Consider the following 57,671-nt stretch of genomic DNA (forward strand, 5'->3'; position numbering starts at 1 on the left):
CCCTGCCTGATTCGGTGGCCGAAGGCTACCACCGCCGCGAGGTTGCGGAGAAGAATACCTTTGTGTGGAGCGCCGATGGCCGCGAAGACATCGTGGCCCGTTGCGGTGTGGCCAAGCCCGAAAACTATCGTGCTGGGGTCAAGCTGCAGCAAGTCAACGAGATTCCGTGGTTCGAGGACACCACCTTGGCCCATGGCACCACAGCCGGCACGTGGTTCGCCCTGGGCCGCGACAACTACCTAGCACTGCACGCCCCACAGGATGCCGCGCAAGCGGCACTGGTGGAGATTGGCGGTGTGCTTGCCAAGCACACCGCTGAAAAGTAGAAAGTACTCCGTCCCTACTTTGCTAGCGCCTGCTCAATGAGAGCCTCAAGCAAAGCGGGGTACTCCACACCCGAAGCGGCGAGCACCTGGGGATACATCGAAATCGGGGTAAAGCCCGGCAGAGTATTGATTTCATTGATGTACACGGAATCTTCGGTAACGAAGAAATCCACCCGGGATAGGCCCTCACAATTTAGGGCCTCGAATGCGCGAACAGCCATGTCGCGCAGCTTCTCGGTCAACTCAGGCGTGAAAGGCGCAGGGATTTCCGCGGTAACCACATTATCGAGGTACTTTGTGTCAAAGCCATAAAAGCCCTCGTCAGAATCATCAATGCCCGCCAGCAGTGCTGGAACAGACGCCAACAGTGTGCCGTCGGCATAGTGCAAAACACCGATTTCTACCTCTTGGCCTACGATTTCTGGCTCCACCAGGATTTTCTCGTCGTCTTCTAGAGCAAGGTCAACGGCTGCGGGGAATTCTTCCCAGCTATTCACTTTGGATACGCCGATTGATGATCCGCCCCGGGCGGGCTTTACAAAGACGGGCAACCCTAGATGCTGCTTTTCTTCCTCGCTGAGCTCGGTACGACCCTTCAGAATGACCTCGGGCGCTACGGGCAGGCCTGCCGCTGCCAGCACCTTTTTGGTAAATTCCTTATCCATGCCCACCGAGGAAGCCAACACGCCCGGCCCGACATAGGGCAGGCCGGAGAGCTCAAAGAGACCTTGGACGGTGCCGTCTTCACCAAAGGGCCCGTGCAGGATGGGAAATACCACATCAACCTCAGCAAAGAGCGTGCCATCGGTGACGTTATGGAACTGGCCCCTGGCATTAGGATCCAGGGAAAGCGTTAGTTCCGCCCCTCGCCTGACTTCTGGCATGACACCATTGACAATCTCTAGTCCCTCAGTGGTGCCGGGCGTCCACGTGCCCTCGCGGGTGATGCCGATAGGCACCACCTCGAATTTTTCAGGATCGAGGTGATTCATGATCGCACCTGCAGAGACGCAGGATACGGAGTGCTCGGTGCTACGGCCGCCATAGATAACGGCCACGCGGGTCTTTTCAGTCATGCCCGCAGATTTTACCCTTGACCTACTCCGACTTCTTGGACCGACCCATCAGAGCGATGATCATATCTTCCACCGCCATGCCCTCGTAGCAGACACCATAAACCGCGTGGGTAATCGGCATCTCTACGTCTGCCTGCTGGGCTAGGCGGTAGATAGAATCACAGGAGTAGACGCCCTCCGCAACCTGCCCGTTGGTGGCGGCCTTGGCCTCTTCAATGGTGCCGCCTTGGCCCAGGCGATAGCCAAAAGTACGGTTGCGCGACAATGTCGAGGTACATGTTGCCACCAAGTCACCCAAGCCAGCCAAGCCGGAGAAGGTAAATGGATCCGCCCCCAACTCCACTCCGAGGCGGGTAATTTCTGCCAAACCGCGGGTAATGATGGTGGCCATGGTGTTATTGCCTAATCCCTTGCCAGAGGCTATACCGCAGGCTAATGCGATGACGTTTTTGCAGGCGCCGCCGATTTCCGCACCAATAACATCGGTGTTGGTATACGGGCGCAAGTACGGCGCGGCCACCGCCGCCTGGACGCGCTTTGCGCGTTCCTCATCTGGGCAGGCGATTACTGTGGCGGCCACTTGGCCTGCGGCAATCTCTTTAGCCAGGTTCGGGCCAGAAAGTACCGCCACGCGGTCTGCTGGCACTCCCGCCGCATCCATGATGACCTCGCTCATGCGCTTGAGCGTGGTGGTCTCCACACCCTTGGAAATGGAGACCAAGGTCGCGTTTTGAGGCAGATGCGGGGCCCACTTTTCCACGTTGCCGCGCAAGGTTTGGGAGGGAACGCCGAATACGACGACCTCGGCACATGACAATGCTTCCACTTCATCATGAGTCGCCCGCACAGCCGCCGGTAGGCGGGTATCCGGCAAGTAGTCCGGATTAGTGTGGGTCTCGTTGATAGCTTGCGCCAACTCTGCGCGGCGGGCCCACAGGCGAACGTCATTTCCGGCATCCGCAAAGACCTTGGCCAAGGTAGTGCCCCAAGAACCGGCACCCATCACCGCAACATTAACCATGGTGTCTCCTCCAAACGTGCAAAGCAATAACCTCAACTTTAAAGCATGTCTGTCCGACCGTGTGGCAGGGATGCACACCGCGCCTAACCCGTGGGACAATGGGCGCTTAGACGTTGTTTAAATGAAGCCAATTACTGTGGAAAGGCCCCGTGGAGGCAGACGATGCCCAATATTAAAAAGATGCACGAAACCGACAAGGATCAACAGCACGAGGAATTCATTTCCGGTCGCCATCAAGAAATCCCGGTGGATCCAGCCAAAGAATTCCACCGCACTACCCTTGCCGCCGGCGCCGTTATCTGGCGTGGTTCTCCGCAGGAACCGGAAATCGCGCTAATCCACCGTCCCCATTACGATGATTGGTCCCTGCCCAAGGGCAAGGTGGATCCCGGCGAGTCTCTTCCTACCACCGCAGCCAGGGAAATCCTGGAAGAGACCGGATTCAGCGTCCGGCTAGGCAAGCTCATTGGCAAGGTAACCTATCCGGTCCAGGGGCGGACCAAGGTCGTCTACTACTGGGTGGCTAAGTATTTGGGCGGCACCTATTCCGCCAATAGTGAGACCGATGAGTTGCGCTGGCTGCCTATCGACGAGGCGCAAAATCTCTTGTCCTACGACGTAGATACCGCAGTGGTGGCTAAAGCCGCCAAACGCCTGCGCATCGCGCCGGCCACGCGCGTTCTTTATGTCCGCCACGCCCACGCGCATGAAAGCGGCAGCTGGGAAGGCGATGATAACCTGCGGCCGCTTGATAAGAAGGGGCGTCGCCAAGCGGAAATGCTGGTCCCGATGCTCAGCGCTTATCAGCCCACTGCCATTTACTCTGCGCTGCCCCAACGTTGCCAGCAGACAGCTGCCCCGCTTGCCGACGAACTGGGCAAGGACATCTCCATCAACAAAAACTTTGGCGACGAGGCTTGGGAAAACGACCCAGAAGCAGCCAAGAAGGCCTTCCGCCGCGTGGTAAACGAAGGCGGGGTGCCCGTTATTGTCAGCCAAGGCGGCACCATCCCCGGCATCATCGAGGACCTCGCCCCAAAGTTCCTTAAAAAGCCGGTGGACAAGCTGAAGTTCAAGAAGTCTTCTGTGTGGGTCTTGTCTTTCAACAATGGCGAGCTCACCGGCGCCGATTACCTGGCTAGCCCACTGCCGGTGCGCTAGTTTCCTAGTTCCTCCCCGACCAACAATTAAGGCCCTGCCTTCCATCTCATGCGGCGGACGAGCAGGGCCTTACTTGCGCAACTATCGTGCGGCTGCGGGGTTTTCTAACCGCGCAAGCCGAGCGTGCGACGGACGAAGAGGACCAAAATGAGGGTGTTCAGTGCTGGGAACAGAAGCATGCCGACGAAGGTAAAGCTCAACACTGCGTACAGGACGGCAATCAAGACGGCTACTAGGATGGTCACTCCGACATTCTCCTTCGCTACTTCGATGGAAGCCCCAAAGGTTTCGCCAACGGATAGCTCAGGGCGTGCGGCCTTAACAGCCGGCATCCAGGTAAAGAAGAAGGCGGCGAAGAGTCCCGGAATAATCAGGAGAATGAAGCCCAGGGAAATAACCAGGGTCGAAAGCACATACACCGCCATGAGACCGGCGACATTTTTAAAGCTCAGAAAGTCCTTTATCTCCAGCATCCCGGTATCAACCTGTTTATTAGCAGCCTTGTACCAGGTGCTAGCTGCCCAAATAAACACGAGGAACATGGCGATAATGGCTAAGAACATTACTGCAATGAGGCCACCGGTAAGCGCGTCAGAACCTGAGCCACTTTTGGCTAGGGCGTCAATGGATGTACCGCTGCCTGCTAGGACGGCGACCAACAGCAAATAGAGGATGGAGAGAACTACCATCTGCACCAGTGGACCGAAAATCCACTGCGCCCAATTGCGGCCGAAGTAGCGGAAGCTATCCGCGATGACCTGAATGGCGTCTACGTCACGACCAATAGGGGAATCTTCTCCTTGGTAGGTGCTTCCAGCGTATCCGGGTTGCCCGAACTGTTGCTGACTGTACTGCTGCCCGTAGCCTGGTTGGCCGTTCGCGCCGTTTCCGTAAGGCGCAGATTCACTCGCAGGTCCGGGAGTACCTGGACCATTGTTTCCTGAATTAAAAGAATCATTATTCGAATAGGGATTGCTCATAGATTTAAAGCTAGGGGCATACTCTGTCACAGGAAACTGGAGCAGGTGATTGTTACCCTTACGTTACCGATTTTACCCCCTGCAGCTCCCCCAAGGTTTGTACTCAAGACTCATACCCAAGTGCAAAGCACCCCACCGCCCCTTCTTTAGAAAGGACTGAAGGGGTGTTGGCGCAAGTTCATCCCCAACCACACTCCCATCTATGGGGCGATAACAGAGGGCTTAAAGCCGGGGCGTCGCTTTTCATAGTCAGCGATATCGCCCTCGTTACGGAGGGTGATATCGATGTCATCGAGGCCCTCCATCAACCGCCAACGGGTGTAATCATCGATGTCAAAGCGGTAGGTATTTTCTCCAACCGTGACCGCTCGCGCCTCCAAGTCAACGGTGACCTGGGTTTCTCCTGATTCCAGCTGCTTCCAGATAAGCTCGATGTCCTCTTGTTCCATCAAACCGGTAAGAAGGCCGGACTTTCCTGCGTTACCGCGGAAGATATCTGCAAAGCGGGAAGAAAACACGGCACGGAACCCGTATTCACTCAACGCCCATACTGCATGTTCCCGGGAGGAACCGGTGCCAAAGTCTCTTCCTGCAAAAAGCACCGACCCATTTTTAAATTGCTCTTGGTTAAGCACGAAGCGTTCTTCGGGGCGCCAATTAGAAAACAGCCCTTCAGAAAAGCCTGTACGCTTAACCGACTTCAGGTAGCGCGCCGGAATGATTTGATCAGTATCCACGTTAGTAACGCGCAGCGGTACGCCAGTTCCGGTATGGGTTATAAATTTCTCCATTATCAATGCCTTTCTAAGCGCTTAATTCAGGTCAGCAGGACTAGACAGGTATCCGGTCACGGCTGTAGCGGCAGCCACCTGGGGCGAGACTAGGTGTGTGCGCCCACCTGGGCCTTGTCGGCCTTCGAAATTGCGGTTGGAGGTTGAAGCTGAGCGCTCTCCCGCCGCTAGTTGGTCTGGATTCATTCCTAGGCACATCGAGCAACCAGCGGTACGCCATTCGGCTCCAAACTGGCGGAAGATCTCATCTAAGCCTTCTTCCTCTGCTTGGGCCTTGACAGCTGCTGAAGACGGCACTACCAGCATCCGCGTATCTTCGGCGATGGTGCGGCCCTTGACCACACCGGCAGCGGCGCGCAAATCTTCAATGCGAGCGTTGGTGCATGAGCCGACGAATACGGTATCTATTTTGATATCGCGCAGCGGAGTCCCCGGCTGCAGGTGCATATATTGGAGGGCCTTTTCTACAGTGGCCTTTTCATTGTCGTCACCGCAGTCTTCTGGATCTGGAACACTCTCCCCTAATGGCAGACCTTGTCCAGGATTGGTTCCCCACGTAACAAACGGGGTCAAGGCAGAACCATCAATCTCAACGACGGTATCGAATTCCGCCCCCTCGTCGGTGGGAAGCGTCTTCCAATAGTCAACCGCAGCGTCCCAGTCCGCCCCGCTGGGAGCAAACTCGCGTCCCTTCACATATTCAAAGGTGGTCTCATCTGGGGCGACCATGCCGGCGCGGGCTCCTGCCTCAATAGACATATTGCAGATAGTCATGCGCTCTTCCATGGACATCCTGCGGATCGCCTCACCACGGTACTCAATGATGTGACCTTGTCCGCCGCCGGTACCGATTTTGGCGATTATGGCCAGGATGAGATCTTTGGCGGAGACTCCCTCTTGTAATTCGCCCGTCACCTCAATCGCCATCGTTTTAAAGGGCTTCAAGGAAAGCGTCTGCGTGGCCATGACGTGCTCCACCTCAGAGGTGCCGATGCCCATTGCGATTGAGCCAAAGGCACCATGGGTGGAGGTATGCGAGTCGCCGCAGACAATGGTCATACCTGGCTGGGTGATACCCAATTGTGGGCCAACTGTATGGACAATGCCTTGCTGTGCATCTCCCATGGAATGCAAGCGCACACCAAATTCCTCGCAGTTCTTACGCAGGGTCGATACCTGGGTGCGAGAAACCTCATCCTTGATTTCCAAGAGGTTGCCAGACTTAATGCCTTGCGTGGGAACGTTATGGTCCTCGGTTGCCAAGTGCAGTTCAGGGTGGCGCAGTGTGCGCCCAGCCAGCCGCAGACCATCAAAGGCCTGTGGACTGGTAACTTCATGTAGTAGCTGAAAGTCAATAAAGATGAGGTCTGGTGCCCCAGCATCACCGGGTTGGACGACGTGATCGCGCCACACTTTTTCCGCCAATGTCAGCTTCTGGTTCATAAACATCTCTCCACACTTGAAATCTCATAATTTGGGACGTAGATTTCATTGTATGGGAGAGTATAGCGCAGTTTCCGGAATTAAAGTGTTGGATCGAGCAATGGCCATCATGATGGCCGCCGCCAACCACCCCTCCACCCTCAACGAACTATGTGAAACCACGGGCCTACCTCGGGCGACGGCACACCGGCTAGCCACCGCACTGGAAGCGCACCGCATCCTCGTTCGCACCCCCGAAGGAAAGTGGAAGGCCGGTCCAGCCCTCCCTGGCAACCGTGACCACCTACTGGAAGTGGCGGGTCCAATTATGGAGAAGCTGCGCGAAGACACCGGCGAGTCCATCCAGCTTTACGAGGTCACTGGAAATACCCGCACCTGTATTGCCACTAGGGAACCCGAGTCTGGCCTTCATAATGTCGTCCCCGTCGGACGCCAGCTACCACTTAGCTCCGGATCCGCAGCGCGCATCATTGCCGCCTATATAGAGGTCAATATCGAAGACGCCTCGTTTACTCTCCAGGACATCGAAGCGGCAAGGAGCCAAGGGTATTCAGAGTCCATTGAAGAACGCGAAGCCGGGCTAGCCTCTATTTCTGCACCGGTTTTCGACGAAGCCGGAACTTTCCTGGCAGTCTTGTCCATTTCCGGATCTGTCGAGCGCTTCCAGCCATCACCCGCCCAAAAGTACGCGGATACCCTCACGGCAGCCGCTCGCGAATTGAGCAGCCAGCTTTAAGCTTCCCCTCGCCCCCACCATGCCCGTCTCTGCCCAATCCTTGCAGAGACGGGCATTGCCTTTTTCCACTCACTTAAAAAAATTTGAGGAAACTCGCCGCCAGCTATTGAAACCAAACTGAAAATACGATTTAATGAAAATACGTTGAAAACAACGGGGACTAATCCCCGCCAGAAAGGACCAGTCATCATGACCCACACCACCCACGAGAACCACACCCACACCCACGGCACCGATTGCGGCCACGTATCCTTCCCACACGGCGACCACACCGACTACCTCCACGAAGGTCATATCCACCGTGAGCACGATGGCCACTGGGACGAGTGCGAGACCACCGAGCACGTAGAAGCCGAGGCTCACACCGACCACACTCATGGTGAAGGCTGCGGCCACGTAGCAATCCCGCACGGCGACCATGTGGACTACCTGCACGACGGCCACCGCCACGCCGCACACGGCGATCACTACGACGAGCACTAGTTGCAGCTCGGGGCTTAGCCCCTCAGTATGCGCCGCCTCGGCCCTTCACCTTGTGGGTCTCGGCGGCCATTTCTATGTCTACCCTTCCGCTAAAGAGCGCCCCGAAATTCACACCAGAAACATATCTGCGAGCTCGACAGGACACACTCTCTCATTTCTGTTAAAACTGACAGTCAGACTATTAGTTCTTTCCGGTTGGGTGCTACGGTTCTTCGAGTGATTACTAGTTGGAAGATTTTTCTCCAAGATTTTGTCCGCTTGTGGCGGACCCCGCAGGTCTGGGTGATCCTTATTGGTTTGATGATCACCCCAGCCCTGTATTCCTGGGTAAACATCTCCGGTTTCTGGGATCCCTACGGAAACACAGAACACCTCAAGGTCGCCGTTGTAAATGAGGACAAGGGCGCCACCTCGGAGATGACCGGCCACTTAGACGTCGGCGGACAAATGATTGACAAGCTGCATGATAACGACAGGCTTGGCTGGCAATTCATGGACAGGCAAGAAGCCGAGGACGCCGTTAAGAAGGGCGACGTCTTCGCCTCGGTAATAGTGCCCGAGGACTTCTCGGCCGATTTCGTCAGCCTGTTTAAAGGTACGTATTCTCAGCCCACGCTCGAATACCACGTTAACGAAAAGCTCAATGCAATCGCGCCGAAGATTACTGATACCGGCGCTTCGACTCTGGATACCACTATTAGCACTACTTTCAATGAGCAGGTGGCAGATTCAGTGGCGACGGAGCTTAAAAATTCCGGTGGTGATTTAAGCCAGAAGATTAACCGTTCCGCGGGCGATACCGCGGATTCTTTTTCGGAAACCGCAGACACTGTAGCCAACTCGCGCAGCCAGTTGGCCGACGTTCACGCCACCATCGATGACGCACGCCCGACTATCGCGCAAGCCCGCGAATCGCTCGGTACGGTCCAACAGACCGTCGATGACGCGCAGACCGCGTTGAACGAAGTTAATTCCATTACCGCTGAGGTCCAGCGCGAGGTCACTTCTTTCTCCGATGACGCCACGGCCGCTTATGTGGAAGGAACGACCGCGTTGGCAGACGGCACTGCTTCTGCCAACGCTACCGTGGGCTCGGTATCTGGCAAGCTACGCGGTGCCCTCACTCGCGTCGATGCCGCTTCTGCTGGCGCAGCAGGCATCGTTGGTGAAGCGGATCGGGCTATTGACCAGCTCGATAAGCTCGCCTCATCTCCAGCCCTGCCCCCGCAGGTTTCCCAGCAGATTAAAGATCAGGTGGGAGATTTGCGTGAACGCAATAATCAGAACCGCGCAGTCCTCGGTGACCTGGACTCTCTCAACGGCGATACCAACGACACCATCGATTCGCTCAATAAGACAACGAGCTTGCTGGATAAGATGGCTGCCCAAACGCGCGATGACTCCCACGCGCTGCGCGATAATGTGGCCGAAGGCTTGCCCAAGCTCAATGCCGCGCTTTCCGACGTCACAGCTACCACCGGAAAACTTTCCGCCTCGCTCGAAAGCCAAAAGGCACTGGTGGGCCAGACCGATGGGCTCTTAGGCGGCGTCGACAAGCAGCTCAACCAAGCCCAACAGGTGGTCGAGCGCTTTTCTGTAGACCTCGATGGCATTGAACAGGGACTCCGGGCCTCCCGCAGCGATGTGCTGGCGTTGAGTAATACCGCCAATAACAATTCCATCCTGCAGTCAGTCAAGGGCCTCAATACCGACGAGGTTTCCTCCTTCCTTGCCTCCCCTGCGGAGATGGAAAGCCACGCCGTCTTCCCGGTGAAGCACTATGGCTCGGGCATGTCCTCCCTATTTATCAACCTCACGTTGTGGATCGGCGCTTTCATGCTGCTCATCATCTTCCGCGCTGAGGTAGACCCGCAGGGCCGCAAGAACCTCACCATCACCAAGGCGTACTTTGCCCGCTTCCTTCTACTCTCCTTCTTTGCCATCGCCCAGGCGCTCATCGTGTCCATCGGCAACCTTGCCATTGGAGTGGAGCATGCCAATGCAGTGGCTTATGTCGGTACCGCAGTCATCGTCGGCCTGTGCTATCTGAGCATTACCTATAGCTTGGTGTCTACGTTTGGCCACGTGGGCCGAGGCATCGCGGTGGTCTTTGCCTTCATCCAGATTCCTGGCGCTTCCGGCCTCTACCCGATTGAGATGACGCCAGATTTCTTCCGTGCGGTACACCCGTTCCTCCCCTTTACCTACGGCATTGACGCCATGCGAGAAACCGTCGGAGGTTTCTACGGTAACCATTACGCACGTGATCTCTGCGCCCTCATCGGCATGGCGGCGATTGCTTACCTCATCGGTTCGGTGATGCGCCGTGGCTTGTCCAACGTCAATATGTTGGTCAACGACGAACTGCGCAAGGGTGGATTGGTTATCAATGAACAGGTCCACCTTGTAGGAAGCCGCTACCGTTTCACCGATCTCCTCTATGCCTTGAACGACCGCGAGGCTTATCAACAAAGCCTTGAGAATAAGTGGGGCATGGCGCGCAGGAACTACTCTCAGTTGATGAAAATCACCGTGGCGGTGGGCCTGGCGCTGGTTGTCGCTTTGGGTATCTACTCACGCATTAACCCTGGAGAAAAGGCCATCATCTTCGGCCTGGCCTGCCTGGTTACGCTCATCGCGGTGGGTGTTATCTGTTCCCTCGAGTACGTCAAGCAGAGCATCGCACATGATAACCGCCTGGCGGATCTTAGCGACGAGGAAATCCAGGAGCACCTCGAGCACCAGCAGGAACATCCAAACCGCTACCTCCTGGAAGATTTGGACGAGGAATCCGCACCTGCTGATACCACCGAGACCAAAGAAATACCCGCCGTTGAAGGCGATGACTCCGGAAAGGGCGGCGAGTAAGTCATGAAAAACGTTCTGACCATTCTCCGCGATGACCTCCACGCCATTCGCACCAATGTCATGACCGCAGTCATTATCTTCGGTCTTGCTATCATTCCATTGCTTTTTACCTCCTTCAACGTGCTCGCCAGCTGGGATCCTTTTTCCAATACCAACCAGCTCAAGATTGCTGTTGCCAGCGAAGATGAGGGACACGAAAGCGACCTAGCCTCATTGAAGCTTAATTTGGGCGATGAAGTACTCTCGCAGCTCAGCCGCAATCACGATATTGATTGGGTCATTACCGACAGCGCCGATGCGGTCGAGGGAACAAAATCCGGTGAATACTATGCCGGCATCGTCCTGCCAAAGGATTTCAGCGCGGATCTGCTTACCTTTTATGTAGAAGGAACCGAGCCCAGCAAGCTCAATCTCTATACCAATGAGAAGAAGAACGCGCTGTCTACCACCATCACGCAAAAGAGTGCGGACGGCGTCATTCAAAAAATCGACGAGTCCTTCACCCGCGTGGTGTCCAATGTTGGCCTCGGCGTCGTATCCGATTTAGATAAATACCTCAACGAAGACGACACCCAGACGGCACTCAATAACCTTCACAACCGCATCAATAATGTCAGCACTCGCCTCGATGCGGCTTCAGGAACCGTAGGTGCACTAAGCAATCTTGTCGATTCCACCCTGCCGCTTACGCAGGCAGCGGATAATATCCTCGCCGAGGCCGGCCGCCAGGCCACGGAGACGGACAATGCCCAAGGCGAAAACCCCATCGACATTCTGCGCTCCACCCTCAATGACTCTGCAGGTTCATTAGACGCTTCCTTAGCGGCTACTACGCAAAGCTACGATGCGCTTTCTGCCCAGGTGGATGAGTTGCTCAATAACGCAAGTAACGCCACCGCACAAACGGCGCAGACCTACCGCACCGCAGCTGAACGTGTAGATGAGCAAACGAGCGCCTTTGAGGGCGTACGCGCTTCCATCAAGGAGCAAGCCGATAAAGCGGCGCTGCCGGCTCCAGTCGCTGGCGGCTATAAGGCGTTGATGGGCCAGATTGATGCTTCTATCGCCCAGAGCAACGCGCTACATGATTCGTTGGTTTCGACCGCCGATGATATTGAGCAGGGCCGTGGTACCTCGCAAGAATCGCGCCAGCGCACCAAGGATGCCATCGCCAATGCGAAGCACGCCGCAGAGAAGGCGCGCACTTCCTATAACGAGAACCTCAAGCCCCAGCTGGATCAGCTCAACCAAAGCGTCTCTGTGGTGGCCGGCGATATTGATGCTGTTAAGCAGGACATAGCTGGTATTCGCGACTCGGTTTCTCGCAATAACGAGTCACCACAACAAAGCCTGGCCCGCGCCCGCGATACTACTGCTGGCCTCGCTGACACCCTGCGGGAGCAAAGCGGCCGTTTCGCGGACATGGGACGCAAGATCGACGAGGTTCGCCATGGCGGCGACCTAAGCAAACTGGCCGATATCGTTGGCTCTGACCCAGAGCTGCTCGCCTCCCGCATTGCTGCTCCTGTGGCTGTGGACCGTGAACCGGTCTATCCTGTGGCCGCCTTCGGCGTAGGCATGACACCGTTCTACCTCACCTTGTCGCTGTGGGTAGGTGCCCTCTTGGCGTGCGTGCTGGTCCATACCAACGCCGAGCGCAAGTACTTGCGAAAAGACGAGAACGGAAAGTACGACGAAAGCGATTTCACCCGTGGCCAGGCATTCTTCGGTCGCCTTGCCACGCTTGCGTTGGTCGGTCTGGCTCAAGCCACCTTGGTGGTGCTTAGCCTCATTTTCTTCGTCCAAATCGAGCCTGCACATCCATTCATGCTCATGTTCGCAGCATGGGTAGTTTCGCTGGTATTCATGTTGATCATTTACTCACTGGTCATCACACTCGATAGTGCCGGCAAGGCCTTGGCGGTATTGCTGCTTGTGATACAAGTGTCTGGTTCCGGCGGAGCCTACCCGTTGCCATTGCTGCCTGAATGGTTCCAGAACGTGAGCCCTTGGTTGCCAGCTACTTATGCTATCGATGCCTTCCGCAGCGCCATCGCGGGCATCTACCATGGCGATATTTGGCGTGAGCTGGGCATGCTGCTGCTGTTTACCATCCCAGCATTGCTCGTCGGGCTCCTTATACGCCGCGCCATGGACGCCTATCATAAGCGCCTACAAAAGGCGATTAAGAAGACGAAGGTGATGGCATAGCCAGCGCTTGGCGACGCCCTCCTCTACACAGCCCAGCGAGCCGTTTCACGGCCCGTTGGGCTTCTTTCTTGCTGCGGTCTAGCGCAGGGCGCAGCTGACCACTCAGAACTCACTGTAGGGAGGTGCAACGCCGCCTGCTGCACTGTTTAGGGCGCTCGACGAGAATCGAGCGAGAATTGAAGAATACAGGCGCCTGAGGGCCGAGAGATTTATGGGCCACCAACCGCAAAAAATGCGCCTGGAACTAAAAAACAAAAAGCTGCGAGCCATTAAGCTCGCAGCTTGCTATTGGTACCCCGTACGGGATTTGAACCCGTGTTACCGGCGTGAGAGGCCGGCGTCCTAGGCCGCTAGACGAACGGGGCGCGTTCGCAGCAAGCACACACTGTGCGTTGCGGACTCGTTAAGAGTAAACGATGGGTTAACTGAGCACAAATCGCACGCTTAGGGGCGGTTTTGAGGGCGGAGGCTAGGAAAACGAAAAGGGTCCCGAGTCTTCTACTGCAGTGAGGTTTCTTCATGGCCGAGGTGCGGATCGAATCAGTGGTTATTCCGCAAGCAATCTGTGGATAGTCCGTGGCCGAGAACGCTGTGCTAGTAGGACTCGGGATGGCGCTGTGCGTCGAAGTGCATATACTGCAGGCTCCTATACTTCGTACAAATGTTAGTGGGAAGGAAGTTGTGGATTATAGCGTTACTACCTGGCTATGCTTTCGGCCTGTGCGCCTTCGCTGTGGTGCGTTTCGATTTCTGTCACCCGCTCTCCTTTCTGTCTGTTTTCTGCTGTACTTGCAGTCTATGCCTGTACTTGCAGGACTGGAAGGGGTTCGCGCAAGTTCGCAGTGGTCTTAACCCTGGTCTTACCGGCGGCGCGTCGCTGCCTGCGCGAAAGCTACCAATGGTCCGGGGTTAGGTTATATCCAGTCCCCCATGCTTGACCACATCTCCACGTGATTTTTAGACGACACGTCGCAATCGATACCTCCCCCCTTTAAGCCCCGAAAAGATACCGCCTCGGATATGAAAAATCCTCCAGCACTAAGCTGGAGGTCTTTGTACCCCGTACGGGATTTGAACCCGTGTTACCGGCGTGAGAGGCCGGCGTCCTAGGCCGCTAGACGAACGGGGCATAGAACTAGTGAGCCTGCCATTAAAGCATTTTCACTGCTGGCCTACCAGGACTCGAACCTAGAATGGCGGTACCAGAAACCGCTGTGTTGCCAATTACACCATAGGCCATTTGCTGACTCGCTAGGGAAGCTAACTGCCTTTCAGCCGTTCTCCCTTGCTCGCTGCAACGTGTAATAACTATAATGATCTTCGCGTAAACTGCCAAATCGCCAGCGCATAACGCTTTTTCAGCCCATAAAGGCGGCATTAAAAATGCGGTGAATGACAGTGCTGTAGTTCAGCCGTCATCCACCGCGCTAACGCGAGAGGAGTTCTTAATCCCAGCGTTGACTGCAGCGCTTGCCGCAGCGTTACCTACTGCGCCGCCGGGACGTAGGGAGTCACCTTGCGTGCGGCACGCAGGCGGGCCAAGGTAGATTCCTTACCCAGCAGCTCCATGGACTCAAAGAGCGGTGGGGAAACCTGGGCACCAGAAATAGCTACGCGCAGCGCACCATAAGCCTTACGAGGCTTCAGCTCTAGGTCTTCAATAAGCGCCTGGGAAAGGGCCGCCTCGATATTCTCGGTCTTCCACTCGGCAACGCCTTCGAGGGTTTCAATACCTACCTCCAGAGGCTGCACGGCCTCTTCCTTGAGGCTCTTCTTCGCTGCCTTCTCATCGAGTTGAAGTTCCGCATCTGGGGTAACCAAGAAGCTCATGAGGCCATAAGCATCGGAAAGCGTCTTGATACGGGTCTGTACCAGATCTGCCGCGAAGGCAAATTTCTCGCCGTCATAGTCGGCCGGGAAGTCGGTGTATTCCGTCAGGTAGTTGCGCAGACGGAAGGCAAACTCTTCTGGTTCCAGCTGGCGGATATGGTCGGCATTGATAGCCTCGAGCTTCTTCTGATCAAAGCGGGCCGGATTCCCCAGCACATCGTGGACATCAAAGTTCTTCACCAAATCTTCCATGCTGAAAATATCCTGGTCTGCAGACAGCGACCACCCTAGCAGGGAGAGATAGTTAAGCATGCCCTCCGGGATAATGCCATTATCACGGTGGTTGAACAGGTTGGACTGCGGATCACGCTTAGAGAGCTTCTTATTACCCTCGCCCATCACGAACGGTAGGTGACCAAACTCTGGAGTGAACTCGGCAATGCCGATCTTCTGCAGGGCGTCGTAAAGCGCGAGCTGCCGCGGAGTAGAAGACAGCAGATCTTCACCGCGCAGCACATGGGTGATGCGCATTAGGGCATCATCCACCGGGTTAACCAGGGTGTAGAGCGGCGCACCGTTGGAACGAGCAACCACGTAATCCGGCTGGGTTTCAGACTTGAAGGTCATTTCCCCGCGGACCAAGTCAGTCCAGGTCCAGTCCTGATCCGGCATGCGTAGGCGCCACACCGGCTTGCGGCCTTCGGCCTCAAAAGCGTCGATCTGCTCCTGGGTGAGATCACGGTCAAAGTTGTCATAGCCCAACTTCGGGTCACGGCCAGCCGCCTTGTGGCGCTCCTCTACCTCTTGGGCGGTGGAATATGCCGGGTAGACAAAGCCACCTTCGATGAGCTTGTCTAGGACTTCCTTGTAGATGTCCATGCGCTGGGACTGACGGTAAGGCTCGTGCGGGCCACCAACATTGATGCCCTCATCCCAGCCCAGCCCGAGCCAGGTCAGGGAATCAATGATGGCCTGGTAGGACTCTTCAGAGTCACGGGCGGCATCGGTGTCCTCGATGCGAAATACCAGCTTTCCGCCGGTATGACGGGCGTAGGCCCAGTTGAATAGTGCGGTGCGCACCATGCCTACGTGCGGTGTGCCGGTTGGGGATGGACAGAATCTAACGCGTACTTCAGTCATGCCCACCATCGTAGTGGAGCCGCCGATTCCAGTCCGCACCAGCCCAGGCGCCCCTGAAACCTGCCCGGCGCGTAGCGGTTTGCAGTTTATTCCTACACGCAAATTGGGGTAATTGGAAATAGGTTTCACTACAAAACCACAGGTCAATGAAACTGACTTCCATTAGGGCTAACAGGTTATGGGAATCATTTTCTATAGTTTCTGGTGAACTTGTGAGAACTGTAGAAAGGCCTTCCCAACTGTGGCTTCCCCACGCACCCGTTTCCTTGCCACGCTGAGCACGTTGGCGCTAATCACTCCCGCCACGGCTGTCGCGGGCCCGGATGATGGCAAGCACATCGCTACCAATACCCACGTTGACTCCCCCAAGTCTTTCTGGGAGAACAACGATTTCGTCCTGAAATCCGAGTTTGGCGGTCAAGAGCCCCCGATAGCCGACACCGTTGCCTGGGTGGGCAAGGGCTACAGCGCCACGGATAACAGCAACCAGTATCTCTATACGCTTCCGGCAAACGGGACCCAAGACTACATTGGGGCACCTGGTACAACCTACTACACAGCGCCGCACCAAGTATCCGGCAATACTTCACCCATTTGGCTGGGCTTTGGCGCCGATACCTCCTTGCCCACGGACAAATTCCGTGACGGGGTCGCGTTCCTTGATTTGCTCAGCGTCGATGGCCCCGGCGAGGTAGAGCTTTTTACCAATAAAGATGATGAGGCCGGCACCCAGCTGCACCGCATGCTCGGTTCCTTCCCGGATTCGCCGCACTCTGCTTACCTTGTTGCCGGCACGCATACGCACAACTCCACGCTGTTTACCAAGCCCGGACGATACCGCCTGACCTACCGCACTAGTGCGCGCGGAAGGGACGGCCAGCTCATAGCCAATGAGCCACAGACCACCACCATCCAAGTGGGCGGGCAGAAACCCAAAGAAGAAAAGACGCCGAGCCTCAAGGAACGCTTCGCACAATCCGCAGCCGGTAACGCCGCTGCTGCAGGCTACAGCCTGCGCATGGCGCCGAAGTCCAATCCCGAAAAAGACGGTGATGACAAGCTCACCACCATCTCTTTCGATGCCAAGAACAAGGCGCAAGGCACCCTTACGCTGCTTATCGACGGCTACTTCCTCACCGACCTTCCCGTTAAGGATGGGCATGCTCAGTGGGACGAATACATGGGCCCCGACCCTTCCCAGGTGCAGGCTGTATTTACCTCAGAGGGTGATGCCCCACGCTGGATATCCCAACCTCTTGACTTCCAACCCGGTAAATCCAGCCACACCGATTCTTCTGCCGCCGCTGATACGTGGCAGGAAACCTCCCAGCCGCGCCAGCTTGCCCCCACCCAGGAAACCGAGCTAAAGGAACTGGGCTACACCATCCGCATGCGCAAGCAGGGCGATGGCGGCACCAAGATCGTGGTGGATACCGAAGATAAAAACTTCAACGGCCTACTCACCGGCGGGCTCTATGACACCAAAGGGGCGAAATACCCCACCGTGGATCTGGAAACCCCTATTACTAATGGCCACGGCGAGGTCTCCTTTGATGAGGGCGAGTACTTCAAGGGCTATTTTGCCAAGGTTGACCTCTTCCCCCATTCCACTCTGAAGGCCGGACATGCCAGCAGCGTAATCACCGAGTCCTTTGCTTTCGGCGAAAATTATGAAGTCAATGGGAAGTTTTCTACTTCCACTGACGAACCGGAGACTACTCCCGGCGAGCAAGGTACTCCGTCTTCAGCGCCGCAGCCAGGCACCGAAAAACCGCAAACCGGCAATGCACAATGCAGCGACAAGTACCTATTAGACCGTGGGCATGTAGATATCAAGGCCCAGCCTGCCGAGGGAGGCTTTGCAACCGTTCTGCGCGATGACACGGCGCAGGTAGACAAGAAATCTGTTGACCGCAAACTCGATGATGTTGTACTCGGTGTACACGATAATGCTCTTACCCCACGCAATAAGAAGCTCGCGGGCAAGGAGTTTGATTTTCTAGGAAAGCCCGGTGAGCGCTTCTATCACCTGCCGCAAACCCAGGACCAAAACATCATTTGGCCAGGCTATAACACCCAGGATCTGGACTATTCCTTAACCAAGGACAATGCCGTCAACCTCAACTTGAAGCCCACCTCCACGCCGGACGGCGCCGAGTGGGGCGCATTCATCGATGGCACCCATGGTAAGGGCTTTTCGGTCCTCGCCAATTCTGCGGCTAAAGACTACACCATCGAAACCAACTTTCCGGCCCATACCCATACGCACTGGGCCTTTTCCAAGCCTGGCTTGTACACCTTTGAGGCCACCTATACGGCCACGGGCACAGACGGCAAGGAGCTAAAGTCCGCGCCCCAAACCCTCACCTTTGCCGTGGGCGATAAGACGTTGGATTCCTGTTCCTTCCGCGCGCCGGGCACCTCTGGGAGCGGAGAGCCCAGCGAAAGTCCAACGGATAGGCCTTCCGCGGAGCCTTCCCAGAAGCCTTCCACCCAACCATCCACCCCAGATACGCCGGACAAGCCAGCTCACCCCGGTAGGCCAGAAGAGCCGACAGGTTCCTCATTTAGCCCGTGGAGCCTGGTCCTCCCAGCGGTTCTCGTGGTGGTTTTCAAGGCCTTTTATAACTTCTTCCGCGATAACGAGGACCTCATCCGCAAACGCTTCGGTCTCAACTTCTAAGCCTCTTCTACCCCACCAACTAGACGGGAAACCACAATGCATCATTCACCCTCCTTTGCCCCTCGGCGCGTCCCGCTGCGGCGCCGATTCATTCACGTATTCGCCGCCGTCTTTGCCACAGCACTGGCCTTCTTCTCCCCCGCCGCGGCACTTGCCTTTGATGAGGTCTTCGACTCTGGCCACGTAGACGCCTTTTATGTCACGGCCCCAGATGGTCAGCTACACCTATCGATGAAGGAAGACATCACTGGATCGAGCGTTCCACGCTCCGGCGATGATGTGGTGCTCAAGGTTGTGGAGGACGCTTGGTCCGATGCCACCGAGGCCGTGCCGGAGATCGGCCAGCCCACCTATTTCCTGCCGCAGACCCAGGATCAACGCATCATTTGGCCGGGCTGGGATACCCAGCCTGCACGCGATGGCGGCTTTGACAACGTTGACCTAGAATTCGCCGAAGTTTCCGGCCCGGGTTCTGTTTATGTCTTTGAGACCAGCGGCTTTGGCGATGTGAAGACGGTGACCGATTCCGGCTCAATGGAGCTCACCAGCGGCGAGGTCATCAACCAGCCCAATCCTGCTCACCGGCACGTCAACTGGGCCTTTAGCGAGGCCGGCACGTACACCATGACGGTGCAAGCCCATTCCAACGGCGAATCCAGCAATGCTGTGACCTACACCTGGGAGGTGGGCGACGGCGGCGAAGCATCCGCAGCCGATCGATCGGCTGATACCGGCGAGGTTAGCAATGACCAAGAAGCTACGAGCACCCCGCGTTCAGCAGACAAGGGCGGCGCTGCAGCCGCAGATAAATCCGGTGCAGCTACGGATAAAGAGTGCACCCCGGGTATGACGCCGCAAATCAAGGACGATACTGTCTCTCCTTCCCAGTGGCGCGATGCTGATGGCGCTACCTTTTATCTCTCCGATAAATCCAGCGTCGATCTGCCCCAAGAGGTAGGCCCAGTGCCAGCTGGTCAGGCGTGGATGATTGGTTCTACCCAGGTCGATGGCGTGCCGTGGCTCGGTGCTAATACCCAAAGTCCGACCATGCGCGAGAATATCCCTGGCGATGTCACCTGGGAGTTAGCAGGCTTCAAGGGCCCTGGCCCGATGATGGTCTACTCCCAGGGCGGACTGGGAAAGATTGTGGGCGATGAGTGGTTCCGAGGCAATGCCGATGCGGCGGAGGGCACCTATTCGATTGCCCCCAATACGCACGTGCACCCCAACTGGGTCTTTGGTGCGCAGGGCACCTATGACGTCACCATCCGCCAGGTGGCCAAGACCGATGAGGGCAAGCAAGTCGCCGGCGAAGCGACACTTCACTTCGTGGTCGGCGGCGACAAGCCGGCGGAAGCCTTTGACAACGGGCACTTCGACTTAGGCGCTGCGGTAAATCCGGAGGGCGGAGACTGCGGGGATGGTGCTGCGGCAGGTGGGGCGTCGGCAAGCGCTGGTGGCTCTTCCACAAGTACCGGAACAAGCACTGGCCAGGCCGCGCAGGCCCCCAGCAAGGGCGGTTCTTTAGCCAATACGGGGACTCCCATTGTTCCCTTTGGCATCGGAGCACTGGGCTTGGGCATGCTCTTCCTCGGCCTGGGCATTGCCCGCCTAGCTGTAGCTAAGGCAGCGGACTAATGGCGCGTGCGCTTTCCCATAGACGCAGGCTTCGGACCATTGGCGCGCTGCTGGGCTCCTGCCTGCTGGCCACTGGTTGTGCCCCCTCGGCCGCGTTGGATGCTGGAGACGGAGAGAAATTCACCGTGGTGGCCACCACCCCGATCCTCGCGGATCTCGCGCGCAACATTGCGGGAGAAGATGCCCGCGTACAAAGCCTTATCCCCAGTGGAAAAGATCCGCATACCTTTGAGCCAACGCTACGCACGGTACGCGATGTTGCCAATGCCGACTTGGCGCTGAGCAATGGCTACTTGCTGGAGCCGCAGTCTCTCATCGATACGCTGCACGAATCCACCGATGCCCCCGTGGTGGAAGTCGCCGATGCTGCCTCCACTCGCGGTGCCACTCTCGTGCCGCTGGTAGAAGATGTCTCGCTCGAGGCAATTTGGCTGGGCCTGCGTATCAGCGGCGCACAACAGCGCTCTTCCGGAGTGGACTTCCGCATGGTCTCTGCCGACGGACCAGGTAACGTCGCGGCCTATGTGGTCTCTACCTTCGGCACCCCGGAGGTCCTTTTTAACTCGGCCGATGGCATCGATGAAAAAGAAGACTCAGTAACCCTGCCGGCCAACGCCCACACGCACGTCTCTTGGGGATTTTCCCAGCCAGGGATCTATCACCTCGGGTTCCAAGCAGACGGCACCGACGTCCAACACCTCACTGTGGCCGTGGGAGTAAACCCACCTAAAGGCATGCAAGTGATAGATTCCGGACACCTGGATATTGCAGGTGACCTAGCCAAGCACAGCATTGACTTGCGCGATCAGGACAAGCGTTTCGACCCTGCCACCACCGTGGTGTCCATCCCCTCTTCAGTGCTGCAGCCCATTCCGCTTGATCCTGCCTACCGCTTCCTGGGCAGGCCGGGCGCGGATACCTACCTATTGCCGCAGGCGGTCCTAGGTAAGCACATCCACGGCGAGGTGGACCCGCACCTATGGCACAACGTGGACAACGCCATCGCCTACGTCGATGTCATTGCCGAGGAAATGGCGCAAGCAGATCCTTCCCACGGGGCGTCCTACCGCCAACGGGCGGAGGCCTACACCCAGCGCTTGCGGAATACGGATACCTATGTTGACCGCGCCATTTCTTCTATCCCTAAAGAAAACCGGCACCTCGTGACGACCCACCACGGCTACGCCTATCTGGAGCAAGGATATGACATGTCGGTGGCCGGCTTCGTCACTCCCAATCCGGCCATCGAGCCTTCCCCACGCGAAGTCATTTCCTTGCGCCGCACGCTGGAGAACCTACATCTGCCAGCGGTGTTTGTAGAACCCGTGCAGCAGGCAAGCGCCGAGACATTGAAGCAGGCTGCCGCGGAGCAAGGCGTGGAGCTGTGCCCCATCTACGGCGACACGTTCGATGACACCGTCAGCTCCTACATCGAACTTATGAAATTTAACGCTGATTCCCTTCAGCGCTGCCTCACCCCCACCCCCACCGATGGAGATAAAAATGCTTAAATTCGCTACTCGTACCGCCACCCGCACCGCCGCCTGCGTCCTTACTGCAGGCCTGGCATTTTCTACCAGTCCTGCTTGGGCGGGCGACCTCGCCCAGGTAGTCGGTGCCGATGAACACGTTGCCCCACAAGGCCAGGAAAAGGTCATCGATACCGGTCACGTAGACGTTGGTGCCCTGCTTGATGGCACGGATTCTGAGCTTATGGCCCGCGATGATGCCGGCGATAAGCCAGTCTGGCGTCACCTGGATGACCTCGTGTTTTCCGTGGGCGATAAGGCACAACAAACCCTTCCCGATACAGATGACTTTGGCTTCGTTGGCGCTGAATCCGGCGATAAGGTCTGGGTAGTTCCCCAAACCGAACAAGTCGGTGTTCCCTGGCTGGGGTGGAATACCCAGGCGCCCTCACTTGTCGACGCCGCCGATCGTGGAGTCACCATGGAATTTCTCGGCCATTCCGGGCCAGGCGATTTCTCCCTCTTCCTGCAAAACGGCGGCTTCGAAGCGCCACAGCTCTTGTGGTCCACCGCGCAGAAGAGCGACGAGGACTTCTGGGTAGACCTCAATACCCACACCCACGCCAACTGGACGTTTACGGAGCCAGGCACCCATCAGGTAGGCATCAGGGTAAAGGGCAAGACCAAGGACGGTGCCGATTTCAGCACCGATGGCGTACTCACCTTCGCCGTGGGCGATGATGCCGACGTCCAAGCGGCCCAGGACACCACCTGGAATCCAGACGATGCCCAGACCGCGGGCTCCTCTATTCCCACCTGGGTCTTTGTCCTCGCCGGTGTCGGCGCCGTAGTACTGCTACTGGCCCTGGGACTCGCCCTGCGTTCAGCCAAGCGGGGCGATAACCGTGGCTAAACCGCTTATTTCCGTTGCTGATCTCAACGTCTCGCTCTCGCACCACAGCGTCATCACCGATGCCAACCTCACTGTCTGCCCGGGCGAATTCATCGGGCTCCTCGGGCCCAATGGTGCTGGTAAGACCACCCTCATGCGCGCGATTTTAGGGCTCATTCCTTCCTCCGGAACTCGCAGCATCTCCGGCACTGTGGGGTATGTTCCCCAGCGCCACGAGGTGGAATGGGGCTTTCCCATCAATGTCTATCGCACCGTTCTCAGCGGCCGCACCGGCCTTATCGGCTGGCTCAAGCGACCGCGCGCCACGGACCACGCCGCGGCGGCAGAGGCGCTTCGTTTGGTTCACATGGAAGAGTTTTCTACCCGCCCCATCGAAGAACTCTCCGGTGGTCAACGCCAGCGCGTGCTCATCGCCCGGGCACTCGCCACACAACCACACGTGCTGCTGCTCGATGAGCCCTTTACCGGGCTAGATGCGCCCAATACCGAATCGCTCCTCGAGCTTTTTGAAGAGCTTTCCCACCGCGGCACCTCCATCATTATGTCCACTCATAACCTTTCTGAAGCCGCACATTCCTGCCACCGCCTCATTCTTTTTAACGGCACCGTGGTAGCCGATGATTCCGCTTCGCGCCTTCTTCGCCAGACGGATCCGTGGACGCACACCTTTGGCGTGCGTGCCGGTTCGCCTTTGCTTTCTTCCATTGGAGTCTCCGCATGATAGAAATTTCCTTCCTCGATTTCCTGCGCGACCTGGTTAATCCCCACCTTGACTTCCTCGCTCGCGCGGTAGGCATCTCCTTGCTGGCGGCCATCGTGTGCGGCGTCATCGGCTGCTATGTCGTGCTGCGCGGCATGGCCTTTATTGGCGATGCCGTCTCCCACGCGGTATTTCCTGGCCTAGCCATTGCCTTCGCCCTGCAAGCCTCGGTGCTCGTGGGTGGCGCAGTCGCCGGTGCGGTTGTGGCCTTGCTCATCGCCGCCTTTTCGCAGCGTCGCCACGTACGAGCGGATTCCATCATCGGTATCTTCTTCGCCGCGGCCTTCGCCTTGGGCATGGTGATCATCTCGCGCACCGATGGTTATAGTGCCTCGTTGACAAGCTTCCTCTTCGGCTCACTCACCGGCGTATCCCGCACCGATATCATCATCGCGGCCTGCGTATGTGCCGTGGTTATCGCCATCGTTATAGCCTTTGGCCCCCAACTCAACGCCACGTGCTTGGACCGGGAAACTGCCCGCGCAATGGGCTTGCCCGTCTTTGTGCTGGATATCATTTTGTACCTGTGTGTCACGGCTGCAGTGGTCATTTCCGTAAGCACGATCGGCAATATCTTGGTCCTCGCACTGCTTATCACTCCGGCCGCGACGGCACGCCTACTTAGCGCAAACCTCACGACCATGATGTGGCTATCCGCCCTCATTGGCGCGCTATCTAGCTTCCTCGGTATCTACCTAGCATGGGCCATTGATTTACCGGCCGGCGCCACCATCGTGCTCACCCTCACCGTCATTTTCTTGGGCGTTTGGGCTATCCACCCACTGCTCGGCGCCCGCAAGCACGCAGGTGCCTCGCTTTCCGACGCCCCACACCCCACCCCACGAAAGGAATCCGTCTCCTCATGAAACCTGTCTGCCGCACCGCGGTGGCCCTTGGCGCCGCCGGACTTATTAGCCTCGGCGCCCTTCCGCGAGCGGGAGTAGAACCCTTCGAGCCCGCCACCGCATATGCCGAAGAATCCACCGAGGAATGCTCTTCCAACGACTTCGACCTCCTCACCAAGGGCCACCAGGACATGGCGCTCAGCGGCGATTCCGGTGATCTCAGCTTCACGGTGAAAGATGATGACAAGGGCATCGAACATGACTCTGAGTCCTTCGCCATTGAGGTATCTGATGGCCTTAAACAACCGCTATCGGAGCTCGGTGATTCTTCCCTGCCCGATGAAGGTTGGATTCTGCCGCAAACGCAAGACCCCGATGCTCCTTGGCTAGGTTTTAATACCCAAGAGCTGTCTCAGGATCTCCTCGCCGCTGGAGATACCGCTAACTTGAGCATGGCTATCGCACAGGGCCCCGAAGATGGCCGCATCCTGGCCTACCAGGTGAATCTTGGTGACCCCAAGGTGCTTATGGACACTGCCGATGGCTCTGCCTGGGACTACCCCGGCAACTCCCATTCCCACCCGGCCTTTGCCTTTACCGAGCCGGGTACTTACGCGGTGAGCTTTACCTTCGAGCTTCCCGACGGCTCCCGCCATCACCTCCATGCTGGCTTCCTCGTCGGCGAGCAGGCAGATGCGAAAGATCTATGCGGCGTGGACTATACCGATGCGGACGCTGCTACCGGCAACGGTGGCGACTCAAATAGCCGCCCCAAGCAACTGGAAAAAGACGTCAAAGACGTAGACAAAGCCATCGCCGGGCTAGACAAAGAACTCGACAATACCCTGCAGGAGGGCCAAAAATTCCTAGAAGGTGGCAAGCCACAAGAAGACAAGAAGGGTTCTGACGAGGACAGCGCGGGCAAGCGCCAGCAGCCCTCCCGCACCAAGGAAAAAGACGCTGGGAAGGATGGAGCGCCACATAAGACGCCGTCCACGGGTTCGGCTCACGCCTCTGGTACTACGCGAAAGTCTGGTGCTGGTTCTGGGGCTACGACCCACCATTCGGCTAGCCGTGTCAATGATTCTGCCTCCACTGCGAAATCCGGAAAAAGCGGAGGCGCTGGCACGGGCTCACACCGTTCTGCTTCCACCAGCGGTTCTTCCCACTCGACGGCCAAAAAGTCCACCGGCTCTCGGGACGCAAAGTCCGCAAAGCGTACCAAGGGCAAGGCCGCAGGCACCGCTGGTGCAGAGAGGGTGCCGGATGCCGGCGCTGCGGAAGGCAAAAACACTGGAAATGTACTGACTAATGCCGCTGCGTATACCGCCACCCTGGCTAAAAGCAGCTTCTGGGCGGGCCTTTTAGCCGGACTAGGCGCATTCGCTCTGGTGCTCGGAATCGGCCTGCTGGTCTATGTCCGGTTCTTCCGCAAGAAGAAGGTCCCAGCGCAGCAGCCGGCCGATGATGCCACGGCCCACTTGCCGCGCGTCGACTAGCGCAGTGCTAGTTATCGGCCAACCATAGAACGAGGCCCAGAGGATCTCTCCTCTGGGCCTCATCCGTGGCTAAGAGCCGCTGTTTTATACCCTGGTCTTGGACGAGAGGAAGTCCCAGACCACCTTTGGAGTATCTGGCTGCCAGAACCAGGTGTGGTCCTGCGGAACCTTGACCAGCTGTACGTCCTTCTGGCAACCATTAAAGTTCAGGCGTTCGGAACCGCCAGCCTCTGGAGTCGCCTGGAAGGTCATGTCGCATCGATTGCGTTTCAGGTAGCCGCCAAGCACCGTGCGCACCGGTAAGTAGCCAGCCTCGTGCCGGTCACCGCCTTCATAGGTCATCATCTTGTCATTGACGCCATGCATGATGAGGGTATTCATCGGCGCATCGGCACAGTTAACCTCGACCGGATTATAAAAAGCACCCGAGACCATGGCTACAGCGGCGAAGGTATCTTGGGCGTGGCAGCCCAGCACTGAGGTAAAGCCGCCGCCATTGGACATACCCATGGCATAGACGCGGTTGCGGTCAACGTGGTAGTCCTTGTCCACAGAGTCAAGAATGCGTTTGATGAAGCGGATGTCCTCACCGTCGTGCGTCTTGGCATAAGGTGCTGCCTCCCAAGCACGCTCAAAACCCTCCGGGTAGACGATGATTGCCTCATTATTAGCTTCAGTAGTCTGCATACGTGCGTAGCTGGAATAGTTTTCCGGGGAATCTCCCCATCCACCGAAGCCGAAAAGAACAGGCGCAGCCTTTTCCGGCGAATAGTTATTGGGAATGCGCAATAGATACCTGCGGGTCTTTCCCTCGTGCTCCATAGTGAGCGACTGTATAGAGCCCGGCTTAAATGGCGGGTTGGGGTTGATGCTGGTATCTACCATCGCTGGCCGCGGTGCCGGCTCCGGAAGCGATGATCCCTCAGGAGCAGGTGCCGGGTTGTTTTGGTCAGCACCTTTATCTGCTGGTGCCGGGGTGGATTCTTTCACGCCTTCTGGAACGAGGTGGGATCCATCTGGCTGCGGAATAACCGGCTTCGCGTTTTCGGGTACCGGCCCCGGTGCCGGTGCAGGTGCAGGCGCTTCTTGCGCGTGGGCAGGAGACACGCTCAGCAGCGCCCCGCAAGCCAGCACACCAACAACAATCAGGTAAAGGAAATAGCGAAGAAAATTAGTAACATTAGCCACAAGGTTAAAACTAACCACATTTTTCACTAGAGACACTGTTTACACGCCCAGTGCACACTCAATTCTGTAAGAAAAGCCCAAGGCATTAAGCTATATTTTCATGCACGAAGACAGACCAAGCACCGCCCCCGATTTTTTGCTCTCACGGGCAACGGGGTCTGTCCGTACCCAAGGGGCGCGCCACACTTTTAATGACGCCGATGCGGCAATTTCCGCTCTCCGCAGCAAGGATGTAGAGATGGTCGTCGGTGCGATCCCCTTCGATTCGGACACCCCCGCGGCACTAACCGTACCGGAGGCCATCATCCGCGAAGAGGGCCCGCTGGAACCGCACGCTTATTATCGCAACCAGAGTTTAAGCTCCCGCGTAGTTGGCTTCGATCCAGAGCCTGAGGAACACCTTCGCCGCGTGGAGGCAGCCATCGGCACGATTGAAACCTCCAAACTAGAAAAGGTAGTTCTAGCCCGCGCGGTAGACATCGAATTCCCTGAAGCCATCGATCCGCGCCTCGTGGCGGCGCGCCTTATCGATCTCTCCGCCAACCGTGACGGGTTCATTGCTGATCTCTCTCCCGCTGGAAGGCCGGGCGCGATGCTTGTCGGCTCCTCCCCGGAGGTTCTAGTCAAGCGTCAAGGCTCGACTGTGTCAGCCTTTCCCTTGGCGGGTTCGTCTCCGCGCCGCGCCTTGGCGGCCGAGGATCACCTCGCAGGACAGGACCTCTTGCATTCTTCCAAGGATCTCCACGAACACGCTTTTGTGGTCGACCACCTGCGCCGGGCGCTCACCCCATTGTGCGAGCGACTAGATATTCCGGACGTCCCACAACTGATAAGCACAAATGAAATGTGGCACCTTGGCACGCCGATTTCCGGAACGCTCAAGGATAAAGACTTGACTGCGCTCGAGCTTGCCCTAGCGGTCCATCCCACACCGGCTATCTGTGGCACCCCGGCCGAAGCCGCCCAAGCCCTTATTGAGACTGCGGAGACTGACCGTGGTTTCTATGCCGGCGCGGTCGGCTGGTGCGATAGTTCAGGTGACGGCGAATATATGGTAGCCATTCGCTGCGCAGAGGTTGCCGGCGATGGACTCTCCGCACGCGCTTGGGCTGGTGGAGGCATCGTCGGCGATTCTGATGCCCAAGCGGAGTTGGAAGAAACCACCGCTAAGCTGCGCACCATTTTGAAGGCGCTAAGCCTCTAGCCCACGCGCTTGGCGACGAGCACGACGTCGGTGCGGTGGTACGCACCTGCACCTTCAGCCAAGTGGCGCTCCCGGCGGGCTAGGGTGACAGTTTCCAATTCGCGCAGGTTGTGCGCCAACCATTCCGGCATCGCCAGTTCTGTGGACTCCATATCGTGGTGAACAAAAAGCAGTGTTCCCCCTGGAGCTACCAAGTGCTCAAGCTTTTCGACCTCTTCCGACGTTGCGCGTATCCCACCGTAGTGGACGCTTACCAAGTCAAAGGGCTCATGGCTAAAGCCACTAAACATAGCAACCTGTGCGGCAACGCCGAGGGCGCGAGTGCGGGCTACGGCCGTCGGGGCGAAGTCAATGCCCAACACATCCCAGCCGTGGTTTTTAAGCCAGAGCGCGTCCGCACCTTCTCCACACCCAACACCGAGGGCCGTGCCAGGCGCGAGCTCCGCAGCATAATCGACAAGGGTGGAGTTCGGTTTTCCCGACCATACTTGATCAGTGCTGCGGTACCGCTCCTCCATTTCCGCGGGAGTGGGAACGTAGGGGCGATGCTCGCTCTGGTGGGAGTTATGCACGGTCGATGGAATTGCGTAGGGTTCCCAGGCCTGGGATCTCGATTTCGATGGTATCCCCCGGCACCATCGGAGCGGTGCCCGCCGGTGAACCAGTAGTAATGACATCGCCGGGAAGCAAGGTATAGGCGGCGGAAATCTCTTCTAAGATGCCGCCCATCTTCACAATCATCTGGTCCGTATTGGAATCCTGCTTTTGCTCACGAGAGCCCTCATGTGTCAGGTAGGCATTAATCTTCTGGTCATCCAGATTCAAGCTGTCCAGATCCGTCTCAATCCATGGGCCGAGCGGGCAGAAAGTGTCGATCCCCTTGGCACGAGCCCATTGTCCGTCCTTGAACTGCAGGTCACGGGAGGAAACATCATTGCAAATGGTGTAGCCCAGTACGTGGTCTTGCCAGTTCTCGGCCTTGATATTCTTCGACGGTTTGGAAATGACTACGGCAAGCTCGCCCTCAAACTCTACATTGGTGGCATAGTCTGGGATCTTGATCGCGGCATCCGGGCCGATGACCGCGGTGGACGGCTTAATGAAGATGGTGGGCGGCAAGCTATCGGCAGACTTCTTGAAGACTTCCGCAACGTGGTCCGCATAGTTGCGGCCCAGCGCCACAACCTTGGTAGGCAGGGTCGGCGCCAAGAGGCGAACCTCGTTAAGCTTCCACTCGCGCCCGGTTGGCTCCGGCGGAGTGAAAGGCGTGCCAGCAATTTCTTTTGCTACTAGCTCTTGCATCGGGGCGTCTTTCGGCCCATCGATAATGGCGAAACAGATTCCTTCTGGGTGTGCAATTCGTCCTAAACGCATAACGGTAATCCTACTCAATCGCTCCCTTTACATGTGTGCAAAGGTTACGGTGTTAATTAGTTAATTTGAGTAAATTGCGGTGTTCTTTCAAACGCCATTGCAAGCCCCTGGAAGAGGGGATGAAAGCAACCGTTCGGATCCGGGGGCGTCGGCAAGCGCATCGTGCAGGGCAGGTTTGCTCCTATGTAGCTAGGGCGCGCGAAAGTCGGTCGCCGACGTCAGTGGTATTCACCGGCCCATCGCCGCGTTGGGCAACGTCTTGCGCCACCGCATCCTCTATCCGTTGCGCATTGGCTTCATCGCCTACGTGTCTAAGGAGCATGGCCGCCGACAAAATAGCAGCCGTCGGATCCGCAATCCCCTTCCCAGCGATATCCGGCGCAGAACCATGGACCGGCTCGAACATCGAGGGATTCGCTCCTGAAGCATCAATATTTCCGGAGGCAGCAAGGCCAATGCCACCCACTACGGTACCGGCAAGATCGGTAAGAATGTCTCCAAAAAGGTTATCGGTGACTATTACGTCATATCGCGCCGGATCCGTAACCATATAAATGGTCGCAGCATCAATATGTTGGTAATCCACCTGAACCTCTGGAAACTCAGCGGCGATGTCATCGACAGTGCGCTGCCACAGCCCACCCGCATTGACCAATACATTGGTTTTGTGCACCAAGGTCAGGTGCTTGCGGCGCTGCTCAGCCCGCGCAAAGGCATCGCGCACTACGCGCTCCACGCCAAAGCGGGTGTTTTGTGATACCTCACTGGCCACCTCATGCTCAGTGCCCTCGCGCAAGGTACCACCGTTTCCGCAGTACAGCCCCTCGGTGCCCTCGCGCACCACCACAAAATCAATGTCTCCAGGATCGGCCAACGGCGAAGAAGCAGTGGGATACAGCTTGGAAGGACGGAGGTTTACGTAGTGATCCAGCGCAAATCGCATCTTGAGCAATAGCCCTCGCTCCAATACACCTGGAGGCACTTTACCCGGGGCACCAATAGCCCCCAATAAGATGGCATCGTGTTCGCGGAGACTAGCTAAATCCGCATCCGTGAGAAGCTCCCCGTTGCGTAGGTAGCGCCGGGCACCAAGGTCATACTCGGTGGTGTCAATATCGGAGCGAACGGCATGCAGTACCTTGAGAGCCTCAGCCGTTACCTCGGGCCCAATACCATCCCCACCAATTACCGCAAGTTTCATTATGTAGGATTCCTTTCTCATAGAGTGGATTTAACCAACTCTATCAAAAAGGACCCGCGCAGCGCAGGAAGTTACCTGTCACTACGCGGGATATGCTCCACGGATTCTGCACCAGCAGCTTTATGCGTCCATATCCAGCTGTTCACACTGCGCACCTAATGCCGCATTGACCTCAGCAATGAGAGACTCCGGAACCTCGGCTTCCACACGCAGAATAAGAACCGCATCAGATTCCTGCTTGCCATACGTAAGCGCCGCCGCCACGATATTGATTCCAGCAGCACCTAGCTTGGTACCCACCGTTCCCAACGCGCCCGGAGCATCTGCATAGCGGAAGAAAAGATTGCGACCAGTAGCGCGCATATCGACGCCGCGGCCGTTAATACGAATAAACTTCTCGGTTCCATCGATGCCAATAAGCGCACCGGTCAGCGAGGAAGTTTCTCCATCAGCACCGATAACTTTCACCTGCAAGGAGGAGCGGTGCCCCTTGGATTCCGCGTTGGTAGATACCTCCACCTCTACCCCACGGCTCTGCGCAATCTGCATGGCATTAACAAATGTCACCGGCTCCGATGTCACGCCACTAAACAGACCCCGGACAGCAGAAAGACCTAAAACTTCTACATCCTCGGTAGACAGCTCACCGCAAGCTTCTACTTCAACGGCAACGGGTGCCTGCCCCAGCAGACGTCCAGCCGTAAGTCCTAGCTTGCGCGCGAGATCCAGCCAGCCAGCAACTTCTTCTCCTACAGCACCACCGGAGACATTTACCGCATCCGGGACAAACTCACCAGCGAGAGCCTTGAGCACCGAAGCCGCCACATCGGTTCCTGCTCGGTCCTGGGCCTCTACAGTGGAGGCTCCCAAGTGTGGGGAAACGGTGACCTGCGGCAGCTTAAAGAGCGGAGAATCAGTACATGGTTCCGTAGCAAAGACATCGAAACCCGCGCCCCGGTGATGGCCCTGTTCGATAGACTCAGCCAAGGCCTCCTCATCCACCAATCCGCCGCGAGCCGCATTAATGAGAATCTGCCCCTTCTTCGCCTTAGCCAAAAGCTCCTTATCAAACATTCCGGCAGTCTCTGGGGTCTTCGGAAGGTGAATGGTCACAAAATCGGAACGAGACATAAGCTCTTCCAATTCGACCAGTTCCACGCCCAGTGCCGCCGCACGAGCCGGGTTGGCATAGGGGTCGTGGGCAATGATGGTCGTTTCAAAAGACTTCAGACGCTGTGCGAAGAGCTGACCAATGTGTCCAAAACCAACAATACCGATGGTCTTTCCATATACCTCCACGCCCTTGAAAGAAGAACGCTTCCATTCCCCCTCGCGCAGCGACTGGTCGGCCGCTGGTACCTGGCGCGCCGTCGCCAAGAGCAACGCAATGGCCTGTTCGCACGCCGAGTGAATATTAGACGTAGGTGCATTTACCACCATGACGCCCTTCTCCGTTGCCGCCGGAATATCAACGTTATCTAGGCCTACTCCTGCACGGCCCACAATTTTTAGCTTTGGAGCTGCTTCTAAAACCTCTGCATCAACAGTAGTTGCAGAACGCACCAGCAAAGCCTCTGCATCCGGAACTGCGGCGAGCAACTCCGCACGATTTGGACCGTCGACCCAACGAACCTCAACTGAATCCCCCAAGGCCGTAACAGTGGATTGAGCTAATTTATCGGCAATAAGGACTACCGGCTTCGACATATCTTCCTTCGCTTAAGTGTGATGCGGTGCACGCGGAATTCCCGCGTGTCAAGGAAGTGTAGTTCAGGAAGGAGTGCCCTGCTTGATTTTTGCCTTAAATTCTTTCACTCGACCGAATTCCGGTCCAAGGGCTACTAAGGCACCATCTTCAAGGCCTGCAACAGCGGCCATGCTGTGCTTATCCTCCAATGGATCAACAGTCGGCACCACCAACACCTTGCCGCCATAGGCTGCCGCCGTAATGACGTTCGCGATGGGGCTGTCTTTTGTCGCGATGATATTCGGCGCCATCTGGGCATCCCTGCGGGACTGTGCTGGGACAGGTTTTTTCTTTTTCCCATCAGCCTCAGGCTCGCCTTCATACGGCACCCATGCGGGCCGCAGCTCCACTTGGGGAGTCTTGTCCAATCGCGCAATATCTTTGACCATTTGCTCTGGGGAAGCTACCACCTTGGAGCCGTATTGGAATGCCGTAAACTCTCCCAGCGCTTTGTGCGTACCTGGATCCTTAATCACCTCGAAGTCCCCAGATGTTTGTGTCCACGGCACATCGCCGACAATCACCAAGCGTCGTACTCCCAGGTCCGTGAGTAGCTTATGGATTTCCAATCGCCTAGCGTCGTCATACTGCACCGCAGGCAAATGCTGGTTTACCGCCAACGTTGCTGCACGCAGAATAGATTTATCATCCGCGGTAAAGAGGACGAGCGAATCGGAATCTTCAAAAAATAGGCGGCTAGCCTCGATGCCTATGGGGTCATTGACAATGACGAATCTGCCGTCAAATTTCGGGTCAATCAGCCGGTTTTGGTTCTCCGCTTTGGCCTTATTGAGGTCAATTTCAGACTCATCCAAATCAGACAATCCCCGCCTGACCAGTTTGGTTTCAGTAACTGGCGTGCCACAGGCAGCTAATGCGAGCGATGCGACAAGCACTGTGGCAGTCAGGCGCACAGAATTAGCGATCAAAAGCTTGCGGGCCTTCCTCTCCACCAAACAGGTTTGCTTCATCCACATCACGGATGACAGGTTTACCTAAAGCATATTCCACGATGTCAAGGAACCGTTGACGACGGTCTGCTAGGAATTCTCGCGGCTGTGACGCCCGCAGGTAATTCAAATTCATATCGTGGGACGCTAGTACCTCATCAAATTGCCTGTCTTCCATGATGGACTTGGACTGAACGCGCGGCAGGTAGCGATCGGGAGCGAAGCCATCGAGTACTACCTCAGTTCGCTTGCCCATTGGGGTGTAGTTCATCACGGACTCCGCCAAAACGGGGTCCACTCCGTGGCGCTTGCACCAATTCAGCGGGAACACCGGGAAAAAGCCCGGCTTAAGCTCTTCAAATGTGCGCCTATTAAACGCCTTTCCTGTGCGCCAATCCTTTGCGCCGCGCGCCATAAGGAGGGCATAGAGACCATGCCATACACCGTCATTATCATCCACAGAGAGCAAACGGGATTCCCGGAAGGTGGCATCGGTGACAGTCTTCGGGGCCTCATCCGTTGCGCCCGCTACCCACTCGGTGACCTCATCCACGTCGCGAGCGGCGCGCAGCTGCACTGCAGACGAGCCATAAAGCTCGCCGAAGACGCCGCACCAGAACCATTGGTTCATGCGGTCCCACGATTGCTGGGTAGACAGCGCTCCCCCGCGTTTAGCCAGGCGGGCAATGATGACGGCTAGAGGAACAATCTGTTCATTAAACGGAACCTGATCCGTGTTAAGGATGCATCGTTCCGCCAAAAACTCAGATACCTCACGGAAAGTAATGCGTAAATCATTGGCCGCCGCCTTATACTCCGTTAGGGACAGCTTTAAGATGTCCTCGCGCTGCCCACCAGCACGGCCCTTTTCTCCGGAGACTAAAAGCGATACTGCAGAAAGAAATTCTGTGCGCCCAATTCCGTCCAAAGCTGGGGACTTACGCAGATCCTTTTCCACTTCTTGCCAATCAGTGGCCAGGTGGAACGTGGGATCCTCGGAAGCAAATACTGCGGTGAGTAAATCGAATACGTCCATTTGCAGGCCTGCCGAATTTGCCTGCGCGAAAATCGACCCGATGCCGGCTCGCTCTGTTTCTCGGGAAAGCCGAATCATCGGCAGGTCATAGCCGGACAATGGTCTAACGATGCGGTTATTAAACGCTGCTAGCTCCGCGCTGTATTCCTGTTTGGTCGCTGCAAGCTCAAAGAGCATGCCAACGCCATCTTCACTCAATAGTGAAGCAACAGGAATGCACATATTCTCTAGGGCGTCTTCCCGCGAAAGAATGTCCCCCTCAATCGTCGGTGCGAAGTGCGATCGAATTTTTCCTTTGTGATCGACTGCAAAGATGGCGTCATCCGGCATAATCTCGCCCCGCACGGCAGCTCGAATATCAATGAAGAAACGGCGATGAATTTTCTTCTTGCGGAAGTCAGTTGTGTCTACAAAGCCCTCGCCGTTGAAGCAGTGATACAGCGTGGTCAAACGCTGCTGTCCATCTAAAAGGAGCAAGCCGGGGTCGACGCCGGTATCCGGTGCGCCGGCGAGGGCGCGGGGGCGAAAGCGCATCTTTTCGTTTCGAGTATCAAGTGCCATAAGCGCCCCGATGGGATAGCCGCGCAGCACAGAAACAATGAGTGAACGGATGCGATCTTCGTCCCAGGCATAGCTGCGTTGGAAATCAGGTAGCTGGATGTCCCCGCGATTAATCCGTGCAAAGAGGTCTTTGAGATCATAACTTGGCGTCGTAAAGCCCATACCCGACATCCTACCCCCAAGGATTAATTCTTTCCTGCCGATAATTCAGAAAAACCCCCGGTGAACACCCCTAATTCACCGTGGGTTTGGCGCTATTCGCGCGGCCTTATGTGCTAGGCCGTAGCATCCAGTGGGTTCTTGACCCAGCTCATCAAATCGCGCAGCTTAGCGCCGGTCTTTTCAATCTCGTGCTGTGCAAATTCCTCGCGCAGGTCCTCCAATTCCTTGTTGCCGCCCTCAATATTGGCCAGCAGGCGCTTGGTGAAGGTGCCATCCTGAATATCAGACAAGATGTCTTTCATGTGCTGCTTGGTATCGGCATTGATAACGCGGGGACCGGAAATGTAGCCGCCAAACTCTGCGGTATCAGATACCGAGTAGTTCATGTTGGCAACGCCACCTTCAAACATCAGGTCCACAATCAGCTTCATCTCGTGCAGAACCTCAAAGTAGGCCATTTCTGGCTCGTAGCCAGCCTCAGTCAGAACCTCAAAGCCGGTACGAATCAGGTATTCCACACCGCCGCACAAGACAGCCTGCTCACCGAAGAGGTCAGTAACCGTCTCTGCCTCGAAGGTGGTCGGGATAACGCCGGCACGCGCGCCACCGATGGCTGCGGCATAGGACAAGGTCAAATCATGTCCTTCACCCTTCGGATCCTGCTCAGTAGCGATGAGGCACGGAACTCCCTTGCCATCTACAAACTGTCGGCGAACCAAGTGACCAGGTCCCTTAGGAGCAACCATTCCGACGGTGACATTGGCCTGCGGCTCAATCAGCTTGAAGTGAATATTCAAACCGTGACCAAACAGCAGTGCATTGCCATCTTCCAGGTTAGGGGCGATTTCCTCTTCAAAGATCTGCTTCTGAGAGGTATCTGGCGCCAGCAGCATAATGACGTCTGCCCACTTAGCAGCCTCTGCCACGGTCTTAACCTCAAAGCCTGCTTCCTCAGCCTTGTCCGCCGACTTGGAACCCTCGCGCAGGCCGATAACAACCTCAACGCCGGAGTCACGCAGGTTTTGCGAGTGTGCATGACCTTGGGAACCGTAGCCGATGACGGCTACCTTGCGGTTTTGAATGATGGACAGATCCGCATCATCGTCATAAAAGGTCTCAATTGCCATGTCCTAATCCTCAATTCTGTAGTGATTGAAAGTTCAATGAATCAACGTCCCACCCACTATTGTATCAGCGTGTGGGATTTAGTGCCCACCTAGTGAGACATTAATTTCGGGGTGGAGCCAATGCTTTGGGCCCACGCCCTAAGGCCACGTCACCCGACTGCACCAGCTCGAGTACACCAAAAGGTTCTAATACATCAAGTAGCGCCGCCAGCTTTCCCGGGGTACCAGTCGCTTCTACTACCACGGATTCTTGCGCCACATCTACCACGCGAGCGCGGAAGATATTGACGGCATCGACAACCTGGGGTCGGTTGGTATTATTTGCAGACACCTTGACCATCATCAGAGCTCGCGCCACGGTTGCGTCAGCCTCAAGCTCAACTATCTTGATGACCGGAACAATTTTATTGAGCTGCTTAGTTACCTGCTCCATAATTGTCTCGGATGCATCAACCACGATAGTCAGCCGGTTGATACCCGGATTTTCCGTTTGGGCGGAAACCAGGGAAATGATGCTATAACCGCGCCGCGAAAACATTCCGGTCACCCGCGACAGGATTCCCTCTACGTCTTCCACCAGGACCGACAAGGTATGCCGGGAAACGTCAGTGGGTGCCATGCCTATACCTCCTGGATGGTCTCGTCGATATCGGCAGGACTTTCTGCTGCCGATTCAGTTTCATCGAATAGCGGGCGCAAACCGCGGGCGTATTGAATCTCTTCGTTAGACGCCCCACCGCCAATCATCGGCCACACCTGGGCATCTTCTCCAACGATGAAGTCAATAACCACAGGGTGGTCATTGATTGCACGGGCCCGTTCAATCGCTGGCACCACTTCTTCCTCGCAGGTGACCCGGATGGCTTCACACCCCAGGGCTTCTGCCAAGCGGACAAAGTCCGGGGTATAGACATCGCGCTCTCGCAGCTTGGTATGGGAGTAGTTCTCATTAAAGAACAGGGTTTGCCACTGGCGGACCATACCTAGGTTGCCGTTATTAATAACGGCAACCTTGAATGGAAAGCCCTCCAAAGCTGCGGTGGTTAGCTCCTGGTTGGTCATCTGGAAGCAGCCATCACCGTCAATCGCCCATACCTCTTTATCTGGGCATGCTGCTTTGGCGCCAAGGGCTGCTGGTACCGCGTAGCCCATGGTTCCAGCTCCGCCGGAGTTAATCCAGGAACGCGGCTGTTCAAAGTCAATAAACTGTGCCGACCACATCTGGTGTTGCCCCACTCCGGCACAATAAATTGCCTCGGGGCCTACGGTTTCACTAAGCTTCTCCAAGACAAATTGAGGATTTAGCTGCCCATCCGGAGTGGGATCATAACCACGGGGAAACCGCTCTTTGAGTCCGTCAAGGTAGTCCCGCCATGGACCTGTCTGCGGCAGATCCAGAGAGGAGTTTTTACGGTATTCCTTTAAAAGTCCCGCTAGTACTTTTTGCGCATCACCCACGATAGGCACGTCCACCTCGCGGATTTTGCCGATTTCAGCAGGATCGATATCCGCATGAATCACCTGGGCGTCAGGGGCAAAGGTTGAGGTATCCCCAGTTACTCGATCATCGAAGCGCGCGCCGATGGCAATGAGCAGATCCGCACGCTGCATCGCCGCGACCGCCGGAACGGTGCCGTGCATGCCCGGCATGCCCATATGCAGCGGATGAGACTCCGGAAAGGACCCCAAGGCCGTAAGTGTGGTCACGACTGGAATTCCGGTAAACTCCGCAAACGCACGCAGCTCCCGTGCCGCCTCCGCCTTGATGACACCACCTCCGGCATAAATAACCGGCTTTTCTGCTTGCGCGATGAGTTCAACCGCTTGCGCGATTTGACGGTGGTGTGGCTTGGTCGTTGGCTTATATCCGGGCAAATCGAATTCGGTTGGGAAAGAGTAGTCCAAGTGGCCATTTTGAACGTCTTTCGGAATATCCACTAGGACCGGTCCTGGGCGCCCTGTAGAAGCCAAATGGAATGCTGCAGCAATAGCAGCGGGAATCTGGCTAGGCTCCGTCACGATGTAGTTGTGCTTGGTGATCGGCATTGTCACACCACGGATATCGGCCTCCTGGAAGGCATCGGTTCCCAAAAGATTGCTTCCCACTTGGCCGGTGATAGCGACGATGGGGACGGAGTCCAGGTTGGCGTCGGCAAGCGCTGTCACCAAGTTAGTCGCACCCGGCCCCGAGGTGGCAATGCACACCCCCACCTTGCCAGAAGCCTGCGCATAGCCTTCCGCAGCATGTCCAGCTCCCTGTTCATGACGGGTGAGCACATGCCGCAGCTTGGTCGAGGTATGCAAAGCATCGTAGAGCGGAAGCACGGCACCGCCTGGAATGCCGAAGACAAGATCGGTTCCCAAGTCTTCAAGAGTGCGGACAATGGCGTGGGCACCACTCATCCGCTCCGGAGCGTGGGCGCGTGAGGCTGCAGCCACCGAAGCGGGCGTGGGCGAAGTTGTCGTAACCACGGTTAATGTGCTCCTTGGATTGCTCTAATACTGGTCGTGATCATCATCGTTAACGCCTTTAGATATGAACAAAGCCCCCGCGGGCTGGTGTGTCTGCGGGGGCGAAAAGCGTCGACGTCATGAGCGCCGCGGTCACCGCCGCATTGGTACTACCTGAAGTCGAATAATGATCATGAGCATGACTATACACTGATAGGTATTACACTTCTGGCCATTACCCCCATTTGGGATCAGTTTCCCACATGGTGAGACATACCTGAAAATAGGTTAGCCCTCACCCACCTCTGTGAATTAGGCTTGCACACTATGACTCCACCACCTAAGGACAATAAACCTCATCAGTCCACCACCCAGGCAGAGGTTTTCAAGCCATCCCGTGACCACATCTTGGGCATCCTTATCCTGTCCACCATTGCGCTATTGAGCATTGGGTGGGCCCCCAAATACCTCGCATGGCTGTTTATCATCCCCGTCCTTGGGCTGTGGTGGGTCATAAAATCCCGCACCAAGGTCTCCGAATCCGGGATCGACATTTCCTATGCTTTCCGGAAAAAGGTCCAGATCCCATGGGACGATTTTGCCGGTATCGGGTTCCAACGCTCCCGCACCTTTGCTCGTACGAGAAGCGGCGCGGAGCACAGCCTGCCCGGTATCACCTTTAACTCGCTCCCACGCCTTTCGGAGGGCTCCCGCGGCCGCATCCCGGACGCCCTTACCCAGGGCCGTGAAGCGGCAGATGAAAAGGTGGTTATCGTCCACCGCGACGGCCAGCAAGTCCTGCTCAGCAAAGAAGAGTATGCGGACTACCTTGAGCGCCACCCCGAGCTCAAGCCCTCGGCCGAAAACTAAATACGCCACCGACGCTCTCCCCCACATCCCTTGAAGGAATGGTGACTTTAAACCATGTTCCCGCTGCGCTCAAAAGTAACTACCGTCGGCCGCCAGGCCTCTGGCGCCCGGGCCCTGTGGCGCGCAACCGGCACCAAGGAAAATGACTTTGGTAAACCGATCGTGGCCATCGCCAACTCCTATACCCAATTCGTCCCCGGCCACGTGCACCTCAAAAACGTCGGCGATATTGTCGCCGATGCCGTACGTGAGGCCGGCGGAGTGCCCAAGGAATTCAACACCATCGCAGTCGATGATGGCATTGCCATGGGCCATAGCGGCATGCTGTACTCGCTTCCCTCCCGCGAAATCATCTCCGATTCCATCGAGTACATGGCCAATGCCCACACTGCCGACGCCCTGGTATGCATCTCCAACTGCGATAAAATCACCCCCGGCATGCTCAATGCTGCCCTGCGCTTGAATATCCCCACCATCTTTGTCTCTGGTGGGCCAATGGAGGCAGGAAAGGCGGTCGTTGTAGATGGCGTAGCCCACGCCCCAACCGACCTCATTACGGCCATTACGGCCTCCGCCAATGATGAGGTCTCGGATGAAGGACTGACCCAGGTCGAAGCATCTGCCTGCCCCACCTGTGGTTCCTGCTCCGGCATGTTTACCGCCAACTCTATGAACTGCCTGACCGAGGCCCTCGGCCTTGCACTGCCCGGCAACGGTACCACCTTGGCCACCCACACGGCCCGCCGCGGCCTATTCGAAAAGGCCGGCACCACCATCGTCGATATGTGCCGTCGCTATTACGGCGAAGAAGACGAATCGGTCCTTCCGCGCAACATCGCTACCAAGGAAGCTTTCACTAACGCCATGGCCCTAGACATGGCCATGGGCGGCTCCACCAATACCATCCTGCACACCTTGGCGGCCGCGCAGGAAGGCGAGGTGGATTTCACCCTGAATGACATCAACGACATCTCCTACCGCGTGCCGTGTTTGTCCAAGGTAGCGCCCAACGGGACCTACCACATTGAAGATGTTCACCGCGCCGGCGGCATTCCCGCAATCTTGGGCGAGCTTCGCCGCGCCGGGCACCTCAATCTCAAGGTACATACAGCGCTATATGACAACGCCGAACAGTGGCTCGATGACTGGGATATCCGCAACCCTCACGCCACCGAGGAGGCCCGCGAACTCTACTACGCCGCCCCCGGCGGCGTGCGCACCACGGAGCCCTTCTCCCAATCCAACCGCTGGGACGAGCTCGATACCGACGCCGCCAATGGCTGCATCCACGACGCCGAGCATGCCTTTTCTTCCGACGGTGGCCTCGTTGTACTGCGCGGCAACCTCGCTCCCGACGGGGCCATCGTCAAGGCAGCGGGCGTCGAAGAGGAGCTGTGGACCTTCTCCGGCCCTGCACGAGTCGTGGAATCTCAGGAGGAAGCGGTATCTATCATCCTCAATAAGGAGGTTCAGCCGGGCGATGTCGTGGTCATCCGCTATGAAGGCCCGGCCGGTGGCCCTGGCATGCAGGAGATGCTCCACCCGACTTCCTTCCTCAAGGGCGCCGGTTTGGGAAAGGCATGCGCCTTGATTACCGATGGCCGTTTCTCCGGCGGCACTTCCGGCCTATCCATCGGACACATCTCCCCCGAGGCTGCTCACCAAGGACTTATCGGGCTGATCGAAAACGGCGACACCATCTCTATTAATATCCACGAGCGCGAGCTCACCCTAGACGTGGATGAGGAAGTACTGGAGCGCCGCCGCGCCGCCCAAGAACAGCGCGAATCCCCTTGGACCCCCGTAAGCCGCAACCGCCCGATCACTAAGGCACTGCGTGCATATGCGGCAATGGCAACCTCAGCTGACCGCGGCGCGGTTCGCGTGGTTGACGGTTATGTGAATTAGCGGGAGATAGCTGCTAAATTGCTGTGCCTCGGTGGGGTGCGCGCCTTTTGCCTGCAAATCACATAAGATATCCTGCGATGAAATTCGCGCGTACCCCGTTATTCCGCTATGCCTTGGCCTTACTGGGGCTCATTCTTGGCGCTCGGAAGATCGTCCAAGATATCCACATTACGGACTTCCCCATCGATATGGTGGTCTACCGCGAAGGCGTCAAGGCCTTCCTTGAACACCGCTCTGTCTACAGCGAACCCATGCTGGCCGGCGATATTCAATTGCCCTTCATTTATCCACCCTTTGGCGCGCTGGTCATGGTTCCGCTAACGGCCTTCGACGGTATTGACCACGACATGGCAGGCGACATCATGGTCATTCTCTCTGACCTGCTCGTTCTCGTTTGCCTTTACTTTGTCTTCAAGGCCGTGCTGAAAAATCCGGAGTTCCTCCTGCCCGTCGCCGCCATTACTTGGGCAATTGTATTGCGCTTTGAGCCGGTTGACCTCAATAACGGCTTTGCCCAAATCAATATCGTGGTCATGACGCTCGTTGTCCTCGACCTCGTTCCGCGCCGGCGCTTCCTACCGCAAGGAATCCTGATCGGTCTGGCGGCCGCCATCAAAATAACCCCTCTGGCCATGCTGCTTTACTTCCTCGTGCGCAAGGAGTGGAAGCAGATTGCCACAGCGCTCCTTTCCGCTGTTGCGGCCACCCTCCTTGCCGCAGCCTTCCGCTGGGACGCGTTCGTGGAGTTCTTCAGTTCCAAATTGCTCGATATGGGCTCTGGCGGCGACTTCGGCGTGGAGACTGATTACCAGTCCAATAGCTCTATCAAGGGCGCCATTCAGCGCATGTATTCTTCTTCGGAGGCCATGGACGCTAATGGTCTGGCCATCAACATCGCGTGGATCGCCGCCTCCCTCGTGGTCATTGCATTCGCAGCGTGGCTTATTAAGCGCCTGTGCGAGGAGCATTTGCTTGTCGACGCCCAAATGGTCACCGCCCTCACTCTCCTCCTCATCTCCCCCGTTTCCTGGTCACACCACTGGGTCTGGCTCACGCTCATCATCCCAGTCTTTCTTTACCGCGCCTGGAGCTGGCTTTCTACGGGATGGGCCGCGGGCAGCCTTCTTACCGTCCTCGTCGCCTGGTCAGCCATGCTGCTGACCGTCCCGCCCAAGTGGTGGTGGGGCGATCAAGTCGATGTCCACGCCATGGAGCGCTACCAGAAGTTCTGGGTGGATGACTTCGTGTGGCTAACCATACTGACCGTCGCACTTTTCGTAGCCGCTTTCTATGCATCCCAGCGCAATAACCGGAACGCGAATACCGCTACTCCTGTCCCGCTAGCGTCTTAAGCGCTGCAAGGTGCGAATCGAATGCGGCCTTACCTTTAGTTGTGAGCATTACCCATACCGTGTCCTTGCCACGTGAGGATCCATACTCACGAAAGCGACTGACATACCCCTCTTTTTCCAGTGCGCTTAGCTGCTTAGACATCGTGGCATCGGATTGATTCACCTTGTCCCGGATCGCCGCAAAGCGCATCTCCTTATTAATGGCACCTTCCACTGCCCCGGCAGCATTAAGTACCGCACAAATCTTAAACCGGTTAAGCGGGTGAATTACTGGATCAAGCTCACTCATCACCGCTCGCCTGCTTGTCGTCTCTATGGCCACGCGTGGACATATCCATTGCTCCCGAATTGAGAGCCCAAAACACACCCACGCCCCACAGCGTGAATACGGTGGCCGCAATCACCATGTGCCCTTCGAGAAAGGTCTGGAAAAACGTAGGGGCAAACATTAGAAAAAATCCGAGATAGTATTTCCAGTCCGGCTGCGGCTGGTCAAAAGGATTTTGTCTATAGCCTGCACGTACGTCACGCTTTTTAGCGCCTACCCAAAGGCCTACACCCACGCAGGCAATTATGACTCCGAGAGATAACCATAGCGGCATACCTTCCCCAAATTGGCTCAGGCCAAACCACAGTCCTGCTAACGCCGCAGCAAACAATGCATTAAGCGCGGTCTTCCGCCCTGCGCTCTGGTCTTGCTCCATTTCTTCATTAAATGCCAGTGCCTCGTGCACGCTGTCTTCCATCGTCTCTATCCCTTTCACCCTCGAATTTCGTTGTTTTCCACTTTAGAAAGTATCATACTTTCCCTCCTGGAAAGCAAGGGGTAAAAGAAAATCCGCCGCGTGCGCGACGGATTATATTTTGGCGATTATTTCAGCGGATTAACTCCCGCACCGAAGAACCACAGTGCTACGAGAATCGCTACGCCGATAAGCACAAAGACCCAGGAGGTGCCCAGCGGGCGGCGTGCCCAGGAGCGCTTGAAGTCTAGGGAAATAAAGCCCGGGCCAGTAAACTGCAGTCCCACAGCGATAACGAAGAGGACCAAAGAAAGCCAGACGGAATCTGGCCAGCTAAAGACGTCCAAACCGGCATCGGTCTGCGCTAGCTCGTGGACAGCGCTAAAGCCGGTCACTACCAAGCCCAGCATGGCAGCCAGAGGCGTAATGAGTCCCAGCAACAGGAATACACCAGCGATAAGCTGCATGGTCGGAACCGCAATCGACAGCGCGGTATCCCAAGCATAGTTGGCAAAATCACCCTCTAGACCGGACAAGCCCTGGCTATCGCCGAGCTCGAAGAAGGTTTTTGCACCGGCAATGATTAGGTAGGCGCTCAGTGCGATGCGAATGAATAGCAGACCAAAGTCGATAGTGCCGCGGCGCCCATAGCGGTGGTAGCCTTCTTTTTCTTCCTGTTCCGCCTGCAAGCGGGCCTCGCGCTCCTCTGCGGTTTCTGCGCTGGCGGCACCTTCTTCAGGGGCGTCGGCAGTAGCAAGTGCCGATTCCTCCTCGGCACTAACCGGCGTGGCCGACTCCGGTTGCGCAAACGCTACAGTTTCCTCGCTGGCGCCGCTTTGCTGACGCGCGGCTTCATTCGCACTGGAGTAGGACATTACCTCAGTTTCAGGGCGGTCTTGCCGCGCCTGGGAAGGCTTGATCTCCTGCGGCTCAGCGCGGCCGGCGCGCTCGAAGAGGCCAGGCTTCGAGTTCTTCTCGCTGGAAACGGAATCTTTGCTGGCGGGCTTGGCGTTATAGGTAGGCACGCCCATGTCTTCATCTAACGGTGTGGCTTTATCCGGATGTTTATCGCTCATAGCTCCAATTTAAGGCACGGGCCTGCGCTTTTGTGGTACCCGCCACGGCGCGCCGTTGCAGCAAACTGACTAGAGTGCTTCCAAGCCGCTTGCGGCCTCAATCACCGAACGCGTAAGTTCACCCAAAACCTCCGATTCCAAACGCCAACGCTGCCAATAAAGGTCGATATCGAGCGGAGAGTCATCGAGAAGCACCAGCTCCTTAGTCTCCAAAAGCGGCAGTGCCTGGGCCTGGGGCAGCAATCCCCATCCTAGGCCGACGCGAACGGCCTCTAGGTAGCCCTCAGAGGAAGGAATCTGCGACACCCGGGCACGCACCACGGCCGAGTCAATAAAGCGCTCGCGCATCGCATCATCCAATACCTGATCGTTAGGCCCGTACCCCACCAAGGGCACAGTTTCCCAGGTCAGCCTACCGCTATGAAAGCTATCTGCAATATGCGGCGCCGCCACTGGGTAATAGCGCATAGTGCCCAAAAAGCTAGACTCGCAGCCCGAAACCGGCGTAGCTTCCCTCGTTACTGCACCCAGCACATCGCCACGCCGCAACATGGCTAAGGTGCGTGCTTCATCCTCAATCCGGATGCGCAAAGCTACGTCGCCCCGCCGTGCGGTATCGCTCAGGACCTTTGTAAACCATGTCGCCAGGGAATCCGAGTTCACGGCCACAGACAGCGGGACCCGGGCCAGGCGATGGCCTAGGCGGGCATCCGTTTCTGCCTGCACTAACGCCATGCGGCGGGCGGACTGGACAAGGATCTCGCCCGCTTCCGTGGCGGTTACCGGGGTGGCACGGCGAAGGAGTACTCGTCCGGTGCTCGACTCCAAGGCCTTGATACGCTGGCTCACCGCAGACGGCGATATACCGAGCACGGCCGCGGCAACGTCAAAGCTGCCTTCGTCCACGATCGCAAGCAAGGTTTCTAGGTGCACCGGGTTCATGAAGCTATTCTAAACCAACTGAAGAAGCATTAACTGGACTAATCCAACCTAAGAATTCACACTAGAAGGCATGTCCATCGTGCTTGCTGGTTTCTTTCTGGGATTATCGCTCATCGTGGCCGTGGGCCCGCAAAATGCCATGCTGCTTAAATTCGGCATCCGCCGTGATCACATCGGTTTAATCATTGCCGTCTGCGCGCTTTCCGACGTCATCCTGATTACCTCCGGCACAGCCGGCGTGGGCTACCTGGTAGAAAAGTTTCCCAACGCCCTGCAAGTCCTGAAATACGTTGGCGCGGCTTACCTGGCCTATTTTACTTTTACCTGCTTCCGCGATGCGTTAAAGACCAAGGGCGAGGCCATTGAGGTCGAATCCACACAGCCTAAGGTCCCGCAGGAAGTAGCCACCTTCGATGGTTCCACCTCACACAGCACGACGAAGACTAAAACTCGGGTGGAGATAAAGCGCTCCCCCTCCTGGGTTAAGCCACTATTGACCGCCCTGGCCTTAACGTGGCTGAACCCAGGCGCCTACGTAGACGTGGTGGTCATGCTTGGCAGCATCGCCAACCAATACGGCGAATCAGGGCGCTGGCTCTTCGCCGTGGGTGCTATCTGCGCCAGCTTCACTTGGTTCCCCTTCATCGGCTTTGGCGCCGCACGCTTTTCCCACGTGTTGTCCCGACCCACGGTATGGCGCTGGATCAACTTCGGTATCGGCGTCATCATGATTGGCCTAACGCTCAAGTTGCTCCTGCTCTAGGGGCCGGGTTCAAAGGGCCGCCTAATTGCCGCGAACGCGCGACGCGGTCGCACCGGCCCACCGGTTGATCCCGGCGTCATGGGCGACGTCGTCAATCGCGCCCAGCTCCTCCGCACTGAAGTCGAGGTTATCCAGTGCCCCCAGGTTGTGCTCGAGCTGCTCCACCGAAGAGGCGCCCAATAGCGCCGAGGTTAGCGTGCGGTCGCCTTGGTCGCGCAGTACCCACGAAATAGCCATCTGAGCCAAAGACTGCCCACGCTTGCGCGCAATATCGTTAAGAGCGCGAATCATGGACAGGTTCTCCTCATTGAGCCAATCCTTTTCCAAGGTCTTATCTTTTGCTGCGCGGGAATCTGCGGGAATGCCATCAATATAGCGATCCGTCAGCATGCCCTGTGCCAGCGGCCCGAAGCCGATGACTCCCAATCCGCTACGCCCAGTGACGTCAAGCAGCGACTCGCCGTCTTCGCCGGGACGTTCAATCCAGCGGTTGAGAATGGAATAGCTTGGCTGATGAATCAGCAATGGGCAGCCTTCCTCTTCCATAAATTGCACGGCCTCCGCGGTAAGCTCCGGCCCGTAAGAGGAAATGCCCACGTAGAGGGCCTTGCCGGAAGCTACGATATCGCGCAGTGCATACAGGGTCTCTTCCAGCGGGGTATCTGGATCCGGGCGGTGGTGATAGAAGATGTCCACATAATCCAAGCCCATTCGCTTGAGGGACGCGTCCAAGGAGCTCACCAGGTACTTGCGGGAGCCACCAAAGCCGTAGGGGGAATCATTCATCACCCAGCCGGCCTTGGAAGAGATGATCATTTCATCACGGAAGGGACGGAAATCGCGAGCGAAGATGCGGCCGAAGTTGGCTTCGGCGGCGCCAGGTTCCGGGCCATAGTTATTAGCCAAATCGAAATGAGTAATCCCCCGGTCATACGCTGCGCGTAGAATCTCGCGCTGCGTGGCCAGGGGACGATCGTCTCCAAAGTTCTGCCATAGACCAAGGGAAATGGCCGGCAACTTCAGACCAGAGTTACCTACTCGGCGGTACTCCATCGAATCATAACGGTCAGATGCGGGTGCATAGATACTCATGACACCCATTGTCCGCTTAATTCTTCGGTTTGTCAGCCTTCGGCTGCTGCTCATCTTCCTCGGGATCGCCGGATGCACCGGTTTCTTCGACCCACTTTTCAATTTCTTCCGGGGTACGGTCGGTTTCTACCGCATCACGCTCGGTGTAGTAGGAGTAATCGTGGCGCTTTTCTTCGTACTTTTCCTTGTCAAAGTCCACGTCATCGTCGCTGTCGAGTTTCTCGGTGACTTCCTCCACCAGCTCATCATAAAGGGCCTCGTTATCCATATTGGAGTCCTCGATGTGCTGGCCAATTTCATCATCGTAGCGCTCGGCGTCATATTCCTTGTCCGGGTGCAGCTTCAGGTGCATGAGGGCACGTACGCGCTCGCGACGCACTGCCTCGTCCTGGATCTGGGACTGGCTACGGAACCACGCAAAAACCAAGATGGCGACCATGAGGATTCCCATGTAGCCAATGATTGGGTAGATGTAGTTCATCAAGGTCTTAAAACCGGCAAAGGAAACAGCGAAACCAGCCAAGCAGCCGATGACGAAGATGACCGGGTAGCGCTTCTCATGGCCGGCAGACAGGCGCTTACCCAGCGCGTAGAACATGCCGATGGCGGTATTGAAGATCATCAAGTAAATGATGACCGCCATGACAGCGCCCAATGTGGGATTGACGTCATCGACCAGAGACAACATCGGGATATCTGAGCCTTGTGCCTTATCCGAGTTCATCAGCAAAGAGAAACCGGCAAGACCCATCATGACGGAGTAGATAATGCCGCCCACGACGCCGCCCCAGCCGGCCTCGCGCGGGCTAATATTATCGCCGCCGATAACCAGGGACATAGATACGGCTAGCATCAGAGCAAGGCCGTTGTAGTTCAGTGCGGAAATCAGCCAGTTGCCAATCGGAGTATCGATCTGACTGGAGGCATCCATGGCAGCACCGATATCATCCGGCATATTAAGTGCGGTATAGATGGCTACACCAATGACCGCAATGATGATGGTCGGCGTTACCGCACCGATAACCTTGGAAACCTTATCCACGTCGAGCATGCCAACAATCAGAACCAAGACCAGCATGAGCGTGGAACCGATCCACGTCTTCCAGCCAAACTGCTGCTGCATATTAGAGCCGGCACCCGCCAACATCACAAAGCCAATGGCAAAGAGGGTGATGATGACCGCCACATCCAGCAATTTGGAGACGATCGGGTGGGTAACATTGCGGAAAACAGTATTGTGTTCCGAGGCGTGGAAATAGCTTCCCAACTGCAAGAACACTGTGCCTGCGAGGGTCATGATGAGTGCGGCGATAATGATGCCAGGAATACCCCAGGTACCAAAGGCAGTGAAGTACTGCACCACCTCTTGTCCCGTGGCAAAGCCTGCGCCGACCAACAAGCCCACGAAGGACATTGCAATGGCGATAATGTTTTTAGAAGACACAGTTGCCTAACTTTTGTAGCGAATATCTCTCGCATACTGGTGCGCGCGGCCCCTTTGTCCCCCGCTCCCCAGCACGTGGGCTACGCAACACCGATATGCGTTCCTTAAAGAATGGTACGTAAGTGACCCGCCAAACACCTACTGACGCATACCGATGTTGTGCTAAATCACATATGGAGATTCAGTGAAATCAACCAAACGCCTTAGTCTTCGAAGGTTGCGGTATCAATCACAAAGCGGAATTTCACATCGCCGGCTACCACGCGCTCATAGGCAGCATCGACATCGTTGACACCGATCTTCTCGATGACGGCTCCAATGCCGTGCTCCGCACAAAAGTCCAGCATCTCCTGGGTCTCGGCGATACCGCCGATATTATTTCCCGTCAGCACCTTGCCGCCGCCGACGAGGCTGCCCATGTGGATTCCCAGTTCCTCTGGCGGAAGGCCGACCACGGACATGATGCCGCGCGGCTTAAGCAGCTGCAGGTAATCATCGAGAGAGTACTGGGCAGAAATGGTGGACAGGATGACATCGAATTCGCCGCGGTGGTTGGCAAAGAAGTCTTCGTCTTCACCGGTGGCCAAAATGTGCTTCGCACCAAGCTCGTAGGCTTCCTTCTCTTTGCACAAGGAGCGGGAAATCACGGTCACTTCCGCACCCTTTGCCGCCGCGATTTGGACACCCATGTGGCCCAATCCGCCTAGGCCGACTACAGCGACCTTGTCACCTTCCTTGACCTGCCAGCGGGCCAGCGGCGAATAGGTGGTGATTCCCGCGCACAGCAGCGGGGCTGCTTCATCAAAGTCAATACCCTCGGGGATGGTGCACACGAAGCCTTCATTGACGACTACCTTCTGTGCATAGCCACCTTGGGTAATGGTGCCGTCTACGTCCTCGGAGTTATAGGTTCCTACATTGCCGTTAAGGCAGTTCTGTTCCTGTCCATTGCGGCATTGCTCGCACTCGCCACAGGAGTTTACTAGGCAGCCCACGCCAACGCGGTCACCCACCTTGAACTTCGTGACCTTATCGCCCACGGCTTCTACAACACCGGCGATCTCATGGCCCACCGTCAGTGGGAAGTGGGCTTCGCCCCACTCGTTTTGAATGGTGTGGATATCGGAGTGGCAAATGCCTGCAGCTTTGATATCAATGACCACGTCATCCTCGCGCGGATCGCGGCGCTCGATTTCTACGACCTTAAAGGGTGCTTCAGGGTTTTCCTTTTGCAATACTTTGCTCTTAATTGGCATGCCCACAACCCTACGCTTACCCCTGCTAACCTCGCCTAACGAAAATAATCACCAATTTTGACAGGAAATGAGGGTACAAAAAAGCCAGCCACGCGTCCTGTTCGAGGAAGTGCGAGCGCGGCTGGCTTAACGTGGTGCTTAGTTCAGCTTCTCTGCGATGAGCTTATTGACCTGACCAGGATCGGCCTTTCCCTGGGTGGCCTTCATGACCGCACCCACAATGGCACCGGTTACCTTCTTATTGCCGGCACGGTACTTCTCCACGATGTCCGGGTTAGCTGCCAGCGCATCATCCACGGCCTTTTCAATGGCGCCATCGTCACGCACGACCTCCAAGCCGCGCTTTTCGACGACTTCGTCGACGTCGCCCTCGCCCGCCAACACGCCATCTACCGCCTTACGCGCCAGCTTGGTAGTCAGCTTCCCCTCATTGACGAGCGCGATAACGCGCGCCACCTGCTGCGGGGTAATGGACAAACCTGCAAGGTCGGTTTCCTCCTCGTTGGCCTTGCCGGCCAGATAGGAAACCCACCAAGAGCGCGCCTCGTCCGGCTTCGCGCCAGCCTCAACGGTATCCACGATGAGGTCGAGTGCGCCGGCGTTAACCAAGTCGCGCATCTCTTCATCCTTGATGCCCCACTCTTCCTGAATGCGCGCACGGCGAACCCATGGCAGCTCCGGAAGGGTCTGGCGCAGTTCTTCTACCCACTCGCGTGGGGCGATGACCGGTGGAAGATCCGGGTCATTGAAGTAACGGTAGTCCTCCGCGGTCTCCTTCGGACGTCCCTTGGAGGTAGTGCCGTCGGCCTCTTGGTAGTGGCGGGTTTCCTGATCGATGGTGCCGCCATCTTCAAGTACCTGTGCCTGGCGCTGCATCTCGAAGCGAACCGCCTGTTCCACAGAACGCAGGGAGTTGATGTTCTTGGTCTCGGTACGGGTGCCGAATTCTTCCTGACCCACTGGGCGCAGAGACAGGTTGGAATCCACTCGCATCGAGCCCTGATCCATACGGGCATCGGAAACGCCTAGGGCTGCCACGAGCTCACGCAGGGCGGAAACATAGGCCTTAGCCACCTCCGGTGCACGCTCGCCGGCGCCGACGATCGGCTTGGTGACAATTTCAATGAGAGGAATGCCCGCACGGTTGCAATCCACCAAGGAAGCCGTAGCACCGTGAATACGGCCGTCCACGCCGCCCAAGTGGGTCAGCTTGCCGGTGTCTTCCTCCATGTGCGCGCGCTCAATTTCCACCCGCCACTCGGTGCCGTCCTCCAGAACTACGTCCAGGTAGCCGTCGTAGGCAATCGGCTCGTCATACTGGGAAATCTGGTAGTTCTTTGGCTGGTCCGGGTAAAAATAATTCTTGCGGGCAAAGCGAGAGGACTCGGCAATGGAGCAATTAAGCGCCAAGCCAATCTTGATGGCGCCCTCCACGCCCTTGGAATTTACTACCGGCAGCGCACCGGGCAGACCCAGTGAGACCGGGTCAACGTTGGAGTTAGGCGCTGCGTTGAAGTTCGTAGGAGAGGTAGAAAACATCTTGGTTTCCGTATCCAGCTCTACGTGGACTTCCATGCCCATTACCGGCTCGAACTTTTCTAGGACCTCATCAAAGTCCATCAGGTCATACATCGCAGCAGTCATGCGTGCCATCTTAATACGTCCATGCACCCGCGCGCTCACGCCCCTAAGCTGAATATTATGACTACACCACATAGCGTTGATGCTCAGCTTATCGATGCCCCTTTGATCAACATCGCAGTCTTTCGCACTGCCCCCACGCCCGAGGAGGTAAGCGAGCGTTTGACCACCACTTTTGCCGATCGCTTGGGAGACATCACTCCGGGCAAGAATCCCGGTAGCCTCATGGCCGAGCTCGATGATTCATTCTTATTGCACTACCAAGCCATCGATACCCCTCCCACCCGCGATAGTTATGGTCTCCACCCCATTTTGAGCGCGGACGCACGCGGTCTCGATTCTGCCACCGCACAAATCCTCGTCTCCGTACTTCCCCGGGATGCAGAAGACAACGGTGCCAAGCAGTTTCGTGAGGCTCGCCGCGAGCACCTAGAGCTGCTCTCTAAAGCCACCGCTGTGGTAGCCGAACACCCAGAATGCCTCATCGTCCACAACCCCAGAGGCAACGTATCTATCGCTCCGAATACGTTCCTCGAGGCCGTTCGGGACAACCTTGCTCCGATGCACATTGCGCCAGTATGGCTCACCCAAAAGGGAAACAAGATTCTGGGTTATACCGTGGGGCTAGTCCAAGCAGGTCACCCCGAAGTCCAGGCGGCCACCGAATCGATGGATCCCACCGATCTCTATTACAAGCTGGCTAATATCGCAGACCACGTTCTCCAAGGCGCCACCGTCAAGGACGGCGACACCTTAAGCTTCGAAGAAGGTCAGCCGCCCCTGACCGCACAGGAAGAACCCTGGTTTGTAGACGAGTCTCTTCCAGCGGTCACGATTGGTTTCTAGCTAGTACTCTCCTTCCTACGGGAATCCACATAGCGGCAGATGGCAGCCAGCACCGCACCGGAAAGGTTGTGCCACACGGAAAAGACGGCTCCTGGCAGAGCAGCCAATGGGTTCATATACGTCGATGCCAAGGAGGTGGCCAAGCCGGAGTTTTGCATGCCCACCTCGACGGCCATCGTGCGCCGAGCAGCGACTGGCTGCTTGGTTATCAATCCGGCTAGGTAGCCCAGACCGTAGCCACACCCGTTGTGGATAATCACGGCGGCAAAGACCAGCGCACCGGCGCTGGCGATGGTGTCGTGCGCTCCGCCCACCACGATGCACACGATGGCGGAAATCGCCGCAACCGAAATCCAAGGCAATGCCGAGTTAATCCTTGCCACCACCCGCGGCGCCAGCATGCCTATGAGGATGCCGGCGACGACAGGAATGAGCACCACCTTCACAATGGACCATGCCATAGACGAAGCGGAAACCGGCATATACTCCCCTGCCAGCCACAAGGTCAGCAACGGGGTAAACACCGGTGCCAATAGGGTGGAAATCGAGGTCATGGTCACCGACAGGGCTACATCGCCACGCGCTAAATAGGACACCACATTAGAGCTCGTTCCACCGGGAGCGCAGCCTACAAGAATGACCCCGGCCGCTACCGCTTCTGGGAGGTCCATGATTGCTACCACCGCCAATGCCACCATCGGCATGATGACAAACTGCGCAACTACTCCGATGAGCACGGGAAGCGGCCGGCGGGCCACCAAGGCAAAGTCCACCGGCTTGAGGGTAAGGCCCATACCAAACATGACAATGCCCAGCAGCGGGGTGACCTGCGGGGCAAAGGATGCCGCGGTATTCGGTGCAAAGTATCCAATCACGCCGCCGATAATCACGAGCACCGGAAAGCCTAGCGCTGCGATAAATGCTTGGCGGTCTTGAGCTGCGGAGGGCACAGTAGCCGCCGCCATCCGATTATCTGTCATGCTATCGATACTCATAGACAAAAGAATACGCTCCCACCCAGTGGGAGCGCTAACCTAATATTCGAAATGTGCGTGGTCTCTACCCAAAGAGCGCTTGTGCATTGCGGTAACGCGATTCCGGCACTGTCTTAAGGGTTCCCACGGCCTCCTCCAACGGAACTAGATCAATATCCTCGCCATGGAGAGCTACACACATACCTGACTTGCCTTCATGGGTAGCACGGGCTGCGTGCACGCCGTATCGAGTTGCCAGAACGCGGTCATAGGCAGTCGGTGTACCGCCGCGCTGGATGTGTCCCAGCACCGTCGTTCGCACGTCATATCCAGTGCGCGCCTTGATCTCATCGCCAATAACCTGGCCAATACCGTTGAAAGTCTGGTGTCCGAATTGATCCACGCCGCCGGCTTCGAAGTCCATCGTCCCCTCCTTGGGGAGGGCGCCTTCTGCAACGCAAATAATGCCGTATTTTTCACCCATTTGGAAGCGGCGCTCCATCGCCTTGGTGATTTCTGCGATATCGAAGGGCTCCTCGGGCACCACCGTGTAATGCGCGCCACCAGCCATGCCCGCGTGCAAGGCAATCCACCCCACATGGCGGCCCATTACCTCCACAATCAGAATACGGTTATGAGATTCCGCGGTGGTATGTAAGCGGTCAATAGCATCGGTAGCTACAGATACTGCGGTATCAAAACCAAAGGTGTAGTCGGTGGCATTGACGTCGTTGTCAATGGTCTTTGGAACACCTACTACCGGCACCCCATTATCGGATAGCCACTTTGCCCCCTTGAGGGTGCCCTCGCCTCCGATGGCAATGAGGGCATCCACTTCGGCGTCGGCCATATTGGATTTAATCTGATCAAGACCCGCCTTAAACTTATCCGGATGCAGACGGCCAGTGCCTAGGATGGTGCCGCCGCGCAACAAAATGCGGTCGATTTCTGCATCATCATAGAGATCGCGACGGCGGTCCTCCATCAAGCCCACCCAACCGTCTTCATAACCTACGACGGTATCTCCAAATTCATTGGATGCGGTACGCACAACCGCACGAATTACAGCATTGAGGCCGGGGCAATCGCCACCGGACGTTAAAACACCTAGACGCATACCTACCAATCTAGCGCGCTATTTTTAGCCCTGCAGAGTGTCCCGAAAGCAGAGAGCAGAAACCAAGCCCACCACCAGCGCAACTACGATGACAAGGAGCGAATTAATAAGTGCCACTGCTGGGTCACCTGTTTGCATAACGGCAGACACTAAGGCGACGCCCACTACGGATCCCACTTGGCGGGAGGTGTTATACACACCGGATGCAGCACCCATGAGCTCCGGCGAAATATCGCGCAAGGTGGTAGCTGCGTTGGAACCCCAGATGAAGGACTGCCCCACGCCAAGGCCTGCAATGGGCAGCCCGAGCACCCACGGCAAGGCGTCTACATGCATCACCCACCATGCCGCAAGCAGAGAAAGAATAAGGAGGGAAAATCCCACCAATCCAAGAATTCGAGGATTCACATAATCCGCCATAATTCCCGCGAGCGGAGATATCAGTAGAGAAACCAGAGCCATTGGCGCCACGATAATGCCAGCCTCGCCTGCTGGAATGCCCTGCATGGTCTGCAGCCACAACATGATGGGTAGCATCACTGCAGCCGCCATAAATCCCATGGCAATAATGCCCACCGAGCCGGCAAGGTAATTGCGGTCGCGAAAGAGCGTCAGCGGCACCAGCGGGCTCGCCCCGCGGGCATCGGCGGTAGCCTGCAACCGAATAAAACCTGCGCTAGCGATTGCTCCGGCGAGCAGAATAAGCCAAATGGTCCAGCCCCACCCCAGTACTGGTCCCTGTTGGATGCCAAAGACAATCGCCGCCAACGCGATCAGAGAAACAACGGCCGATGGCGCATCGATGGACTGCGCGGTAGTAGGCAACTCGGGCACCCACAACAGCGCCAGCACGATGGCCAGCACCACGAAAGGAATGTGTACCCAAAAGGCGGCCTGCCAACCGAAGTTTCCCACTAAGAAGCCTCCGGCGAGTGGACCGACAAGTGCTGCAATCGAGCCGATTACACCCCACACGCCCAACGCACGTCCACGGCGCTCGCGTGCGAAGATTCGGTTGATGACGGACATACTTTGCGGCATCTGGAGAGATGCCCCTACGCCTTGCACGGCACGCGCGGCAATGAGTACTTCTACTTGGGGAGCTATGGCACAAACCATCGCACCGACCCCGAAGATAGCCACGCCCAGACAAAACATCCGGCGTTGGCCCAAAACGTCGCCCAGACGGCCGGCGAAGAGCAACGGCACCACTGCAGCCAATAAATAGGACGCGGATACCCACATGGCCTGGTTTACACCCGCGTCTAGATCACGTTGCAGGTTCGGCAGCGCGACCGCCACCATGGATTGGTCCAGAAGAGACACAAAGAATCCCAGGGACAGTGCAAACATGGCGCGCCATGCTTGGCGCTCAGGCGGCAAGTGCGTCTCCACAGTCATAGCCATAAAGTCTAGCGGGGCCAGAATTATCGGCCTAGACTGGCCGCATGTCCAAGATTGATATCAAAAAGCCCCAAGACGTATCTACCGCCACTACTGTCACCCTCGGCCTTATCGGCGGGTGGGTGACCGCCCGCGAGACCGGAATCCGCCCGCTCGGCGGCGTTATCCTCGCCGCCGCTGGCGTGTGGGCAGGCCGCTCTTGGGCAAAGAAAACCACTCCGGCTACCACTGCTGGCCTGTGTGCACTCTACGTGGGCGCATTCGGCGCCTCCCACCCGTTGGCGAAGAAGATTGGCGCCTGGCCAGCCGTCCTTAGCGTGACCGCGGCCTCGGCGGGCGCAGCCTATGCGCTTTCCGACGCCAAGTAATCCCCACACACACAAAATGCGCACCATGCCCGAAGACATGGTGCGCATTTTTAGTTTTAGTGTGCTGCGAGTTTTTACTTGGCAACACTAAACTCGGCCGCAGCTTCCTCGCTGCCCAAGGCGACGGTGCCGCCAGGGAGGTTAAAGAAGGAAGGCTTGGACTCAAGGAGGCCGAGCAGGGCGTCGGAAAGCTGCTGCGTATGCTCATCGCACGCCGCGCGGGTGGAGTTAAACTCGCCGACGCTGATGGTGCCATCCGCAGCCACCTTGTAGGTGGTGGTGTAATTATTGCAGCCATCATTCATCACCAAGGAGTGGTCCTTGGCAAATTCGACGCTAAACTTTCCTTCTTCCTTAATGGAGTGGAGAGTTCCAGTGATGGTCTGCCCCTCGATGTGAGGCTCCAGCTTCTCCGCGCCCTTCGGCAGCGGGGCAATAAGCCCAGAGTTGGTCGGCGCGGTCATGCTGAACCCCGGATCAATGGAGGGCACCTGCGCGGCATTGGCAACGCCCACGCCCATGAGTGCAGCGGCGGACAGCGAAAAAATTGCGGTCTTCTTGAAATGCATACCCGATAATTTTACCCCCGCCGAATATAAATTCAACGGGGGCAGATAAACCTTTATGGAATTGCCAGGGACCCCACAGGAAGTCGCCTATTTATTGCGGCCAGCTTCATAGGCAGCGCCGACCTTGTACAGGCGGTCATCTTGGAAGGCTGGCGCCATGATCTGCAGACCGGTGGGCAAATTGGTATCGCTTGCCATACCGGATGGCACAGACATGCCGCACAGGCCAGCCAGGTTCAGCGGCAGAGTGCACAGGTCAAAGTTGTACATCGCCATCGGATCCTCGGCCTTCTCCCCCAGCTTAAACGCGGTAGTCGGGGTGGTCGGGGAAACAATTACGTCAACCTGCTCGAAGGCGCGAGCAAAGTCCTGGGCAATGAGCGTACGCACGCGCTGCGCCTGCAGATAGTAGGCATCGTAGTAGCCCACGGA

At 56.9% G+C, this 57,671-nt stretch carries 49 protein-coding genes and 3 tRNA genes (2 of these 52 cut by a window edge); 20 read left to right on the forward strand and 32 right to left on the reverse strand.

The window, feature by feature from the left end:
* Positions 1 to 326, forward strand: the end of a protein-coding gene (locus WMP96_RS07685) for a DUF3515 domain-containing protein (protein WP_301716143.1). Its footprint begins 574 nt before the window's first position; 326 of the gene's 900 nt are visible here — the last part of the coding sequence; the start codon falls outside the window, past its left edge; its stop codon occupies positions 324 to 326.
* A 14-nt stretch (positions 327 to 340) separates the two neighbouring features.
* On the opposite strand, the gene WMP96_RS07690 is transcribed toward WMP96_RS07685, so the two are convergent.
* The gene (locus WMP96_RS07690; protein WP_023021676.1) at positions 341 to 1,402 is read right to left on the reverse strand and encodes a D-alanine--D-alanine ligase family protein; all 1,062 of its coding nucleotides are present in this window, start codon (positions 1,400 to 1,402) and stop codon (positions 341 to 343) included.
* 22 nt (positions 1,403 to 1,424) lie between these two features.
* Positions 1,425 to 2,423 carry an NAD(P)H-dependent glycerol-3-phosphate dehydrogenase gene (locus WMP96_RS07695; RefSeq protein ID WP_023021677.1) on the reverse strand — a complete coding sequence of 333 codons (999 nt, stop codon included), beginning with the start codon at positions 2,421 to 2,423 and terminating at the stop codon, positions 1,425 to 1,427.
* A 162-nt stretch (positions 2,424 to 2,585) separates the two neighbouring features.
* Between WMP96_RS07695 and WMP96_RS07700 the strand changes: the two genes are divergently transcribed.
* Positions 2,586 to 3,584 (forward strand): NUDIX hydrolase, encoded by a 999-nt coding sequence (locus tag WMP96_RS07700; protein ID WP_239205614.1) that lies wholly within the window; start codon positions 2,586 to 2,588, stop codon positions 3,582 to 3,584.
* A 104-nt stretch (positions 3,585 to 3,688) separates the two neighbouring features.
* Here WMP96_RS07700 and WMP96_RS07705 read toward each other — a convergent pair whose 3' ends face one another.
* The 3 genes from WMP96_RS07705 to leuC all read right to left on the reverse strand — a co-directional run bounded on the left by WMP96_RS07705 (position 3,689) and on the right by leuC (position 6,798).
* Positions 3,689 to 4,564: a hypothetical protein gene (locus WMP96_RS07705; protein WP_239205616.1), complete on the reverse strand. Its 876-nt coding sequence runs from the start codon at positions 4,562 to 4,564 to the stop codon at positions 3,689 to 3,691.
* 200 nt (positions 4,565 to 4,764) lie between these two features.
* A complete protein-coding gene (gene leuD / locus WMP96_RS07710) occupies positions 4,765 to 5,355 on the reverse strand; it encodes a 3-isopropylmalate dehydratase small subunit (RefSeq protein WP_301716144.1) in 591 nt (196 codons plus the stop codon).
* Positions 5,356 to 5,376: 21 nt separating this feature from the next.
* Positions 5,377 to 6,798, reverse strand: a complete 1,422-nt coding sequence (gene leuC / locus WMP96_RS07715) for a 3-isopropylmalate dehydratase large subunit (protein WP_301716145.1) — start codon at positions 6,796 to 6,798, stop codon at positions 5,377 to 5,379.
* A 52-nt stretch (positions 6,799 to 6,850) separates the two neighbouring features.
* Here leuC and WMP96_RS07720 point away from each other — a divergent pair, with 52 nt between their 5' ends.
* The 4 genes from WMP96_RS07720 to WMP96_RS07735 all read left to right on the forward strand — a co-directional run bounded on the left by WMP96_RS07720 (position 6,851) and on the right by WMP96_RS07735 (position 13,096).
* Positions 6,851 to 7,534, forward strand: a complete 684-nt coding sequence (locus WMP96_RS07720; RefSeq protein ID WP_301716146.1) for an IclR family transcriptional regulator — start codon at positions 6,851 to 6,853, stop codon at positions 7,532 to 7,534.
* Between the two features lie 189 nt (positions 7,535 to 7,723).
* A complete protein-coding gene (locus WMP96_RS07725) occupies positions 7,724 to 8,017 on the forward strand; it encodes a hypothetical protein (RefSeq protein WP_023021683.1) in 294 nt (97 codons plus the stop codon).
* A 216-nt stretch (positions 8,018 to 8,233) separates the two neighbouring features.
* Complete coding sequence (locus WMP96_RS07730; protein ID WP_239270271.1) at positions 8,234 to 10,885, forward strand: YhgE/Pip domain-containing protein; 2,652 nt, start codon at positions 8,234 to 8,236, stop codon at positions 10,883 to 10,885.
* 3 nt (positions 10,886 to 10,888) lie between these two features.
* Positions 10,889 to 13,096, forward strand: a complete 2,208-nt coding sequence (locus tag WMP96_RS07735; protein ID WP_301716147.1) for a YhgE/Pip domain-containing protein — start codon at positions 10,889 to 10,891, stop codon at positions 13,094 to 13,096.
* Between the two features lie 289 nt (positions 13,097 to 13,385).
* On the opposite strand, the gene WMP96_RS07740 is transcribed toward WMP96_RS07735, so the two are convergent.
* The 4 genes from WMP96_RS07740 to gltX all read right to left on the reverse strand — a co-directional run bounded on the left by WMP96_RS07740 (position 13,386) and on the right by gltX (position 16,075).
* Positions 13,386 to 13,461 (reverse strand) — tRNA-Glu (locus WMP96_RS07740).
* Positions 13,462 to 14,152: 691 nt separating this feature from the next.
* Positions 14,153 to 14,225, reverse strand: a tRNA-Glu gene (locus tag WMP96_RS07745).
* Between the two features lie 38 nt (positions 14,226 to 14,263).
* A tRNA-Gln gene (locus tag WMP96_RS07750) sits at positions 14,264 to 14,335 on the reverse strand.
* A gap of 246 nt (positions 14,336 to 14,581) precedes the next feature.
* Complete coding sequence (gene gltX / locus WMP96_RS07755) at positions 14,582 to 16,075, reverse strand: glutamate--tRNA ligase (protein ID WP_340432798.1); 1,494 nt, start codon at positions 16,073 to 16,075, stop codon at positions 14,582 to 14,584.
* A 232-nt stretch (positions 16,076 to 16,307) separates the two neighbouring features.
* Between gltX and WMP96_RS07760 the strand changes: the two genes are divergently transcribed.
* The 7 genes from WMP96_RS07760 to WMP96_RS07790 are packed head-to-tail and all read left to right on the forward strand — an operon-like array spanning position 16,308 to position 25,873.
* Complete coding sequence (locus tag WMP96_RS07760; RefSeq protein WP_301716148.1) at positions 16,308 to 18,749, forward strand: choice-of-anchor M domain-containing protein; 2,442 nt, start codon at positions 16,308 to 16,310, stop codon at positions 18,747 to 18,749.
* Positions 18,750 to 18,785: 36 nt separating this feature from the next.
* Positions 18,786 to 20,387: a choice-of-anchor M domain-containing protein gene (locus WMP96_RS07765; RefSeq protein ID WP_301716149.1), complete on the forward strand. Its 1,602-nt coding sequence runs from the start codon at positions 18,786 to 18,788 to the stop codon at positions 20,385 to 20,387.
* Positions 20,387 to 21,898 (forward strand): anchored repeat ABC transporter, substrate-binding protein, encoded by a 1,512-nt coding sequence (locus tag WMP96_RS07770; RefSeq protein ID WP_301716150.1) that lies wholly within the window; start codon positions 20,387 to 20,389, stop codon positions 21,896 to 21,898. The genes WMP96_RS07765 and WMP96_RS07770 overlap by 1 nt, the downstream gene beginning before the upstream one ends.
* Complete coding sequence (locus tag WMP96_RS07775) at positions 21,891 to 22,769, forward strand: choice-of-anchor M domain-containing protein (protein ID WP_023021690.1); 879 nt, start codon at positions 21,891 to 21,893, stop codon at positions 22,767 to 22,769. Before WMP96_RS07770 ends, WMP96_RS07775 begins: the two co-directional genes overlap by 8 nt.
* Positions 22,762 to 23,490 carry an anchored repeat-type ABC transporter ATP-binding subunit gene (locus WMP96_RS07780; RefSeq protein ID WP_239205634.1) on the forward strand — a complete coding sequence of 243 codons (729 nt, stop codon included), beginning with the start codon at positions 22,762 to 22,764 and terminating at the stop codon, positions 23,488 to 23,490. Before WMP96_RS07775 ends, WMP96_RS07780 begins: the two co-directional genes overlap by 8 nt.
* Positions 23,487 to 24,395: an anchored repeat-type ABC transporter permease subunit gene (locus tag WMP96_RS07785; RefSeq protein WP_023021692.1), complete on the forward strand. Its 909-nt coding sequence runs from the start codon at positions 23,487 to 23,489 to the stop codon at positions 24,393 to 24,395. The genes WMP96_RS07780 and WMP96_RS07785 overlap by 4 nt, the downstream gene beginning before the upstream one ends.
* Positions 24,392 to 25,873, forward strand: coding sequence for a choice-of-anchor M domain-containing protein (locus tag WMP96_RS07790; RefSeq protein WP_340432728.1), 1,482 nt, complete (start codon positions 24,392 to 24,394; stop codon positions 25,871 to 25,873). Before WMP96_RS07785 ends, WMP96_RS07790 begins: the two co-directional genes overlap by 4 nt.
* An 84-nt stretch (positions 25,874 to 25,957) precedes the next feature.
* Here WMP96_RS07790 and WMP96_RS07795 read toward each other — a convergent pair whose 3' ends face one another.
* The gene (locus WMP96_RS07795; protein WP_301716153.1) at positions 25,958 to 27,061 is read right to left on the reverse strand and encodes an alpha/beta hydrolase-fold protein; all 1,104 of its coding nucleotides are present in this window, start codon (positions 27,059 to 27,061) and stop codon (positions 25,958 to 25,960) included.
* A gap of 100 nt (positions 27,062 to 27,161) precedes the next feature.
* Between WMP96_RS07795 and WMP96_RS07800 the strand changes: the two genes are divergently transcribed.
* Positions 27,162 to 28,265, forward strand: a complete 1,104-nt coding sequence (locus tag WMP96_RS07800) for an isochorismate synthase (RefSeq protein ID WP_023021695.1) — start codon at positions 27,162 to 27,164, stop codon at positions 28,263 to 28,265.
* Here the strand turns inward: WMP96_RS07800 and WMP96_RS07805 are convergent.
* From WMP96_RS07805 to WMP96_RS07845, 9 genes are all read right to left on the reverse strand, one after another.
* Complete coding sequence (locus tag WMP96_RS07805) at positions 28,262 to 28,783, reverse strand: class I SAM-dependent methyltransferase (RefSeq protein ID WP_340432801.1); 522 nt, start codon at positions 28,781 to 28,783, stop codon at positions 28,262 to 28,264. The genes WMP96_RS07800 and WMP96_RS07805 overlap by 4 nt on opposite strands.
* 46 nt (positions 28,784 to 28,829) lie before the next feature.
* Positions 28,830 to 29,639, reverse strand: coding sequence for a fumarylacetoacetate hydrolase family protein (locus WMP96_RS07810; protein WP_049360951.1), 810 nt, complete (start codon positions 29,637 to 29,639; stop codon positions 28,830 to 28,832).
* 181 nt (positions 29,640 to 29,820) lie between these two features.
* Positions 29,821 to 30,840, reverse strand: a complete 1,020-nt coding sequence (locus WMP96_RS07815; protein ID WP_301716154.1) for a 3-isopropylmalate dehydrogenase — start codon at positions 30,838 to 30,840, stop codon at positions 29,821 to 29,823.
* Between the two features lie 120 nt (positions 30,841 to 30,960).
* Positions 30,961 to 32,547, reverse strand: a complete 1,587-nt coding sequence (serA, locus tag WMP96_RS07820; protein ID WP_301716155.1) for a phosphoglycerate dehydrogenase — start codon at positions 32,545 to 32,547, stop codon at positions 30,961 to 30,963.
* 63 nt (positions 32,548 to 32,610) lie between these two features.
* Positions 32,611 to 33,411, reverse strand: coding sequence for a hypothetical protein (locus tag WMP96_RS07825; protein ID WP_239270268.1), 801 nt, complete (start codon positions 33,409 to 33,411; stop codon positions 32,611 to 32,613).
* Between the two features lie 94 nt (positions 33,412 to 33,505).
* A complete protein-coding gene (locus tag WMP96_RS07830) occupies positions 33,506 to 35,296 on the reverse strand; it encodes a GmrSD restriction endonuclease domain-containing protein (protein WP_239205646.1) in 1,791 nt (596 codons plus the stop codon).
* 113 nt (positions 35,297 to 35,409) lie between these two features.
* Positions 35,410 to 36,423: a ketol-acid reductoisomerase gene (gene ilvC / locus WMP96_RS07835; protein ID WP_239205648.1), complete on the reverse strand. Its 1,014-nt coding sequence runs from the start codon at positions 36,421 to 36,423 to the stop codon at positions 35,410 to 35,412.
* Between the two features lie 100 nt (positions 36,424 to 36,523).
* Entirely contained in the window at positions 36,524 to 37,042 is a 519-nt protein-coding gene (gene ilvN / locus WMP96_RS07840) for an acetolactate synthase small subunit (RefSeq protein WP_023021703.1), read from the reverse strand.
* A gap of 2 nt (positions 37,043 to 37,044) precedes the next feature.
* Positions 37,045 to 38,895 (reverse strand): acetolactate synthase large subunit, encoded by a 1,851-nt coding sequence (locus WMP96_RS07845; RefSeq protein WP_340432735.1) that lies wholly within the window; start codon positions 38,893 to 38,895, stop codon positions 37,045 to 37,047.
* 306 nt (positions 38,896 to 39,201) lie between these two features.
* Between WMP96_RS07845 and WMP96_RS07850 the strand changes: the two genes are divergently transcribed.
* The 3 genes from WMP96_RS07850 (at position 39,202) to WMP96_RS07860 (ending at position 43,004) form a co-directional block, all read left to right on the forward strand.
* Positions 39,202 to 39,744, forward strand: a complete 543-nt coding sequence (locus WMP96_RS07850; RefSeq protein ID WP_239205652.1) for a PH domain-containing protein — start codon at positions 39,202 to 39,204, stop codon at positions 39,742 to 39,744.
* Between the two features lie 54 nt (positions 39,745 to 39,798).
* Positions 39,799 to 41,652 (forward strand): dihydroxy-acid dehydratase, encoded by a 1,854-nt coding sequence (gene ilvD / locus WMP96_RS07855; RefSeq protein ID WP_301716157.1) that lies wholly within the window; start codon positions 39,799 to 39,801, stop codon positions 41,650 to 41,652.
* A gap of 77 nt (positions 41,653 to 41,729) precedes the next feature.
* Entirely contained in the window at positions 41,730 to 43,004 is a 1,275-nt protein-coding gene (locus WMP96_RS07860; RefSeq protein WP_340432740.1) for a glycosyltransferase family 87 protein, read from the forward strand.
* Here the strand turns inward: WMP96_RS07860 and WMP96_RS07865 are convergent.
* The 4 genes from WMP96_RS07865 to WMP96_RS07880 form a co-directional block, all read right to left on the reverse strand.
* Complete coding sequence (locus tag WMP96_RS07865) at positions 42,979 to 43,293, reverse strand: transcriptional regulator (protein WP_340432742.1); 315 nt, start codon at positions 43,291 to 43,293, stop codon at positions 42,979 to 42,981. The genes WMP96_RS07860 and WMP96_RS07865 overlap by 26 nt on opposite strands.
* A complete protein-coding gene (locus WMP96_RS07870; RefSeq protein WP_301716160.1) occupies positions 43,286 to 43,750 on the reverse strand; it encodes a hypothetical protein in 465 nt (154 codons plus the stop codon). Before WMP96_RS07870 ends, WMP96_RS07865 begins: the two co-directional genes overlap by 8 nt.
* A gap of 125 nt (positions 43,751 to 43,875) precedes the next feature.
* Positions 43,876 to 44,823, reverse strand: coding sequence for a DoxX family membrane protein (locus tag WMP96_RS07875; protein ID WP_301716161.1), 948 nt, complete (start codon positions 44,821 to 44,823; stop codon positions 43,876 to 43,878).
* A gap of 69 nt (positions 44,824 to 44,892) precedes the next feature.
* A complete protein-coding gene (locus WMP96_RS07880) occupies positions 44,893 to 45,765 on the reverse strand; it encodes a LysR family transcriptional regulator ArgP (protein WP_239205662.1) in 873 nt (290 codons plus the stop codon).
* 70 nt (positions 45,766 to 45,835) lie between these two features.
* Here WMP96_RS07880 and WMP96_RS07885 point away from each other — a divergent pair, with 70 nt between their 5' ends.
* On the forward strand, positions 45,836 to 46,528 hold the full coding sequence (locus WMP96_RS07885; protein ID WP_239205664.1) for a LysE/ArgO family amino acid transporter: 693 nt from the start codon (positions 45,836 to 45,838) through the stop codon (positions 46,526 to 46,528).
* Positions 46,529 to 46,549: 21 nt separating this feature from the next.
* Here the strand turns inward: WMP96_RS07885 and WMP96_RS07890 are convergent, their stop codons facing one another.
* The 4 genes from WMP96_RS07890 to gatB form a co-directional block, all read right to left on the reverse strand.
* Positions 46,550 to 47,629, reverse strand: coding sequence for an aldo/keto reductase (locus tag WMP96_RS07890; RefSeq protein WP_239205666.1), 1,080 nt, complete (start codon positions 47,627 to 47,629; stop codon positions 46,550 to 46,552).
* A 7-nt stretch (positions 47,630 to 47,636) separates the two neighbouring features.
* Positions 47,637 to 49,064, reverse strand: coding sequence for a YkvI family membrane protein (locus tag WMP96_RS07895; RefSeq protein ID WP_086588772.1), 1,428 nt, complete (start codon positions 49,062 to 49,064; stop codon positions 47,637 to 47,639).
* A gap of 203 nt (positions 49,065 to 49,267) precedes the next feature.
* Complete coding sequence (locus WMP96_RS07900; protein WP_301716163.1) at positions 49,268 to 50,320, reverse strand: NAD(P)-dependent alcohol dehydrogenase; 1,053 nt, start codon at positions 50,318 to 50,320, stop codon at positions 49,268 to 49,270.
* 138 nt (positions 50,321 to 50,458) lie between these two features.
* Positions 50,459 to 51,964 (reverse strand): Asp-tRNA(Asn)/Glu-tRNA(Gln) amidotransferase subunit GatB, encoded by a 1,506-nt coding sequence (gene gatB, locus WMP96_RS07905; protein ID WP_086588783.1) that lies wholly within the window; start codon positions 51,962 to 51,964, stop codon positions 50,459 to 50,461.
* Between the two features lie 57 nt (positions 51,965 to 52,021).
* Between gatB and WMP96_RS07910 the strand changes: the two genes are divergently transcribed.
* On the forward strand, positions 52,022 to 52,807 hold the full coding sequence (locus WMP96_RS07910; RefSeq protein ID WP_239205668.1) for a DUF4261 domain-containing protein: 786 nt from the start codon (positions 52,022 to 52,024) through the stop codon (positions 52,805 to 52,807).
* Here the strand turns inward: WMP96_RS07910 and WMP96_RS07915 are convergent.
* The 3 genes from WMP96_RS07915 to WMP96_RS07925 form a co-directional block, all read right to left on the reverse strand.
* Complete coding sequence (locus WMP96_RS07915; RefSeq protein WP_396130080.1) at positions 52,804 to 53,787, reverse strand: bile acid:sodium symporter family protein; 984 nt, start codon at positions 53,785 to 53,787, stop codon at positions 52,804 to 52,806. The two genes, WMP96_RS07910 and WMP96_RS07915, sit on opposite strands and share 4 nt — an antisense overlap.
* 79 nt (positions 53,788 to 53,866) lie before the next feature.
* On the reverse strand, positions 53,867 to 54,898 hold the full coding sequence (locus tag WMP96_RS07920) for an ATP-dependent 6-phosphofructokinase (protein WP_023021719.1): 1,032 nt from the start codon (positions 54,896 to 54,898) through the stop codon (positions 53,867 to 53,869).
* 24 nt (positions 54,899 to 54,922) lie between these two features.
* Positions 54,923 to 56,299, reverse strand: a complete 1,377-nt coding sequence (locus tag WMP96_RS07925; protein WP_301716166.1) for a DHA2 family efflux MFS transporter permease subunit — start codon at positions 56,297 to 56,299, stop codon at positions 54,923 to 54,925.
* 47 nt (positions 56,300 to 56,346) lie between these two features.
* Here WMP96_RS07925 and WMP96_RS07930 point away from each other — a divergent pair, with 47 nt between their 5' ends.
* On the forward strand, positions 56,347 to 56,670 hold the full coding sequence (locus tag WMP96_RS07930; RefSeq protein WP_301716167.1) for a hypothetical protein: 324 nt from the start codon (positions 56,347 to 56,349) through the stop codon (positions 56,668 to 56,670).
* A 74-nt stretch (positions 56,671 to 56,744) separates the two neighbouring features.
* On the opposite strand, the gene WMP96_RS07935 is transcribed toward WMP96_RS07930, so the two are convergent.
* Positions 56,745 to 57,239 (reverse strand): META domain-containing protein, encoded by a 495-nt coding sequence (locus tag WMP96_RS07935; RefSeq protein WP_301716168.1) that lies wholly within the window; start codon positions 57,237 to 57,239, stop codon positions 56,745 to 56,747.
* A gap of 87 nt (positions 57,240 to 57,326) precedes the next feature.
* A protein-coding gene (gene gatA / locus WMP96_RS07940; protein ID WP_301716169.1) for an Asp-tRNA(Asn)/Glu-tRNA(Gln) amidotransferase subunit GatA crosses the window boundary here: on the reverse strand, positions 57,327 to 57,671 show its 3' end. Its footprint extends 1,143 nt past the window's final position; the window shows 345 of its 1,488 coding nt (coding positions 1,144-1,488); the start codon falls outside the window, past its right edge; the stop codon is at positions 57,327 to 57,329.

Source organism: Corynebacterium sp. KPL4035 (assembly GCF_037908325.1).
GTDB classification, from domain to species: Bacteria; Actinomycetota; Actinomycetes; order Mycobacteriales; family Mycobacteriaceae; genus Corynebacterium; species Corynebacterium kefirresidentii.

Coding starts and splice junctions, on each gene's coding strand:
- WMP96_RS07690 (WP_023021676.1), bottom strand. CDS start 1,402: ATGACTGAAAAGACCCGCGTGGCCGTTATCTATGGCGGCCGTAGCACC.
- WMP96_RS07695 (WP_023021677.1), bottom strand. CDS start 2,423: ATGGTTAATGTTGCGGTGATGGGTGCCGGTTCTTGGGGCACTACCTTG.
- WMP96_RS07700 (WP_239205614.1), top strand. CDS start 2,586: ATGCCCAATATTAAAAAGATGCACGAAACCGACAAGGATCAACAGCAC.
- WMP96_RS07705 (WP_239205616.1), bottom strand. CDS start 4,564: ATGAGCAATCCCTATTCGAATAATGATTCTTTTAATTCAGGAAACAAT.
- leuD (WP_301716144.1), bottom strand. CDS start 5,355: ATGGAGAAATTTATAACCCATACCGGAACTGGCGTACCGCTGCGCGTT.
- leuC (WP_301716145.1), bottom strand. CDS start 6,798: ATGAACCAGAAGCTGACATTGGCGGAAAAAGTGTGGCGCGATCACGTC.
- WMP96_RS07720 (WP_301716146.1), top strand. CDS start 6,851: ATGGGAGAGTATAGCGCAGTTTCCGGAATTAAAGTGTTGGATCGAGCA.
- WMP96_RS07725 (WP_023021683.1), top strand. CDS start 7,724: ATGACCCACACCACCCACGAGAACCACACCCACACCCACGGCACCGAT.
- WMP96_RS07735 (WP_301716147.1), top strand. CDS start 10,889: ATGAAAAACGTTCTGACCATTCTCCGCGATGACCTCCACGCCATTCGC.
- gltX (WP_340432798.1), bottom strand. CDS start 16,075: ATGGTGGGCATGACTGAAGTACGCGTTAGATTCTGTCCATCCCCAACC.
- WMP96_RS07765 (WP_301716149.1), top strand. CDS start 18,786: ATGCATCATTCACCCTCCTTTGCCCCTCGGCGCGTCCCGCTGCGGCGC.
- WMP96_RS07770 (WP_301716150.1), top strand. CDS start 20,387: ATGGCGCGTGCGCTTTCCCATAGACGCAGGCTTCGGACCATTGGCGCG.
- WMP96_RS07775 (WP_023021690.1), top strand. CDS start 21,891: ATGCTTAAATTCGCTACTCGTACCGCCACCCGCACCGCCGCCTGCGTC.
- WMP96_RS07785 (WP_023021692.1), top strand. CDS start 23,487: ATGATAGAAATTTCCTTCCTCGATTTCCTGCGCGACCTGGTTAATCCC.
- WMP96_RS07790 (WP_340432728.1), top strand. CDS start 24,392: ATGAAACCTGTCTGCCGCACCGCGGTGGCCCTTGGCGCCGCCGGACTT.
- WMP96_RS07800 (WP_023021695.1), top strand. CDS start 27,162: ATGCACGAAGACAGACCAAGCACCGCCCCCGATTTTTTGCTCTCACGG.
- WMP96_RS07805 (WP_340432801.1), bottom strand. CDS start 28,783: ATGGAGGAGCGGTACCGCAGCACTGATCAAGTATGGTCGGGAAAACCG.
- WMP96_RS07810 (WP_049360951.1), bottom strand. CDS start 29,639: ATGCGTTTAGGACGAATTGCACACCCAGAAGGAATCTGTTTCGCCATT.
- WMP96_RS07815 (WP_301716154.1), bottom strand. CDS start 30,840: ATGAAACTTGCGGTAATTGGTGGGGATGGTATTGGGCCCGAGGTAACG.
- serA (WP_301716155.1), bottom strand. CDS start 32,547: ATGTCGAAGCCGGTAGTCCTTATTGCCGATAAATTAGCTCAATCCACT.
- WMP96_RS07830 (WP_239205646.1), bottom strand. CDS start 35,296: ATGGGCTTTACGACGCCAAGTTATGATCTCAAAGACCTCTTTGCACGG.
- ilvC (WP_239205648.1), bottom strand. CDS start 36,423: ATGGCAATTGAGACCTTTTATGACGATGATGCGGATCTGTCCATCATT.
- ilvN (WP_023021703.1), bottom strand. CDS start 37,042: ATGGCACCCACTGACGTTTCCCGGCATACCTTGTCGGTCCTGGTGGAA.
- WMP96_RS07850 (WP_239205652.1), top strand. CDS start 39,202: ATGACTCCACCACCTAAGGACAATAAACCTCATCAGTCCACCACCCAG.
- ilvD (WP_301716157.1), top strand. CDS start 39,799: ATGTTCCCGCTGCGCTCAAAAGTAACTACCGTCGGCCGCCAGGCCTCT.
- WMP96_RS07860 (WP_340432740.1), top strand. CDS start 41,730: ATGAAATTCGCGCGTACCCCGTTATTCCGCTATGCCTTGGCCTTACTG.
- WMP96_RS07865 (WP_340432742.1), bottom strand. CDS start 43,293: ATGAGTGAGCTTGATCCAGTAATTCACCCGCTTAACCGGTTTAAGATT.
- WMP96_RS07870 (WP_301716160.1), bottom strand. CDS start 43,750: ATGGAAGACAGCGTGCACGAGGCACTGGCATTTAATGAAGAAATGGAG.
- WMP96_RS07875 (WP_301716161.1), bottom strand. CDS start 44,823: ATGAGCGATAAACATCCGGATAAAGCCACACCGTTAGATGAAGACATG.
- WMP96_RS07880 (WP_239205662.1), bottom strand. CDS start 45,765: ATGAACCCGGTGCACCTAGAAACCTTGCTTGCGATCGTGGACGAAGGC.
- WMP96_RS07885 (WP_239205664.1), top strand. CDS start 45,836: ATGTCCATCGTGCTTGCTGGTTTCTTTCTGGGATTATCGCTCATCGTG.
- WMP96_RS07890 (WP_239205666.1), bottom strand. CDS start 47,629: ATGGGTGTCATGAGTATCTATGCACCCGCATCTGACCGTTATGATTCG.
- WMP96_RS07900 (WP_301716163.1), bottom strand. CDS start 50,320: ATGCCAATTAAGAGCAAAGTATTGCAAAAGGAAAACCCTGAAGCACCC.
- gatB (WP_086588783.1), bottom strand. CDS start 51,964: ATGACTGCTGCGATGTATGACCTGATGGACTTTGATGAGGTCCTAGAA.
- WMP96_RS07910 (WP_239205668.1), top strand. CDS start 52,022: ATGACTACACCACATAGCGTTGATGCTCAGCTTATCGATGCCCCTTTG.
- WMP96_RS07915 (WP_396130080.1), bottom strand. CDS start 53,787: ATGACAGATAATCGGATGGCGGCGGCTACTGTGCCCTCCGCAGCTCAA.
- WMP96_RS07920 (WP_023021719.1), bottom strand. CDS start 54,898: ATGCGTCTAGGTGTTTTAACGTCCGGTGGCGATTGCCCCGGCCTCAAT.
- WMP96_RS07925 (WP_301716166.1), bottom strand. CDS start 56,299: ATGACTGTGGAGACGCACTTGCCGCCTGAGCGCCAAGCATGGCGCGCC.
- WMP96_RS07930 (WP_301716167.1), top strand. CDS start 56,347: ATGTCCAAGATTGATATCAAAAAGCCCCAAGACGTATCTACCGCCACT.
- WMP96_RS07935 (WP_301716168.1), bottom strand. CDS start 57,239: ATGCATTTCAAGAAGACCGCAATTTTTTCGCTGTCCGCCGCTGCACTC.